Source organism: Micromonospora sp. NPDC047644 (assembly GCF_040704315.1).
Classification (GTDB): domain Bacteria; phylum Actinomycetota; class Actinomycetes; order Mycobacteriales; family Micromonosporaceae; genus Micromonospora.
The window spans coordinates 113,711-171,381 of record NZ_JBEYSY010000015.1 but is presented as its reverse complement, the minus strand read 5'-3'; the positions used below and the strand labels follow the sequence as shown (position 1 = coordinate 171,381).

At 71.5% G+C, this 57,671-nt stretch carries 50 protein-coding genes and 1 pseudogene (2 of these 51 running past the window's edge); 31 read left to right on the top strand and 20 right to left on the bottom strand.

Going from position 1 to position 57,671, the window contains the following annotated elements; translation table 11 throughout:
- From AB0877_RS24830 to AB0877_RS24815, 4 genes are all read right to left on the bottom strand, one after another.
- A protein-coding gene (locus AB0877_RS24830; protein ID WP_366611827.1) for a sensor histidine kinase crosses the window boundary here: on the bottom strand, positions 1-97 show its start. It extends 1,229 nt beyond the left edge of the window; 97 of the gene's 1,326 nt are visible here — the first part of the coding sequence; the start codon lies at positions 95-97; its stop codon lies off the left edge, out of view.
- 122 nt (positions 98-219) lie between these two features.
- Positions 220-1,170, bottom strand: coding sequence for a permease prefix domain 1-containing protein (locus AB0877_RS24825; protein ID WP_366611826.1), 951 nt, complete (start codon positions 1,168-1,170; stop codon positions 220-222).
- A complete protein-coding gene (locus AB0877_RS24820) occupies positions 1,167-1,508 on the bottom strand; it encodes a PadR family transcriptional regulator (protein WP_366611824.1) in 342 nt (113 codons plus the stop codon). The genes AB0877_RS24825 and AB0877_RS24820 overlap by 4 nt, the downstream gene beginning before the upstream one ends.
- A 260-nt stretch (positions 1,509-1,768) precedes the next feature.
- Positions 1,769-2,335: a hypothetical protein gene (locus tag AB0877_RS24815; RefSeq protein WP_366611822.1), complete on the bottom strand. Its 567-nt coding sequence runs from the start codon at positions 2,333-2,335 to the stop codon at positions 1,769-1,771.
- Positions 2,336-2,455: 120 nt separating this feature from the next.
- On the opposite strand from AB0877_RS24815, the gene AB0877_RS24810 reads away from it, so the two are divergent.
- A complete protein-coding gene (locus AB0877_RS24810; protein ID WP_366611821.1) occupies positions 2,456-3,913 on the top strand; it encodes a serine/threonine-protein kinase in 1,458 nt (485 codons plus the stop codon).
- A 36-nt stretch (positions 3,914-3,949) separates the two neighbouring features.
- Here the strand turns inward: AB0877_RS24810 and AB0877_RS24805 are convergent, their stop codons facing one another.
- From AB0877_RS24805 to AB0877_RS24795, 3 genes are all read right to left on the bottom strand, one after another.
- Positions 3,950-4,507, bottom strand: a complete 558-nt coding sequence (locus AB0877_RS24805) for a hypothetical protein (protein WP_366611819.1) — start codon at positions 4,505-4,507, stop codon at positions 3,950-3,952.
- A gap of 43 nt (positions 4,508-4,550) precedes the next feature.
- Positions 4,551-5,096, bottom strand: a complete 546-nt coding sequence (locus AB0877_RS24800) for an RNA polymerase sigma factor (protein ID WP_366611818.1) — start codon at positions 5,094-5,096, stop codon at positions 4,551-4,553.
- Positions 5,097-5,183: 87 nt separating this feature from the next.
- Entirely contained in the window at positions 5,184-5,804 is a 621-nt protein-coding gene (locus AB0877_RS24795) for an L-threonylcarbamoyladenylate synthase (protein ID WP_366611816.1), read from the bottom strand.
- Between the two features lie 144 nt (positions 5,805-5,948).
- Between AB0877_RS24795 and dnaE the strand changes: the two genes are divergently transcribed.
- Positions 5,949-9,479: a DNA polymerase III subunit alpha gene (gene dnaE / locus AB0877_RS24790; RefSeq protein WP_366611814.1), complete on the top strand. Its 3,531-nt coding sequence runs from the start codon at positions 5,949-5,951 to the stop codon at positions 9,477-9,479.
- Positions 9,480-9,523: 44 nt separating this feature from the next.
- Here the strand turns inward: dnaE and abc-f are convergent, their stop codons facing one another.
- The 3 genes from abc-f to AB0877_RS24775 form a co-directional block, all read right to left on the bottom strand.
- Positions 9,524-11,161: a ribosomal protection-like ABC-F family protein gene (gene abc-f, locus AB0877_RS24785; RefSeq protein ID WP_366611812.1), complete on the bottom strand. Its 1,638-nt coding sequence runs from the start codon at positions 11,159-11,161 to the stop codon at positions 9,524-9,526.
- Between the two features lie 338 nt (positions 11,162-11,499).
- Positions 11,500-12,189, bottom strand: coding sequence for a response regulator (locus AB0877_RS24780; protein ID WP_366611811.1), 690 nt, complete (start codon positions 12,187-12,189; stop codon positions 11,500-11,502).
- Positions 12,186-13,778, bottom strand: a complete 1,593-nt coding sequence (locus AB0877_RS24775; protein ID WP_366611809.1) for a sensor histidine kinase — start codon at positions 13,776-13,778, stop codon at positions 12,186-12,188. The genes AB0877_RS24780 and AB0877_RS24775 overlap by 4 nt, the downstream gene beginning before the upstream one ends.
- Positions 13,779-13,871: 93 nt before the next feature.
- On the opposite strand from AB0877_RS24775, the gene AB0877_RS24770 reads away from it, so the two are divergent.
- A complete protein-coding gene (locus tag AB0877_RS24770) occupies positions 13,872-15,254 on the top strand; it encodes a cation:dicarboxylase symporter family transporter (protein WP_366611807.1) in 1,383 nt (460 codons plus the stop codon).
- 127 nt (positions 15,255-15,381) lie between these two features.
- Here the strand turns inward: AB0877_RS24770 and AB0877_RS24765 are convergent, their stop codons facing one another.
- Positions 15,382-16,029, bottom strand: a complete 648-nt coding sequence (locus tag AB0877_RS24765) for a hypothetical protein (protein ID WP_366611806.1) — start codon at positions 16,027-16,029, stop codon at positions 15,382-15,384.
- Between the two features lie 417 nt (positions 16,030-16,446).
- On the opposite strand from AB0877_RS24765, the pseudogene AB0877_RS24760 reads away from it, so the two are divergent.
- The 4 genes and pseudogenes from AB0877_RS24760 to AB0877_RS24745 form a co-directional block, all read left to right on the top strand.
- Positions 16,447-18,060, top strand: a pseudogene (locus AB0877_RS24760) (protein kinase); the annotation flags it as partial.
- A 48-nt stretch (positions 18,061-18,108) separates the two neighbouring features.
- On the top strand, positions 18,109-18,603 hold the full coding sequence (locus tag AB0877_RS24755) for an RICIN domain-containing protein (protein WP_366611863.1): 495 nt from the start codon (positions 18,109-18,111) through the stop codon (positions 18,601-18,603).
- 159 nt (positions 18,604-18,762) lie between these two features.
- The gene (locus AB0877_RS24750; RefSeq protein WP_366611805.1) at positions 18,763-20,955 is read left to right on the top strand and encodes an FUSC family protein; all 2,193 of its coding nucleotides are present in this window, start codon (positions 18,763-18,765) and stop codon (positions 20,953-20,955) included.
- A 126-nt stretch (positions 20,956-21,081) separates the two neighbouring features.
- The gene (locus tag AB0877_RS24745; RefSeq protein ID WP_366611804.1) at positions 21,082-22,119 is read left to right on the top strand and encodes an aminotransferase class V-fold PLP-dependent enzyme; all 1,038 of its coding nucleotides are present in this window, start codon (positions 21,082-21,084) and stop codon (positions 22,117-22,119) included.
- Between the two features lie 49 nt (positions 22,120-22,168).
- Here AB0877_RS24745 and AB0877_RS24740 read toward each other — a convergent pair whose 3' ends face one another.
- Together AB0877_RS24740 and AB0877_RS24735 are read right to left on the bottom strand one after the other, a co-directional pair.
- Complete coding sequence (locus AB0877_RS24740) at positions 22,169-22,690, bottom strand: peptidoglycan-binding domain-containing protein (RefSeq protein ID WP_366611802.1); 522 nt, start codon at positions 22,688-22,690, stop codon at positions 22,169-22,171.
- 88 nt (positions 22,691-22,778) lie between these two features.
- Entirely contained in the window at positions 22,779-23,951 is a 1,173-nt protein-coding gene (locus tag AB0877_RS24735; RefSeq protein WP_238670770.1) for an acyl-CoA dehydrogenase family protein, read from the bottom strand.
- A gap of 196 nt (positions 23,952-24,147) precedes the next feature.
- On the opposite strand from AB0877_RS24735, the gene AB0877_RS24730 reads away from it, so the two are divergent.
- From AB0877_RS24730 to AB0877_RS24720, 3 genes are all read left to right on the top strand, one after another.
- Entirely contained in the window at positions 24,148-24,804 is a 657-nt protein-coding gene (locus AB0877_RS24730; protein ID WP_366611800.1) for a TetR/AcrR family transcriptional regulator C-terminal domain-containing protein, read from the top strand.
- Positions 24,805-24,872: 68 nt separating this feature from the next.
- Positions 24,873-26,324, top strand: coding sequence for an aldehyde dehydrogenase family protein (locus AB0877_RS24725; RefSeq protein WP_366611799.1), 1,452 nt, complete (start codon positions 24,873-24,875; stop codon positions 26,322-26,324).
- Positions 26,321-27,496, top strand: a complete 1,176-nt coding sequence (locus AB0877_RS24720) for a zinc-binding dehydrogenase (RefSeq protein ID WP_366611798.1) — start codon at positions 26,321-26,323, stop codon at positions 27,494-27,496. The genes AB0877_RS24725 and AB0877_RS24720 overlap by 4 nt, the downstream gene beginning before the upstream one ends.
- Positions 27,497-27,521: 25 nt before the next feature.
- Here the strand turns inward: AB0877_RS24720 and AB0877_RS24715 are convergent, their stop codons facing one another.
- Complete coding sequence (locus AB0877_RS24715) at positions 27,522-28,379, bottom strand: SPFH domain-containing protein (RefSeq protein ID WP_366611797.1); 858 nt, start codon at positions 28,377-28,379, stop codon at positions 27,522-27,524.
- 142 nt (positions 28,380-28,521) lie between these two features.
- Here AB0877_RS24715 and AB0877_RS24710 point away from each other — a divergent pair, with 142 nt between their 5' ends.
- The 3 genes from AB0877_RS24710 to AB0877_RS24700 all read left to right on the top strand — a co-directional run bounded on the left by AB0877_RS24710 (position 28,522) and on the right by AB0877_RS24700 (position 31,466).
- The gene (locus AB0877_RS24710) at positions 28,522-29,193 is read left to right on the top strand and encodes a transcriptional regulator (protein WP_366611796.1); all 672 of its coding nucleotides are present in this window, start codon (positions 28,522-28,524) and stop codon (positions 29,191-29,193) included.
- An 84-nt stretch (positions 29,194-29,277) separates the two neighbouring features.
- Positions 29,278-30,846, top strand: coding sequence for an MFS transporter (locus tag AB0877_RS24705; protein WP_366611861.1), 1,569 nt, complete (start codon positions 29,278-29,280; stop codon positions 30,844-30,846).
- A gap of 11 nt (positions 30,847-30,857) precedes the next feature.
- A complete protein-coding gene (locus tag AB0877_RS24700) occupies positions 30,858-31,466 on the top strand; it encodes a TetR/AcrR family transcriptional regulator (protein ID WP_366611794.1) in 609 nt (202 codons plus the stop codon).
- A gap of 131 nt (positions 31,467-31,597) precedes the next feature.
- Here AB0877_RS24700 and AB0877_RS24695 read toward each other — a convergent pair whose 3' ends face one another.
- Entirely contained in the window at positions 31,598-33,517 is a 1,920-nt protein-coding gene (locus AB0877_RS24695) for a helix-turn-helix domain-containing protein (RefSeq protein WP_366611792.1), read from the bottom strand.
- 14 nt (positions 33,518-33,531) lie between these two features.
- Positions 33,532-34,314, bottom strand: a complete 783-nt coding sequence (locus AB0877_RS24690; protein WP_366611791.1) for a 3-hydroxybutyrate dehydrogenase — start codon at positions 34,312-34,314, stop codon at positions 33,532-33,534.
- A 619-nt stretch (positions 34,315-34,933) separates the two neighbouring features.
- On the opposite strand from AB0877_RS24690, the gene ruvC reads away from it, so the two are divergent.
- The 9 genes from ruvC (at position 34,934) to AB0877_RS24645 (ending at position 45,124) form a co-directional block, all read left to right on the top strand.
- A complete protein-coding gene (gene ruvC / locus AB0877_RS24685; protein ID WP_366611790.1) occupies positions 34,934-35,461 on the top strand; it encodes a crossover junction endodeoxyribonuclease RuvC in 528 nt (175 codons plus the stop codon).
- Complete coding sequence (ruvA, locus tag AB0877_RS24680) at positions 35,458-36,060, top strand: Holliday junction branch migration protein RuvA (RefSeq protein ID WP_366611789.1); 603 nt, start codon at positions 35,458-35,460, stop codon at positions 36,058-36,060. The genes ruvC and ruvA overlap by 4 nt, the downstream gene beginning before the upstream one ends.
- 16 nt (positions 36,061-36,076) lie before the next feature.
- Positions 36,077-37,144 (top strand): Holliday junction branch migration DNA helicase RuvB, encoded by a 1,068-nt coding sequence (gene ruvB / locus AB0877_RS24675; protein WP_366611788.1) that lies wholly within the window; start codon positions 36,077-36,079, stop codon positions 37,142-37,144.
- Positions 37,145-37,283: 139 nt separating this feature from the next.
- On the top strand, positions 37,284-37,622 hold the full coding sequence (gene yajC, locus AB0877_RS24670; protein ID WP_357199605.1) for a preprotein translocase subunit YajC: 339 nt from the start codon (positions 37,284-37,286) through the stop codon (positions 37,620-37,622).
- 280 nt (positions 37,623-37,902) lie between these two features.
- Entirely contained in the window at positions 37,903-39,816 is a 1,914-nt protein-coding gene (gene secD, locus AB0877_RS24665; RefSeq protein WP_366611786.1) for a protein translocase subunit SecD, read from the top strand.
- 1 nt (position 39,817) lies between these two features.
- Positions 39,818-41,017, top strand: a complete 1,200-nt coding sequence (gene secF, locus AB0877_RS24660) for a protein translocase subunit SecF (protein ID WP_366611784.1) — start codon at positions 39,818-39,820, stop codon at positions 41,015-41,017.
- A 78-nt stretch (positions 41,018-41,095) separates the two neighbouring features.
- Positions 41,096-41,662, top strand: a complete 567-nt coding sequence (locus AB0877_RS24655) for an adenine phosphoribosyltransferase (RefSeq protein ID WP_366611783.1) — start codon at positions 41,096-41,098, stop codon at positions 41,660-41,662.
- A gap of 196 nt (positions 41,663-41,858) precedes the next feature.
- Positions 41,859-44,381 carry a bifunctional (p)ppGpp synthetase/guanosine-3',5'-bis(diphosphate) 3'-pyrophosphohydrolase gene (locus AB0877_RS24650; protein WP_366611782.1) on the top strand — a complete coding sequence of 841 codons (2,523 nt, stop codon included), beginning with the start codon at positions 41,859-41,861 and terminating at the stop codon, positions 44,379-44,381.
- A 413-nt stretch (positions 44,382-44,794) separates the two neighbouring features.
- On the top strand, positions 44,795-45,124 hold the full coding sequence (locus AB0877_RS24645; RefSeq protein ID WP_366611780.1) for a hypothetical protein: 330 nt from the start codon (positions 44,795-44,797) through the stop codon (positions 45,122-45,124).
- 268 nt (positions 45,125-45,392) lie between these two features.
- Here the strand turns inward: AB0877_RS24645 and AB0877_RS24640 are convergent, their stop codons facing one another.
- Both AB0877_RS24640 and AB0877_RS24635 read right to left on the bottom strand, forming a co-directional pair.
- Positions 45,393-46,232, bottom strand: a complete 840-nt coding sequence (locus AB0877_RS24640; RefSeq protein WP_366611778.1) for a peptidylprolyl isomerase — start codon at positions 46,230-46,232, stop codon at positions 45,393-45,395.
- A 61-nt stretch (positions 46,233-46,293) separates the two neighbouring features.
- Positions 46,294-47,178 (bottom strand): peptidylprolyl isomerase, encoded by an 885-nt coding sequence (locus AB0877_RS24635; protein WP_366611776.1) that lies wholly within the window; start codon positions 47,176-47,178, stop codon positions 46,294-46,296.
- A gap of 270 nt (positions 47,179-47,448) precedes the next feature.
- Here AB0877_RS24635 and AB0877_RS24630 point away from each other — a divergent pair, with 270 nt between their 5' ends.
- The 3 genes from AB0877_RS24630 to AB0877_RS24620 all read left to right on the top strand — a co-directional run bounded on the left by AB0877_RS24630 (position 47,449) and on the right by AB0877_RS24620 (position 50,574).
- Positions 47,449-48,159 carry an MBL fold metallo-hydrolase gene (locus AB0877_RS24630; protein ID WP_366611775.1) on the top strand — a complete coding sequence of 237 codons (711 nt, stop codon included), beginning with the start codon at positions 47,449-47,451 and terminating at the stop codon, positions 48,157-48,159.
- 73 nt (positions 48,160-48,232) lie between these two features.
- Complete coding sequence (hisS, locus tag AB0877_RS24625) at positions 48,233-49,561, top strand: histidine--tRNA ligase (protein WP_366611773.1); 1,329 nt, start codon at positions 48,233-48,235, stop codon at positions 49,559-49,561.
- 71 nt (positions 49,562-49,632) lie between these two features.
- Positions 49,633-50,574: an acyl-ACP desaturase gene (locus AB0877_RS24620; RefSeq protein WP_366611771.1), complete on the top strand. Its 942-nt coding sequence runs from the start codon at positions 49,633-49,635 to the stop codon at positions 50,572-50,574.
- Between the two features lie 137 nt (positions 50,575-50,711).
- On the opposite strand, the gene AB0877_RS24615 is transcribed toward AB0877_RS24620, so the two are convergent.
- Positions 50,712-51,224 carry a PaaI family thioesterase gene (locus AB0877_RS24615; RefSeq protein ID WP_366611769.1) on the bottom strand — a complete coding sequence of 171 codons (513 nt, stop codon included), beginning with the start codon at positions 51,222-51,224 and terminating at the stop codon, positions 50,712-50,714.
- A gap of 55 nt (positions 51,225-51,279) precedes the next feature.
- Between AB0877_RS24615 and AB0877_RS24610 the strand changes: the two genes are divergently transcribed.
- Both AB0877_RS24610 and AB0877_RS24605 read left to right on the top strand, forming a co-directional pair.
- The gene (locus AB0877_RS24610; protein WP_366611768.1) at positions 51,280-51,756 is read left to right on the top strand and encodes a helix-turn-helix domain-containing protein; all 477 of its coding nucleotides are present in this window, start codon (positions 51,280-51,282) and stop codon (positions 51,754-51,756) included.
- 299 nt (positions 51,757-52,055) lie between these two features.
- Positions 52,056-53,102 (top strand): S1 family peptidase, encoded by a 1,047-nt coding sequence (locus AB0877_RS24605; protein ID WP_366611766.1) that lies wholly within the window; start codon positions 52,056-52,058, stop codon positions 53,100-53,102.
- 75 nt (positions 53,103-53,177) lie between these two features.
- Here AB0877_RS24605 and AB0877_RS24600 read toward each other — a convergent pair whose 3' ends face one another.
- Positions 53,178-53,912 carry a DUF998 domain-containing protein gene (locus tag AB0877_RS24600; protein WP_366611765.1) on the bottom strand — a complete coding sequence of 245 codons (735 nt, stop codon included), beginning with the start codon at positions 53,910-53,912 and terminating at the stop codon, positions 53,178-53,180.
- A gap of 138 nt (positions 53,913-54,050) precedes the next feature.
- Between AB0877_RS24600 and aspS the strand changes: the two genes are divergently transcribed.
- From aspS to AB0877_RS24580, 4 genes are all read left to right on the top strand, one after another.
- On the top strand, positions 54,051-55,856 hold the full coding sequence (aspS, locus tag AB0877_RS24595; protein WP_366611859.1) for an aspartate--tRNA ligase: 1,806 nt from the start codon (positions 54,051-54,053) through the stop codon (positions 55,854-55,856).
- Positions 55,857-55,956: 100 nt separating this feature from the next.
- Positions 55,957-56,769: a sugar nucleotide-binding protein gene (locus AB0877_RS24590; protein ID WP_366611763.1), complete on the top strand. Its 813-nt coding sequence runs from the start codon at positions 55,957-55,959 to the stop codon at positions 56,767-56,769.
- Positions 56,770-56,852: 83 nt separating this feature from the next.
- Positions 56,853-57,452, top strand: coding sequence for a helix-turn-helix domain-containing protein (locus AB0877_RS24585; RefSeq protein ID WP_366611761.1), 600 nt, complete (start codon positions 56,853-56,855; stop codon positions 57,450-57,452).
- Positions 57,453-57,567: 115 nt separating this feature from the next.
- Positions 57,568-57,671: the start of an MFS transporter gene (locus tag AB0877_RS24580; protein WP_366611759.1), read on the top strand. The gene runs 1,183 nt beyond the window's last position; 104 of the gene's 1,287 nt are visible here — the first part of the coding sequence; its start codon is at positions 57,568-57,570; its stop codon lies beyond the right edge, outside the window.

Below are 57,671 nucleotides of genomic sequence, written 5' to 3'. Positions count from 1 at the left end.
CCAGCCCGGTCATCCCCAGGCCGATCCAGAGGTCGTTTCGGCGCTGCTCCGCCGTCGGGCCCGGACGACGCCATGCCTCTCGCGGTGCCACGCTCATCCGGGAACGATGCCACGCCGCCCACCAGGCCCGCCGACCGGGCGGGCTCGTGTGGGTCCGGTCGCGCCGACGGGCGGCGGCCCGGCGCGGGGTACGCGTCGGGCCGCCGTCTTCGGTGTCGCTCACGCGGTCGTCTGTTCGCGGGTCTTCCGGGCCGTGTCGATCAGGTCCCAGACCACGATCGCGGCCGCGCCCACGGCGATGGCCAGGCCGATGCCGTTCCGGTTGTCGGCCTCCGCCACCCAGGTCAGGCGCTCGGCCAGGGCCGGGTTGAGCAGTCGGTCGGAGAGCGCGAGCCAGGCCAGCGGCACCGCGAACGCCAGGTCGAGCAGCACCTTCGTGCCGAACAGGGCCCAGGTCCAGCGGTCGATCCGGTACTTCACGATCTCGAAGACCACACTGAGTGCCAGCACGCCGATCAGCGCCGGCAGCCAGAACGACCACAGGGCCGGGTCGAGGATCGCGATGTTCTCGCCGTCGGTGTCGTTCACCCAGGAGTGGTAGTGCTGCAGCGGCAGGTACGCGATGGTCAGCACCAGCATGATCACGGATGCGATGGTGTCGGCGAGGGGGATGCCTCGTCGTACCGGCGCGTCGGGTAACTGGTCGACCGTCCACTCCGGCAGGTCCACGGCCGTCTGGGTGCGCTCGATGATGGCGAAGGTCAGGGTGAGCCAGAAGGCGATCTGCACCGCCACCTGCATCGCCGTGACGATGCCGGGCCCGATGGCGCCGAACCCTTTTCCTTCCGCCGCCTCGACCACCGTGACGATCGTGCCGACGAGCGCCGGGATGAAGCTGAGCAGCAGCTTCAGCAGCCGCAGCCAGAGCAGGTAGTAGGTCGGGCCGATGAGCTGCAACCGGCGGTCGGCGTACCGGGCGGCCAGCACGTCGGGGTTGCCCAGCTCGGTGAGCACCTCCCGCTCGGCGGTGGTGGCGTCCTGCCCGCCGTCGGTCCGGCCCTCGATCATGTCGTCGATGGAGGCCCGCAGCTCGTTGGCGATCTCGTCGCGGCGCTGGGCGGGCACCGATCGCAGGGTGGCGGCGAGGTAGCGGTCGATCAGGGTGTTCATCGTTGCGCTCCTTGGATCAGCCCGGTGATGGAGGTCTGCACGGCGGCGAGGTCGTCGAGGAGCCGGCTCAGCATCGACTCGCCCTCGTCGCTGGTCCGGTAGAACTTGCGCGGTCGGCTCTCCTCGGTGTTCCACTCGCTGGTCAGCAGCCCCTGGTCCTCCAGGCGACGCAGCAGCGGGTAGAGCGTGTTGGCGTCCACCGGAAAGCCGTGGTCGCTGAGCCGTTGCAGCAGTGCGTAGCCGTAGTCCGGTCGACGCAGCGCGACCAGGCTGGCCACCACGACGGTGCCTCGACGCAACTCCTGTAGGTGCGTCCGTAGAACGTCCTCGCTAACCATGTGTCACACCATACTGTGTGCCACACACTGTTGTCTACAGAGATAACGTCGCGTCTGCGTGGGGTGTTGGGCGCGGCTCGCCTACCCGCGCGTGTTTCGCCAGGCCGCAGGGGTTGTTCACCCCCCTTTGCTCTGCTCCCGCGGATGCGCCAGGATGATGCGGCCGCTGGTGCCGCCAGGTGGTGCCTCCAGGGCAGCAGAGCAAAGGAAGCGCGCACGGGGCGCCCGGCCAACACCGGACGCCCCGCGACGGGCCCCGCTCAGCAGGTCGCGCCCTGCCGGAAGTTCCGCTCGACGAAGCTGGCCGGCCCGACCTGGAAGTAACCCACGCCCGGCCGGATCGGGTGCCCGGTGAACAGCTCGACCCGCGAGCCCACCCGCACCAGGTACGCCTCGGCGTCGCCCGCGTCGTTGCGGATCAGCGAGCCCCGGCGCCCGTAGATGTCCTCCAGCTCGGCGAAGGACATGCCGACCGCCGCTCCGGCGGAGGAGTAGGGCGGTGCGGTGGCCGTACCGACCTCGACCAGCCGATCGTCGCGGAAGGCCAGTAGCAGCACGCCGGCCCAGGAACCGGTCGCGCCGGCGTGCACCACCGCGCCGCAGCCCGGCGCGGTCCAGTCGATGTGCCCGTTCGCGGTGAGCGCCGCCAGGCTGGCACCGATCCGGTACACCCCGGCACCACCGACGCTGAGCACCTGCGGGTGGTGGTGCCCGGCGTTCGCAGCGGCGCGGACCGGAGCAGCCGCGACCGGACCGGCGACCGTGGCCGGGGCGAGCGTGCCGAGCGCCAGCACGGCGGTGGTGACGAGGATCGAGGGACGTTTCATGGTGGCTCCTTCGGTGATGGGACTCCTGCCCTGTTAGTCACCGCGTCGGGGCCAACGGTTCGTCACCTTCCGGCTCGGCCCGGTCTAGCGTGCAGGGAGACGCCCGCCGGAGGTGACACGGTGACGGCTCCACTGCGGATCGGGCCCTACGCCATCGAGCGACTGCTGGGCGTGGGCTCGTTCGCGACGGTCTGGCTGGGCCACGATCCGGCGCTCGACGCGCACGTGGCGATCAAGGTGCTGGCCGAGAACTGGAGCCACGACCTGCGGGTTCGGGAACGCTTCCTGGACGAGGCCCGGTTGCTGCGCCGACTGGAGCACGAGCGGCTGATCCGGGTGCACACCGTCGGTGAGCTGCCGGACGGTCGCCCGTACGCGGTCCTGGCCTGGGCGAACGGGGGCAGCCTGCGGGACAGGCTGGCCGCTGCGGAAATCCCGGTGCCGGCGGCGCTGCGGCTGCTCGGTGAGGTCTGCGCCGGGGTCGCCGTGCTGCACCGGCACGGGGTCGTGCACCGTGACCTCACCCCGGGCAACATCCTGTTCCGCCGGACCGGACCCGACGACACCGAGCAGGTGCTGATCGCCGACCTCGGCCTCGCCAAGGCGCTCGCCGCATCCTCCGGCCTGACCGCCCGCGCCGGCACCCCGGGCTACATGGCCCCGGAGCAGGACGACCCGGGCGCGGTGGTCGACACCCGCGCCGACGTGTACGGGCTCGGGCGGCTCGGTATCCGACTGCTGGCCGTCGATCCGCCGCACGTGAACCCGTCCGGACCTGAATCGGCTGGCTGCGCCCCGGAGATCCGACTACGGGAGGACGTGCCTCCGGCGGTCGCGGCGGTGCTCGCCCGGGCCACCGCCCACCACCCGGCCGACCGCTACCCCGACGCCTCGACGATGCACGCCGCGTTGACCCGCGCGAGCACCCCGGTGGGACGGCCGATGGAGTCGACCGTCGCGAGCGGTTTAGCGAGGTCGTTCGCATCGTCCGGTTCGGAACGACGAAAGCCGTCACCCCGGCCGAGCCGCCCGCACCGGATCCGGCGGGCCGCGACAGCGGTCGTGGCCGTCGCCGTCGTGGCCGCGGTGGGCGCCGAACCACGCGCCACCGGGCCGGCTTGGCAGGTCGGCGGCACGTACACGACTGGGCCGCTCACCGTGGTGTTGCCGGCCGGCTGGTCGGCCACGGGAACCAGTTGGGCCGGCCAGTTCGATGCCGGCGGCGAACCGGAACCGGCGCTGGTGATGTCGCCGCAACCCCGCCGCTGGGCCGCCGACCCCCGGCTGCCCGGCGCGTTCGTCGGCCTCTCCGCCGCCACGGCCGCCCGCACCACACTGGCCGGATTCCTGGCCGAGCGGACGCACGGAGATTGCACGGCCGCCCCGCCTCGCACCACCCGCCAGGCGGGCGTCGAGTGGACGGTGGTGGCGTACCGCTGCGACCAGGGTCGGCCGCGGATCGTCGAGTCCGCGGGCCTGCATCCCGGCCGGGCAGCCCTGGTGTACGTGCAGATCACGCCCCCGGAGGACACCCCCGAGTTCGTGGACACCCTGCTCGCCGGGGTCCGGGTCAGGTAGGTGCGCCACGATCCGGCCGCGCAGGCCGGCGGCGGGCTAGCGGACCACCACGGTGATGGTGTGCGCGCGGTCGTCCTTGGGGATCGTGACGGCGACGGTGCCGGGTCGGACGAAGCGGATGTCCACCACCCCGGCCTCGTAGTGCTGCGAGACCAGTTCCGGCCGGTCCACGGTGACCAGGCCGGGCCCGATGCCCTGGATCCGCAGCACCGCGCCGGTGGCGAAGCAGAGCGACCGGAGCAGTTCCAGCTCGGTGTCGGCCACCGGCAGGTCGTAGCGGACCGCGCCCAGACAACTGCTCGTCAGCGTGGTCGGCGGCGGGGTCGGCCGCTGGGGCGTACCCCGGGTCCTGGTCGGTGCGGGCGGCACCGGCACGGGCCGTCCGGCGGCCGACGGCGGCCGGGACGGCGACCGGCTGGTGCCCGCCGTCACCGACGGCGTGGGCGGCGGTGACGGCAGCGTCGACGCCGACGGGGACGGCCCACGCGGCTGTGCGGGCAGCGGCGAGACCGCGTCGCTGCCGCAGGCGGCGACCGCCGCGGCGGCCGTGAGAGCGGTGACGACGCGGCCGACGGCCCGGCGGAGCGGAACCACCCGACCCCCCTCCCCGATCGTCGATGCCATCGCCGACGCAGAGTCAGCCCGATTCGGCGTCGAGCTGTTGTCGGACCTGGTGGCGGGCCAGGTGCAACCGGGACTTCACAGTGCCCACCGGCACGTCGAGCAACTCGGCGATCTCGGGATAGCTGAGCCCGAGAACGTCGCGCAGGGCCACCACCTCGGCGAGGTCGGGGCGGACGGCGTCGAAGGCGTCGAGCAGGTCGAGGCGGGTGCCGGCGACCACGCTCGTCCGTCGGGGGTCGGGCCGGTCGGGCAGCGGCACCCCGCCGGCCTCCAGCCGGCAGCGGCGGCGCAGTGTGCGGTACGTGGAGCGGGCCCGGTTGGCCGCCAGCCGGTGCAGCCAGGTGCGCAACGAGGAGCGTCCCTCGAACCGCGTGATGCCGTTGGCCAGGGCCAACAGCGTGTCCTGGCAGGCTTCCTCGGCGTCCTCCCGGTTCGGCAGGAACCGGGCGCACAACCGCAACACCTCGGGGCGTACCGCGAGCAGCAGGGCGTCCAGAGCGGCCGGGTCGCCGTGCGCGGCGGACCGGGCCAGGGCGTCGATGTCGTCCGCGTCGGGCATGCCGGGTGTCCAATGCTCGCCGGTGCCGATCCCTGAGCGTACGGCGGGCAGTGCCGCAGCGCCCCCGTACGGTCCGGCACCCGACGGCTATTCGAAGCGGGACACGTCCCCGGCCCCCCGGCGCAGGACCTCCGGCTCGGGCCCCGACAGGTCGATCACGCTCGTCGGCTCACTGCCGCAGTCGCCGGCGTCGAGCACCGCGTCGAGCTGGTGGTCGAGCCGTTCCTTGATCTCCCAACCCTGGGTCATCGGCTCGTCGTCGCCGGGCAGGACCAGGGTGCTGGACACCAACGGTTCGGCCAACTCGGCCAGCAGCGCCTGCGTGACGGTGTGCCGGGGGACCCGCACGCCGACGGTCCGCTTCTTCGGGTGCAGCATCCGGCGGGGCACCTCGCGGGTGGCCGGCAGGATGAAGGTGTAGCTGCCCGGCGTGGACGCTTTCACCAGGCGGAAGACCGCGTTGCTGATCTGGACGAACTGACCGAGCTGCGCGAAGTCGTGGCAGACCAGCGTGAAGTGGTGCCGATCGTCGAGGTGCCGGATCTGCCGGATCCGGTCCAGCCCGTCCTGGTTGCCCAGTCGGGTGCCGAGCGCGTAGCAGGAGTCCGTCGGATAGGCGACCAGCCCACCACCGCGGATCAGGTCGGCGACCTGGCCGACGACCCGGGGCTGGGGGTTGTCCGGGTGCACGTCGTAGTACCTCGCCATCCTCCGAGACTAGGCGCACGAGGGGAGGATCAGGAGACGAGGGCCACCCTCGGCGCGGACGGTGGAGCCGCCGAGATCACCTCGGTAGGGTAGGTCCCGGTCGGCTCCGACCAACAAGATCCACACCGCCGGGGGGCACCACGCATGGCTGATTCGTTCGCGCATCTGCACGTGCACACCGAGTACTCGATGCTCGACGGAGCGGCCCGACTGAAGGACCTGTTCGCCGAGGCCAAGCGGCTGGGCATGTCCGCTGTGGCGATCACCGACCACGGCAACATGCACGGCGCGAACGACTTCTACAACCAGGCGATGGCCGCCGGGGTCACCCCGATCCTGGGCGTCGAGGCGTACGTGGCGCCGGAGTCGCGCTATCACAAGGCGCGGGTCAAGTGGGGTCGCCCGGAGCAGAAGAGCGACGACATCTCCGGTAACGGCGCGATCACCCACAAGACCATGTGGGCGAAGAACGCGCAGGGCCTGAAGAACCTCTTCACCCTCAACTCGCGCGCCTCCATGGAGGGGCACTACGTCAAGTGGCCCCGGATGGACATGGAGCTGATCGCCGAGCACGCCGAGGGGATCATGGCGACCACCGGCTGCCCGTCCGGCGCGGTGCAGACCCGGCTGCGGCTGGGCCAGTTCGACGAGGCACTCAAGGTCGCCGCCAGCTACCAGGACATCTTCGGCAAGGACAACTACTTCCTGGAGATCATGGATCACGGCCTCTCCATCGAGAGCCGGGTCCGCGAGGGGCTCACCGAGATCGCCCGCAAGCTCGACATCCCGCCGGTGGTCACCAACGACTCCCACTACACCCACGAGGCGCAGGCCACCGCCCACGACGTGCTGCTCTGCGTGCAGACCGGCAGCAACATCGACGACCCCAACCGGTTCCGGTTCGAGGGCGGCGGCTACTTCATCAAGAGCGCCGACCAGATGCGCGCGGTGGACTCGTCCGAGCTGTGGCAGGAGGGCTGCCGCAACACCCTGCTGGTCGCCGAGAAGGTCGACCCGAAGGGCATGTTCGAGTTCCACAACCTGATGCCCCGCTTCCCGGTGCCCGAGGGGGAGACCGAGGAGTCGTGGTTCCGCAAGGAGACCTTCGCCGGCCTGGGCCGCCGCTACCCGAACGGCATTCCCGAGGGGCACGTCGTCCAGGCGGAGTACGAGCTGGGCGTCATCAACCAGATGGGCTTTCCGTCCTACTTCCTGGTGGTCGCCGACTTCATCCAGTGGGCGAAGAACCAGGGCATCGCCGTGGGGCCGGGCCGTGGCTCGGCCGCCGGCTCGCTCGTCGCGTACGCGCTGGGCATCACCGACCTGGACCCGATCCAGCATGGCCTGATCTTCGAGCGGTTCCTCAACCCCGAGCGGGTCTCGATGCCGGATGTCGACATCGACTTCGACGAGCGTCGGCGCGGTGAGGTGATCAAGTACGTCACCGACAAGTGGGGTGAGGACAAGGTCGCCCAGATCGCCACCTTCGGCACGATCAAGGCGAAGGCCGCGATCAAGGACTCCGCTCGGGTCCTCGGCTTCCCGTACGCGGTCGGCGACCGGATCACCAAGGCGATGCCGCCGGCGGTGATGGGCAAGGACATCCCGCTCACCGGCATCTTCGACAACAAGCACCCCCGCTACGCCGAGGCGGGCGAGATCCGCGGCCTGTACGACTCCGACCCGGACGTCCGCAAGGTGATCGACACGGCCAAGGGCATCGAGGGGCTGATCCGGCAGACCGGTGTGCACGCCGCCGGCGTCATCATGTCCGCCGAGCCGATCATCGAGCACATCCCGTTGACGCGCCGCGACGCCGACGGGGCGATCATCACGCAGTTCGACTACCCGACGTGTGAGTCGCTCGGGCTGCTGAAGATGGACTTCCTCGGCCTGCGCAACCTGACGATCATCGACGACGCGGTCAAGAACATCGAGCTGAACCACGGCTTGAAACTCGACCTGCTGGCGCTGCCGCTCGACGACAAGGCCGCGTACGAGCTGCTGGCCCGCGGTGACACCCTGGGCGTGTTCCAGCTCGACGGCGGGCCGATGCGGTCGCTGCTGCGGTTGATGAAGCCGGACAACTTCGAGGACATCTCCGCCGTCCTGGCCCTGTACCGGCCCGGCCCGATGGGCGTCGACTCGCACACCAACTACGCGCTGCGCAAGAACGGCCTCCAGGAGATCACGCCGATCCACCCGGAGCTGGAGGAGCCGCTGCGGGAGATCCTGGCACCCACCCACGGCCTCATCGTCTACCAGGAGCAGGTGCAGCGCGCCGCGCAGATCCTCGCCGGCTACACCCTCGGTCAGGCGGACCTGCTACGGCGGGCCATGGGTAAGAAGAAGAAGGAGATCCTCGACAAGGAGTTCATCCCGTTCCGGGACGGTTGCCGCGAGCGCGGCTACTCCGACGAGGCGATCCAGGCGGTGTGGGACGTCCTGGTGCCGTTCGCCGGGTACGCCTTCAACAAGGCGCACTCCGCCGCGTACGGCCTGGTCTCCTACTGGACCGCGTACCTCAAGGCGCACTACCCGGCCGAGTACATGGCCGGGTTGCTGACCAGCGTCGGCGACGACAAGGACAAGATGGCGCTCTACCTGGCCGAGTGTCGCCGGATGCGCATCCAGGTGCTGCCGCCGGACGTGAACACCTCGGCCGGGCCGTTCACCCCGGTCGGCAAGGACATCCGCTTCGGCCTGGCCGCCGTCCGCAACGTCGGGGCGAACGTGGTCGCCTCGATCATGCGCTGCCGCGACGAGAAGGGCGAGTACGCCGACTTCTACGACTTCCTGTCCAAGGTGGACGCGGTGGTCTGCAACAAGAAGACGATCGAATCGCTGATCAAGGCGGGTGCGTTCGACTCCCTCGACCATCCCCGCAAGGGCCTGCTCGCGGTGCACGCCGACGCGATCGACGCGTACGCCGACGTCAAGCGCAAGGAGGCCGTCGGCCAGTACGACCTGTTCGGCGCCGGATTCGGCGACGCGGACACCGGCAGCACCACGGTGATGCCGACCATCGGCGACAGCGAGTGGGACAAGCGCGACAAGCTGGCCTTCGAGCGGGAGATGCTCGGCCTGTACGTCTCCGACCACCCGCTGTTCGGTCTGGAGCACATCCTCAACGCGGCCGCCGACACCACCATCGCCTCCCTGGCCGAGGAGGGCGGGGTGCCCGACGGGGCGGTCGTCACCCTCGCCGGCATCCTCTCCGGGGTGCAGCGCCGGGTCACCAAGCAGGGTCGTGCCTGGGCGTCGGCCACGCTGGAGGACCTGGCCGGTGGGGTGGAGGCGCTGTTCTTCCCCAACACCTACGAGGTGATCGGGCAGTACATCGCCGAGGACGCCATCGTGGTGGTCAAGGGTCGGGTGGACCGCCGCGACGACACTCCACGGATCATGGCGATGGACATGTCCATGCCCGACGTCAGCACCAGCGCCACGAACAAGCCCGTCACCCTCACCATCCCGGTGCACCGCTGCACACCGCCGCTGGTGGAGAAGCTCAAGGAAACCCTGGTGCTGCACCCCGGCGACACCGAGGTGCACGTCAAACTCCAGAACGGCGGGCGCACCACCACCCTGCGGCTGGGTCCGTTCCGGGTGGCGGCGACGACCGCGCTGATGGGTGACCTGAAGAGCGTCCTCGGCCCGGCCAACGTGAGCTGAGCCCGCATCGGTCCGGCCGGCCCGCGCCGGCCGGACCGCCGGGCTCAGACCCGCTCGGGGGCGCTGATCTCCCGCAGCTGGCCGTCGGCCAACCGCAACCACCGCTGCACGCCCATCTCGGCGAGGAACCGTTCGTCGTGGCTGACCACCACGAACGCCCCCTGGTACGCCGACAGCGCGCTCTCCAGCTGACCCACGCTGACCAGGTCCAGGTTGTTCGTCGGCTCGTCGAGCAGCAGCAGTTGCGGCGCGGGCTCGGCGCAGAGCACACAGGCGAGGGTGGCGCGCAGCCGTTCACCGCCGGAGAGCACCCCGACCGGCAGGTTCACCCGGGCACCCCGGAACAGGAACCGGGCGAGCAGGTTCATCCGCTTGGCGTCCGGCAGGCTCGGCGCGTACGCGGCGAAGTTCTCCGCCACCGTGCGGTCGAGGTCCAGCAGGTCCAACCGCTGCGACAGGTACGCGATCCGCCCCTCGCCGCGCTTCAGCTCACCGCCGGACGGTTGCAGGTCACCGTTGACCAGGCGCAGCAGGGTCGACTTGCCGACGCCGTTCGCCCCGGTCAACGCGATCCGTTCCGGCCCCCGGATCACCAGGTCGGCGCCGTCGCCGCCGAACAACTCCCGGTCGTCGAAGTGGGCCCGCATCCCCTGGCCGGAGAAGACGGTGCGCCCGCCCGGGACGGTGGTGTCCGGCAGGTCCACGAGGATCCGGTCCTCGTCGCGTACCGCCCGACCCGCCTCGTCGAGTCGCGCCTTGGCCTGACCGAGCCGGGACGAGTGCGTCTCCTGCGCCTTGCCCGCCGACTCCTGCGCGCTGCGCTTGAGCCCACCGGCGACGATCCGGGCCAGGCCGGCGTTCTTCAGGTTCTTGGAAGCGTTGCTGGCCCGCCGGTCGGCCCGTTCGCGGGCCTGCTGCATCTCCCGCTTCTCCCGCTTCACCTCCTGCTCGGCGTTGCGCAGGTTGCTCTCGGCCACCTCCCGCGCCGCCTGCACCGCCTCCGTGTACGCGGTGAAGTTGCCCCCGTACCAGCGGATCTCGCCCTGGTCCAGCTCGGCGATGCGGTCCATCCGGTCCAGCAGCTCCCGGTCGTGGCTGACCAGCAGAAGGCACCCGGACCAGTCGCTGAGGACGTCGTAGAGCTTGTGCCGGGCCTCCAGGTCCAGGTTGTTCGTCGGCTCGTCGAGCAGCAGCACGTCCGGGCGGCGCAGCAGTTGCGCCGCCAGGCCGAGGGAGACCACCTGGCCCCCGCTGAGGGTGTGCAGCCGGCGGTCGAGCGACAACTCACCCAGGCCGAGGCGGTCCAGCTCCGAGCGGGTGCGCTCCTCGATGTCCCAGTCGTCGCCGATGGTGGCGAAGTGCTCCTCGGCGGCGTCGCCGGCCTCGATGGCGTGCAGCGCCGTGATCCGCTCGGCGACGCCCAGCACCTGCGCAACGCTCAGGTCGCCGACCAGCGGCAACGTCTGCGGGAGGTAGCCGAGCACGCCGTCGACGGTGACGCTGCCGCCGCTGGGCGGCAACTCCCCGGCGATCAGCCGCAGCAGGGTGCTCTTGCCGGCGCCGTTGGGCGCGGCCAGGCCGGTGCGCCCGCCGGGAACGGTGAAGGACAGCTCCGAGAAGACCGGGGTGTCGTCCGGCCAGGAGAAGGAAAGGTTCGAGCAGACGATGAACGCATCAGACATGCGAGTGACCTCAAAGGGTGGGGTGGGCGCGCCTCAGCCGCCCGGCGACAACGGGAACCGGTGGAACGACGACATGGCCCCGGCGGCTGCGCGGAACGCGCGCCGAACCGATGGCCGAACACATCCGGTCTCACCCGGAGATGTCGTCGTCACCCGCCATGTCTGGTCTCCCTGGTCGTGTCACTGACCCAACTCCGCCGAGTCTAACAACGGATCTTCAACGCGCCACCGGGTTCCGGCCAGGCTCCGCCCACCCCCGCCGATCTTGCACTTGCGGTGGTAAAAAAGTCGTTTTCGCAGGTAATAGTCCCGACAGAAAGTGCAAGATCGGCGAGGTGTCAGCGGGGGCGGTACTCGACCTCGGGGCGGCCGGGCGTGCCGTAGCGAGGGGTGCGGGCGGCCCGGTCCACGGTGACGAGGTATTCCAGGTAGCGACGGGCGGTCACCCGGGAGATGCCGGTCAGCGCGCTCACCTCGGTCGCGGACAGCCCGACCTCCGCGCGGGTGCCGTCGGTGAGCGCGGCGCGTACCCGATCGAGGGTCTGCGCGTCGAGCCCCTTGGGCAGGCTGTGCCCGGCGGTACCGCGCAGGGTGGCGAACATCTGGTCCACCTCGTGCTGGGCGGCGACCTCGCCGTCGGCGAGCGCCTGGGCGCGGTAGTCGGCGTACCGCTCCAGCTTGTCGCGGAACGCGGCGAACGTGAACGGCTTGAGCAGGTAGTGGGTCACCCCGAGGGACACCGCGGTGCGGACCACCGCGAGGTCCCGCGCGGAGGTCACGGCGAGCACGTCGACGCTGCTGCCGGCCGCGCGCAGGGCCCGGCAGACGTCCAGGCCGTGCAGGTCGGGCAGCCGAAAATCCAGGAGTACGAGGTCCACGCCGCCGCCCGCGCGCAGGGCCGCCATCGCCGCCCGCGCGGTGTGCGCCACCCCGACCACCACGAAACCCGGAACCCGCTCGGTGTACGCGCTGTGCGCCTCGGCGAGCAGCGGCTCGTCCTCGACGACCAGGACCCGGATGGCGTTCATGACCGCTCGATTCTGCCCGGCAGCCGTACGGTGAACAGGCTGCCGCCGTCGTCGGAGCGGCCCACCTCGGCGCTACCGCCGTGCCGGCGTACCACCTGCCCGACCAGCGCCAGGCCGAGACCTCGTCCGGTGCTCTTGGTGGACCAGCCGCGCCGGAACGCGTCGGCGACCCGCTCAGGTGCCAGACCGGGGCCGCTGTCGGCTACCCGGACCACCAGCTCGTCGTCGGTCGCGCCGACGAAGACCCGCACCCGGCGCGGCGCAGGCGTACCGGCCACCGCCTCCAGGGCGTTGTCGACCAGGTTGCCGACAACGGTGAGGAGATCTCCGGTGGGCAGGGGGCTGTCGTCGAGGCGGCAGTCCGGCTCGATGACCAGATCCACACCGCGCTCGCCGGCCTGTGCGGACTTGCCGAGCAACAGCGCCGCCAACGCCGGCTCGGTCACCGCGCCGACCACCCGGTCGGTCAGCTGTTGGGCGAGGGCCAGGTCCCGGGTGCCGAGCCGGACGGCCTCGTCGGCGCGACCCAGCTCCACCAGCGTCAGCACGGTGTGCAGCCGGTTGGCCGACTCGTGGGTCTGCGCCTGCAACGCCTCGGTCAGCGCGCGCACCGAATCCAGCTCGCTGGCCAGGGTGCGCAGCTCGGTCTGGTCGCGCAGGGTCAGCACGGTGCCGAGCGCCGCGCCCTCGAAGCGGGTGGTCCGCTGGTTGGCGACGAGCACCCGGTCACCGGCGACGACCGGCTCGTCGCGGGCGTCGCGGCCGGAGTCGAGCAGCTCCGCCGCCGCGGGCGGCAGGTCGATCCCGGCCACCGGTTGGTCGATCACTGGCGCGTCCGGGTCGAGCCCCAGCAGCCGGCGGCCCTCGTCGTTGACGAGCGCCACCCGACGATCGGTGGTGAGCACGACGAGACCTTCCCGCACCGAGTGCAGGACGGCGTCGTAGTACTCGTACATCCGGGTCATCTGGGCCGGCCCCAGACCGTGCGTCTGGCGGCGGAGTCGACGGCTGAGCAGCCAGGAGCCCGTCGCGGCGAGGGCCAGAGCGGGCGCGACCACACCGAACAGCACCGGCAACTGGCTGAGCAGCTTCTTGTCGATCGCGCGGGTGGTGATGCCCACCGAGACCAGACCGACGAGGCGTCGCTGCTCGTCGTACACCGGAACGACAGCGCGCACCGACTCGCCGAGCGTCCCGACGTTGGTGGTGGTGAACGCGCGGCCCGCCAGAGCGGGCCCGATCTCGCCGACGAACGGCTCGCCGATCCGGTCCTCGGTCGGGTGCGAGAAACGGGTGCGGTCGGGGGCCATCACCACCACGAAATCGGTGCCCGTGGCCTGCCTGGTCGACTCGGCGTACGGCTGAAGGACGCTCGCGGGGTCGACGGTGCTGAGGGCCTCGCGGACGTCGGGGGAGCCGGCCACGGTCTGCGCCACCGCGAGCACCTCCTCCTGCGCGGCCTGGCGGGAGTCGCTGCGGGCCAGCCAGACGGCGCCCGCCGCGCCGGCCAGCACGAGCAGCGTCACCACCATCGCCTGGAGGGCGAAGAGTTGCCCGGCGATGCTCCACTGGCGTCGGGCCACCTCCACCACCCCTCCTCGTCGCGCCACCGCTTCCGCCGACGCGGTGAACAGAATGACCGCAAGGCTGTCAACGGGTGAGACGCGCTTCACATTGTCGACATGGACACCACCGCATCCGCCACCACCCCGGCACCGGCGGTCCGCCGGGACCGTACCCGTTACCTGTATCTGGCCGTCATCGTGGCCGTGGTCGCCGGCATCGTGGTCGGCCTGGTCGCCCCCGATTTCGGCAAGGAACTCAAGCCGATCGGCACCGGCTTCGTCAACCTGATCAAGATGATGATCAGCCCGGTCATCTTCTGCACCATCGTGCTCGGCGTCGGCTCCGTCCGGCAGGCCGCGAAGGTCGGCAAGGTCGGCGGCCTGGCCCTCGGCTACTTCCTGACCATGTCGACGGTCGCGCTCGCCATCGGCCTGGTCGTCGGCAACCTCATCCACCCCGGTTCGGGCCTGAACCTCGGCCCGGACCTGGTCGGATCCGGCAAGGCCGCCGCCGGTGACGAGGCCGCCGGTACGGCCGACTTCCTGCTCGGGATCATCCCGACGACGCTGCTCTCCTCGCTCACCGAGGGCAAGGTGCTCCAGACGCTGCTGGTCGCCCTGCTGGTCGGCTTCGCCGTGCAGGCCATGGGCCGGCGGGGCGAGCCGGTGCTCAGCGCCATCACCGTCATCCAGCGGGTCGTCTTCAAGGTCCTCGCCATGATCATGTGGCTGGCGCCGATCGGCGCGTTCGGCGCGATGGCCGCCGTGGTCGGCGCGACCGGCGTGGACGCCCTCAAGAGCCTCGCCCAGATCATGGTGGGCTTCTACGCCACCTGTCTGATCTTCGTGCTGGTGTTCCTGGGCGCGCTGCTGTGGTTCGTGGCCCGGATCTCGATCTTCTCGCTGCTGCGGTACCTGGGCCGCGAGTTCCTGCTGATCCTGTCGACCTCGTCGTCGGAGTCGGCGTTGCCGCGGCTGATCGCCAAGATGGAGCACTTCGGTGTGAGCAAGCCGGTCGTCGGCATCACGGTGCCGACCGGTTACTCGTTCAACCTGGACGGTACGGCGATCTACCTGACCATGGCGTCGCTGTTCATCGCCGACGCGCTGGGCAAGCCACTGGCCGTCGGCGAACAGATCTCGCTGCTGCTGTTCATGATCATCGCGTCGAAGGGCGCCGCCGGAGTCACCGGCGCCGGGCTGGCCACGCTGGCCGGGGGCCTCCAGTCGCACCGCCCGGACCTCGTTGACGGGGTCGGGCTGATCGTCGGCATCGACCGGTTCATGTCGGAGGCTCGGGCGCTGACCAACTTCGCCGGCAACGCGGTGGCGACGGTCCTGGTGGGAACCTGGACCGGCGAGTTCGACCGGGAGCGGGCGACCGCGGTGCTCCGCGGCGACGACCCGTTCGACGAGGCCACCATGGTCGACGAGCACGACGACGAGGAGGCGTCCCGCCCCGACGGGAAGGAGGCCGCGCCTGCCGGAGTCCCGGTCTGAGTCACGGCACGGGGGTCGCGGGCGACGCAGCGCCGCCGTGACCCCCGCCCGGCCAGTGGGAGACGGGATCAACGCCGCCGCCCGGATCGCGCTGGCCATCGTCGGTCGAGGCGGACGCTCGCCGTGCTCAGGCACGCCAGGCGTCCAGGCAGCGCGCCATCACACGGAAGGGGATGGCCTGCCCCTTGGTCAGGTCGACGGTGCCGCGCACCACTTCACCCTCGGTTGGTTCCGCGGTCACATCGATCAGCACGAGCCGCCCAGCCGGTGACGTCACCTCGTCGGTCGCCCCCGCACCGGCGAGCGTCGCCCAGCCGCCGCCGAGGCAGCCGACACGACTCGGCCAGGCCCGGCAGCCGGATGATTCCTCCGCACTCCAAATCGCGACTGGGTCGAGGAAAAGGATCGGTCGCGATGGGAAATCACCACGTGATCGACCCGATTGATTCAGAGAAGGCCCTGCACGGCCGACCGGCCGTTCACAGGGGCGACTGCTGCGGAAAAAGAACTCCACAACAGCCTTACCGCCCCTATCCCCGTTGATCAAGAGGTTTGCGTCACGACACCCGGCGGTGACGGCCGCGGCGGGCGTGCCGGTGCCGCCCCAGCCGATCCGGGCCTTGCCCTGCCAGCCCGGTGCCACCCGCAGGTCGACAACTGTGCCGGCGCGGACGACGAGCCCCCATTTGGCGAACAGTCGCGCCACCGGATCGGCTTTCTGAGAATCTTCCGCCGAGATCACGGGGGCGTCGGGCACCGCCTCGTCGTCGCCCACCAACCGGTAGTCCTCCGGCGGGGCTGGCAGCGTGTCGACCGATGGCGTGCACGGCGGCCCACCAACGCCTCCCTCGTCGACGGCGCCGTGTGGTTGGTCGGCGGCGTGGTGTGTGCCGGCCCGGGTCACCGGCCGGCGTGCAGGCGGTCAGGAGCGCGGCCAGGCACAGGGAGCCCCACCGGGCCGTGCCCCGGCCGGTCCGGCCTTCGACGGAATTCGAATGCATTCGATATTGATAGCAGATTACCGATATACGCGTTGGTAACGTTGCGGTGGGCGACAGCGCGTGGCAATAGTGGAGTTATGTCGTGATGAACGATCGGTCAGCAGTCGATCTTGCATGTGACATTTCCAACTGCCGCCTATTCAACCGCGTTGGAAATTGGGCTGGTAAACCTCGCCGGGTACCTTCCTGGCGTGCCAGACGCCTCTCGACAGTTGGTTGCCGATCGCTATCGGCTGGTTCGTCCGCTCGGTCAGGGCGGGATGGGCCGCGTGTGGCAGGCCCGCGACGAGATGCTCCAGCGCGACGTCGCCGTCAAGGAGTTGGTGGCGCCGCCCGGCCTGCGTGACGACGAACGCCAGGAGATGCGCGAACGGTCCATGCGCGAGGCGCGGGCCGTCGCCCGCCTGGGCCACCCCAATGTCGTACGCGTCTTCGACGTGCTGCACGCGGGCGGCGATCCCTGGATCGTGATGGAACTCGTGCCGTCCCGGTCCCTGCAACAGGTGCTCGAAGCCGAGGGGTCGATGCCGGTGGACCGCGCCGCGCGGATCGGGCTCGGCATTCTGGGTGCACTGCGCGCCGCGCACCGGGCCGGCGTGCTGCACCGGGACGTCAAGCCGGCGAACGTGCTGCTCGGCGACGACGGCAGGGTGGTGCTGACCGACTTCGGTCTGGCCACTCTTCCCGGCGACCCACGGATGACCCAGACCGGGATGGTGCTCGGTTCGCCGGCGTTCCTCCCGCCCGAGCGGGCCACCGACGGCGACGTGGGGCCGGCGGCCGACCTGTGGTCGCTCGGCGCCACCCTCTACGCGGCGGTCGAGGGACGCACCCCGTACCACCGCTCGTCTCCGATCGCCACGCTGGCAGCCCTCGCCACCGAGCCGCCACCGCCGCCGCAGCGAGCAGGTCGGTTGACCCCGCTCCTGCAGGGACTGCTGCGCCGCGAGCCGGATCAGCGGATCAGCGCCGATGAGGCGGATCGGCTCCTGCGGCAGGCCACCGTGCCGGACGGGCCAGCCGCCGCAGCGAGCCCCACCGGCGTGGGGCCGCTGACCCGGATCACGACACCGACCATCGCCGGCGACGAGCCTCGTCCGGCGATCGTGCCCGAGTTCGTCACCGTCGCGTCCGATCCGCCCACGTCGCCGGCTGTTCCCGCCGGGCCCGGGTTCGGGGCGGGCCGTAGACGTCGAGTACGGCTGATCGGGTCGATCGGGGCCGCCGCGCTGCTGGTCGTCCTGTTGGTCGCCGCGTCCCTGCTGAACGGCGGCCTGTTCGGTGGCGCGGGTGACCGCACAGGGGCGGCGCCGGCGGTGACCCCGTCGCCGATCGCCGAGACGCCGGTGTCCAGGGTGCTGCCACCGGCGCCCGCGGGTTGGCGCTACTACCGCGACGACCCCCGCTTCCTCGTACCGGTGCCGGACGGCTGGCAGGCGCGGCGCGACGGTGAGCGCGCCGCGTTCCGCGAGCCGGACGGCAGCCGCGTGCTCGTCGTCGACGAGCTTGGGTCCATCCCGGCGGACCTCCTCGCCGAGTTGCGGGAGCGGGAGGGGGCGCAACGCGGGCGGTACACCGACTACCGGCAGGCACGACTCGACGTGCTGCGCTACCAGCTGCGCGCCGCCGAATGGGAGTGGGCGTACACCGACGGGGACGGCACGCCGATGCACGCGTTGAGCCGTGTCTTCGTGGGTCACAACGGGCACGCGTACTCGATCGACTGGACCACCTCCGCGGCTGAATGGTCCGCGAGCGCGGCCGTCTTCGCGCTGATCACGGATGGTTTCCAAGGCCTGCCGGTCGCCGGTGTCCCGCCGTCCCGACCCGCCGGGCCGCCACCGTCGGCGAGCGTGGGCCCGCCGTCGCCCGGTGCGGGCAGTGGCACGACGACCGCCGCGGGAAATCCGCCGCAGCAGGCGGCTGCTCCACCACCGCCGTCGCCCACCCAGCGCAGCACCTCCGCCGGCCAGCAGATCTCCAGCTTCGCCAGTGACCGCTGCATCGACATCCCGGACGGCAACGCCGTCGCCGGTGCGCGGCTGCAGATCTGGGACTGTCGGCGGACCGCGAAGCAGCTGTGGACCTTCCCGGCGGACGGCACGGTCCGTTCGATGGGCAAGTGCCTGGATGTGGCGGGCCACTCCACCGACGACGGTGCCGCCGTTCAACTCGCCGAGTGCTCCGGGGCGGCATCGCAGAGGTTCACCCTCAACAAGGCGTACGACCTGGTGAACACCAGGGCGGACAGGTGCGTCGACGTGCGCGACTCGAACCCGGACAACGGTGCCCGACTGCAGATCTGGCAGTGCAACGGCAACGCCAACCAGAAATGGCGGGCCAGCTGAGCGCTGACGGCAGCGCCCGCGCACCCGTTCCGGGCCCTCCGGCTCGCCCTGCTCGGCGGCTCCCGGCGGTGATTCGTCGCCAAACCCGCCGCCGGTCGGGAGCCGCGGTGAAGAATGGTGGACCGGGGAGGGGTGCCGCGACGAACCGGGGGAGCGGTCGTGCTCGCAACCAGCCTCCTTGGCCGGCTTCGCCGCCGTGACCCGGGTGATGCCGTCCTGCGACGTGCGGCCCGGCTGACGCTCGTCGCGTCCGTCGTCTTCTACGGCTGCCGGTACGGCGCGGGCAACTCGACGCTCGCCACGTACGGGTTGTTCGGCACGATCGCGGCCGGGTCGTTCGCGCAGCTACCCGGTCCGGCGCCGCAACGGGCGCGGATCCTCGTGCTGTCGCTGCCGGTGGCGTGGGCGCTGATCGCGGTGGGCTCGCTGTTGGCGTGGAGCACCTGGGCGGCCGCCGGTGGCATGCTGGTCGTCGGGTTCGTGGTGGCGTTCGCCGGGGTCGGCAACCCGCGCCTGGTGGGGTTGGCCAGCGCGTTCCAGCTCTTCTACATCCTGGCGTCGTTCCCGCCGTACCAACCGGACACCCTGCCGGAGCGACTCGGTGGGGTGACCCTCGCCGTCGTGCTGCTGGCCGCGGCCGAGGTGGTCCTCTGGCCCGACCCGGTGCCGGTCTCCTACCGGCAGCGCCTGGCCGAGGCGGCCGACGGCATCGCCGCCTTCCTCGACGCCACCGCCGAGCGGCTGACCGACCCGCACGCCGCCGTGGGTCCGCGACGCGAGCGGGCGTACGACGTGGTGGCGGCGATCGCGCTGAACCGCAGCCCCCCGGCGTGGGCCCCCACCGCGGCGGGCGCCCAGGACCGGGCGTTGCGGATCTGCGGGGCGGCGTTACGGGAGGTGCTCGCCGACGCGGACCGGTTGGCGGCGGACGCCCCAGCGCAGCGGATCCCGGACCTGGCAGCGGCGCGCCTGCTGCGCTCGTGCGCGGACACCACCCGCGCGGCCGGCCGGAGCCTGTCACCGGGCGCCCCGGCGGTGGCCCCGGCCGACCTGGACGTGGCGGTCGGGCGAGCCGAGGCGGCGTACCCGGTGGGTTCCGGTCAGGTCCGCGACGAGCCGGACGTCCCCCGGTTGTGCCGGGACGCGACGGCGCTGGCCCTCGCGGACCAGGTGCGGGTCTTCGCCGTCGGTTCCCAGGTGGCGACCGGGGCGCGGCTCGGCGGCGGCGACGCCTCCTCGGAGCTGTTCGCGTACGCCCGGCGCAGTCCGTGGACGCTGTACTGGTGGCAGTTCCGCTCCCACCTGGCACCGCGCTCGGCCCACCTGCACAGCTCGCTGCGGCTGGCCGTGGCGCTCGCCATCGCCCGGGTGGCCGCCGGGGTGTTGCAGCTGACCCACGGTTTCTGGGTGCTGCTGGCCACCCTCACGGTCCTGCGCACGTCCGCCGCCGACACCCGTACGGCGCTGCGACCGGCCGTGCTGGGCACCATCGTCGGTGTGGCCGTCAGCGGCGGGGTGATGCTCGTCGTCGACGAGCCGATCGTGTACGCCGTCGTCCTGCCGGTCACCCTGCTGTTGGCCTTCGGCGTCGGCCGGCTGCTCGGCCCGGTGTGGCAGCAGGCGCTGTTCACAGTGCTGCTGACCGTCGTCTTCGCCCAGCTCAGCCCGGCAGGTTGGCAGCTCGCCGAGGCGCGCCTCGTCGACGTGCTGCTCGGCGCGGTGATCGGCGTGCTCGCCGGGGTGGCGATCTGGCCGCGTGGCGCGGGCCACGACCTGCGGCGCAACGCCACCCGCTACCTGGCGGCCAGCGCGGACGCTGTCGAGCAGACGGTCCAGGCGGTCCTCGGTGACGCTCCGCCGCCCACGGGTGCCCTCGACCGGGTCCGTCGCCGGATGGTCCTCATCGACTCGTCGTACGGCCAGTACCACTCGCGGCGGCACGATCCGCACCGTCAACAGGTGAACTGGGACGCCGTGCTGAGCGCCGGGCACCACGTCGTACCCGGAGCGGAGTCGTTGCTGCGGCGCAACCCGCCCGGCTGCCTCGCCGGCTGGCCCGGTGCGGCGGCGCTGCTGCGGGACTCCGCCGGGCGCCTGCGATCGGCGTACGACGCCGTCGCCGACGAGGTCGCCCACGGCCGGACCTCGGACCGGGCGTCCGTCTCGACGGCCTGCGTCGACCAGGTGGACCGGATCCGTCCGCTCCTCGGCGGGGCCGACCATCGGTCGGTCCGGCACCTGGTGGAGGTCGACCGGTGGCTGGCCGGCCTCGCCGACACTCTCGCCCGCGCCCGTCCGCCCGCCGCCGTCGAGCCGGCCGGCCGCAGCGACGAGGGCCGACCTGGCGGGTGAGTTTCGGCGCGGACGGGGGTCGGCACGGTGCCCGCGAGCGACTCACCTTCCGGCCCGCGGCCGGACGGGCCGCCGATCGCCGATTGGCCGTGCCCGTCGCGCGGCGTTCGGCCTAGCGTCGAGGGCATGGAGATCGAGCAGGCGCAGAAGCTGTGGGAGCCGGAACCGGGCTGGTTGAACACCGCCAGCTACGGGTTGCCGCCGGAGCCGGCGTGGACGGCGGTGCAGGAGGCTCTCGCGGTCTGGCGGGTCGGTCGTACGTCCTGGGAGGGCTGGGGCGAGTCGACGACCCGGGCTCGGGCCACCTTCGCCGGCCTCATCGGGGTACCGGCCGCTGACGTGGCGGTCGGCGCGGCGGTGTCCCAGCTCCTCGCGCCGGTCGCGGCGGCGCTGCCCGCCGGTGCCACGGTGGTGGTCCCCGAGGTCGAGTTCACCTCGAATCTCTTCCCCTGGCTGGTGCAGGAGGAGCGTGGTGTCACGGTCCGCACGGTGCCGCTGGGGTCTCTGGTCGACGCCATCGACGCGGACACCGATCTGGTGGCGTTCAGCCTGGTGCAGTCGGCCGACGGGGCGGTCGCGCCGTACGACGAGATCGTGGCCGCGGCCCGCGCGCACGACGCGCTGGTGGCGGTGGACGCGACCCAGGCGTGCGGCTGGCTGCCCTTCGACGGCAGCCGGGCCGACGTGGTCGCGGTGGGCGGCTACAAGTGGCTGATGAATCCGCGCGGGACCGCGTACGCCTATCTGGCCCCCGGGTTGCGCGAGCGGCTGCGCCCGGACGCGGCCGGCTGGTACGCGGGCCGCGACCCGCACGCCTCCTACTACGGCCCCCCGCTGCGGCTGGCTGACGACGCCCGCCGGTTCGACATCTCGCCGGCCTGGTTCAGCTGGGTCGGTGCGGCGCCCGCCCTGGAGGTGGTCGCCGAGATCGGTGTGCCGGCGATCGGGGCGCACAACGTGGCGCTGGCCAACCGGTTCCTGACCGGGCTGGGCCGGGCGCCGGGGGAGAGCGCCATCGTCAGCGTGGACGTGCCGGACGCGGAGCAGCGTCTGGCGGCGGCCGGCATCCGGGCGGCGGTGCGCGCCGGACGGGTCCGGGCCTCGTTCCACATCTACTCCACCGAGGCCGACGTGGACGCCGCGCTGACGGCGTTGACCGCCTGAACCTGGCGCCGAGGACGGCCGGGCGCGTGACCGGCCGTCCTCAGCGGCATCAGGAGCAGACGCTGAAGGTCGCTGCGGTGTACGAGAGGCGTCGCCACTCCAGGTCGATCCCGAGGCTCATGTCCCACGTGCCGTCTTCGAGGCGACCGAAGTGAAGAATGTTGCTGCCGGCGCCGTCGTAGTAGAACCACCCCTCGCCCTCGTAGCCGGCGAGTCGGGTCGCCGCCCTGGCCAGCGTCCGGGGGCCGACGACGCCGTCACCGACGAGGCCCCGAGCGGTCTGCCACTTCTTGGTGGCGGCGGTCGTCACCGGCCCGAACCGGCAGTCGACGCCCGAGCGGGCGAGGTAACCGTCGGCCCAGAGGATCAACTGCCACATCGCGACGACGTTGTTGTACGAGCGGGTCGACGCGGAGATGGGTCCCTCGTCGTTCCAGTCGTCGGTCCAGGTGCCCGAGCCCGCGACGTACCCCTGGCTGACGCTGGCCGATGCCGGCGCGGCCGGGACGGCGATGGCGCCGACCGTGGCGACGACGATCGCCGTCGCCACGGCCCTGATTCGTAGGTACATGGAACATCCCCCTCTGGCTGAATGGCAGCTGTCATGGGGGTAGATGGCCGGCGGACCCACTTTGTTCACGACGGGCGGACACTCGACGTCAGGCCAGGTGGCCGCCGATCTTCGTGTAGCCGCGCAGCAGGTCCCGCGAGATGATCAGCCGCTGCATCTCGTCGGTGCCCTCGAAGATCCGGTAGAGCCGGACCTGCCGGTACCAGCGTTCGATCGGCAGCTCCCGGGTGTAGCCCATGCCGCCGTGGATCTGGAGCACCCGGTCGACCACCCGGTTGACCATGCCGGCGCCGTAGAGCTTGCCCATCGACGAGGCGTGCCGGGGGTCCAGGCCGGCGTCGACCGTCCACGCCGAGCGCAGCACCAGCCAGCGGGCGGCCTCCAGCTCCGTCTCGGAGTCGGCGATCATCCACTGGATGGCCTGGTTGGTGCCGATCTTCGTGCCGAAGGTCTCCCGGGTGTTGGCGTACTCGATGGCCATCTGCAACACCCGCTCGGCGATGCCGATGGCGTGCGACGGGATGGTGTAACGCCCCTTGCCGATCCACTCCATGCCGAGCGTGAAGCCCTGCCCGATCTCACCGAGGATGTTGCGGTGCGGCACGCGTACGCCGTCGAAGATGAGTGACGCGGGCCCGCCCTCGCCCATCGTCTGAATGAACTCCGAGCGCCAGCCCATCGACCGATCCACCAGGAACGCGGTGGCGCCGCCGTTGCGGGCGCCCTTCTCCCGGTCGGTCACGGCGACCACGATGGCGAAGTCGGCGTCGTGACCGCCGGTGATGAAGGTCTTCTCGCCGTCGAGGATCCAGTCGTCGCCGTCGCGGCGGGCGGACAGCCGGATGTTGGCCGCGTCCGATCCGGCACCCGGCTCGGTGATCGCGAAGCAGGAGCGTCGTTCGCCCTCGATGGTCGGGATGAGGAACTCCCGCTTCTGCTCCTCGGTGGCGTGGAACAGGATGTTGTCCGCCTCGCCGCCGAAGCGGAACGGCACGAAGGTGCGCCCCAACTCGGTCCAGATCAACGACTGGAGGACGGCCGGCAGGTTCATCCCGCCGTACTCCTCCGGGGTGGCCAGGCCCCAGAAGCCGAACTTGCGCGCCTTGAGTTGCAGTTCGCGCACCTCGGAGTGGTCGAGGCCCGGCTGGTGCGCCCGTTCCCGGCGGAGCACCTCCGCCTCCAGGGGCATCACCTCGCGGGTGATGAACGCGCGCACGGTGTCTCGGACGGCGCGTTCCTCGTCGGACAGTGCGAAGTCCACGGTTCCCCCTCGGTCGGCGTGGTGGTGCGCCGCCACGGGCCGTAGCGGTCCCTCATAAACTAGCGGTGTAAGTTTTCATTCGTCCAGACCCCCGGTCCGGCCGACGTGCTGACGCCCACCCGCCGGCGGTCCCCGATAGGGTGCGTGAACAGGTGGTTCCCACGGGGAGGGACACCGCAGACCGAGGAGTTCCGACGTGCCCCGACCCCGACGGCCTCTGCTCACCCGCGACCGGATCGTCGAGACGGCGCTCGCGCTGATCGACGCCGACGGGCTCGACGCGCTCTCCACCCGCCGACTCGCCGCCGCGCTCGGCGTACAGGGTCCCTCGCTCTACAACCACTTCGCCACCAAGGACGAGATCCTCGACGCGGTCGCCGACACGGTCACCGGTGCCGTCGACACCAGCGGCTTCGCCAGTCGGGACTGGCTCGCCGCGCTGCGGGAATGGGCGTGGTCGTACCGGCGGGCGCTCACCGCGCACCCGAACGTCGTGCCGTACCTGGCGCAGGGCCCGGGCCGCCGACCGGCGGCCCTCGCCATGGCCGACGCGGTCTACGGAGGGCTGGTCCGGGCCGGTTGGCCGCCGGCCCGCGCCACCCACATCGGCGCGGCGCTGCGGTACTTCGTGGCCGGGTCTGCGCTCGGCTCGTTCGCCCGCGGCTTCGTCGAGGACCCCGAGTTGTACGCCGCGCACTACCCGCACCTGCGCCAGGCGCACCGGCTCGCCGAGCACCAGCAGAGCGTGGACGAGGGAGCCTTCGCCCTCGGCCTGGACGCCCTGCTGCACGGTCTGGCCGCCGAGTACGCCCGCACCGTCGACACGGTGGAGTCCGCCCGACCCAACGGGTAGCGTCCAAACTCCCAGCGCTAGTTTCATCGCCCGTCGCGACCCCCATCGCCCACCCTCGAAGGGACGACATGGACCTCGCCGCCCCGCCGCTGTTGCCCGACTCCCTGCGCCTGCGGCGCCACCTGTACGTCGGCGGGGAGTGGACCCCTCCCGCCGACGCCGGCCTCATCGACGTGGAGAACCCGAGCACCGGGGAGCTGTTCGGGCAGGTGCCGGCCGGCACCGCAGCCGATGTGGATCGCGCCGTGGCCGCGGCCCGGTCCGCGTTTCCCGGCTGGTCGGCCGCCACCCCCGCCGAGCGCTCCGCCCACCTCGACCGGCTGTACGCGGCGCTCACCGCCCGCGCCGTCGACCTCGCCCGCACCATCACCGTGGAGCTGGGCGCGCCGCTCAAGCTCGCCACCCGGGTGCAGGTCGGACTCCCACTGACCGTGCTGCGCGACCACGTCGCGCTCGCGGCCCGCGAGCCGGTCGAGGAGAGCATCGGCAACTCCCTGGTCGTCCGGGAGCCGATCGGCGTGGTCGGCGCGATCACCCCGTGGAACTACCCGCTGCACCAGGTGATGGCGAAGCTCGCACCCGCCCTGGCCGTCGGCTGCACCGTGGTGCTCAAACCCAGCGAGCTGACCCCGTTGACGGCGTACCTGCTCTTCGACGCGGTCACCGAGGCCGGCCTGCCGCCGGGCGTGCTCAACCTGGTCCCCGGCACCGGGCCGGTGGTGGGTGAGGCGCTCGCCGGGCACCCCGACGTCGACATGGTCTCCTTCACCGGCTCCACCGCGACCGGCGGGCGAATCATGCGGCTCGCCGCCGACCGGATCGCCCGGGTCGCGCTGGAGTTGGGCGGCAAGTCCGCCAACGTGATCCTCCCCGACGCCGACCTCGCCACCGCCGTCAAGGTGGGCGTCGGCAACGCCCTGATCAACTCCGGTCAGACCTGTACCGCCTGGACCAGGATGCTGGTGCACCGCGACCGGTACGACGAGGCCCTCGACCTGATCGCCGCGGCGGTGGCCGGCTACCGACTCGGCGATCCGTTCGACTCGGCGACCCGGCTCGGCCCGCTGGTCTCCGCCGCCCAGGCCGAGCGGGTGCGTGGCCACATCGACCGGGCCCTCGCCGACGGTGCCCGGCTGGTCGCCGGCGGGCCCGACGCCCCGGTGCCGACCCGGGGGCACTTCATCGCTCCGACCGTCTTCGCCGACGTGCGCCCCGACAGCGCGCTCGCCCAGGAGGAGGTCTTCGGTCCGGTGCTCGCCGTCATCCCGTTCGACGACATCGACGAGGCGGTCGCCATCGCCAACAACTCGAAGTACGGGCTGGCCGGCGCGGTCTGGTCCGCCGACACCGACGCGGCGCTCGCGGTGGCCCGACGGCTGCGTACCGGCGCTGTCGACATCAACGGTGCCCCCTTCAACCCGCTCGCCCCGTTCGGTGGCTACAAGCAGTCCGGCCTGGGCCGGGAGTTGGGCGTGCACGGGCTGGCCGAGTTCTGTGAGCTGAAGGCGATCCAACGATGACCGATCCCGAGCTGACCCCGGCCGCGCCCGTAGGCCGGCCCGAGCTGACCCCGGCCGCGCCGGCTGGCGGCACCGAGCCGGCGTCCGCGCCGGTCGTCGTTCGCGCGCTGGTCGCGCGCGGGTCCGGCGCCGACCTGCGGGTCGAGCGGGTACGCCTGCCCGCGCCCGGCCCCGGCGAGGTGCGGGTGACGATCAGGGCGGCCGGTGTCTGCCACTCCGACCTGTCCATGGTCAACGGCACCCTCGCCGCGAGGTTCCCGCTGGTGCTCGGGCACGAGGCGACCGGTGTGGTGGCCGGGGTCGGGCCGGGCGGTCAGCTGACCGTCGGCACACCGGTGGTGCTGAACTGGGCACCGGCCTGCCGGGCCTGCTGGTGGTGTCGGCGTGGCGAGCCGTGGCTCTGCGCCGACACCACGGCCCCGACCGTGCCGCGCGGCGAGACCGACGACGGCGTCCCGCTGCACCTGACCCTGGGCCTCGGCGCGCTCGCCGAGGCGGTGGTGGTACCCGAGCGTGCCGTCATTCCGATCCCCGCCGGGCTGCCGCCGGAGCAGGCCGCCCTGCTCGGCTGCGCGGTGCTCACCGGCGTCGGTGCGGTCCGCAACACCGCCCGGGTGACCCCCGGCGAGTCGGTCGCGGTCGTCGGGCTCGGTGGGGTCGGGCTCGCCGTGCTCAGCGCGGCCCGCCGGGCCGGTGCCGCCACGATCCTGGCCATCGACGTCGCCGAGGCGAAACGGGACCTGGCGCTCGCCGCCGGGGCGACCGACTTCCTGCTCTCCGACGACCGGCTCTCCAAGGAGGTACGGGCGCGCACCGAGAGCCGCGGCGTCGACCACGCCTTCGAGTGCGTCGGTCGGGCCGCCACCATCCGCGCCGCCTGGCGGCTGACCCGGCGCGGGGGAGCGGTGACAGTGGTCGGCATGGGGGCAAAGGACGACATGGTCAGCCTGGGCGCGCTGGACATCTTCCACTCCGCGCGCACCCTACGGTCCTCGGTGTACGGCTCGTCCGACCCGGACCGGGAGGTGCCGGTGCTGGCCGCCGAGCTGGCCGACCGCGCACTGGATCTGGGTGTGCTGGTCAGCGGGACGATCCCGTTGGACGAGGCGCCCGCGGCGTTCGACCGGTTGGCGCGGGGCGAGGGCGCTCGCTGGGTGGTCACGCTGGACTGACGCCGGTCACGGCCCGGGGTGCGGATCACTTGCCGGTGACGATGCCCGGGTTGATGCAGAGCCCCGGGTTCGCGCCGTTCTTCTCCGCGATCTCCAGGCAACGGGTCACCTTGTCGACCTTCGCGTTGGTCTCGGTGATCTGCTTGGAGATCTCGGCGTTCTTGCGGTCCTGCTCCAGGTTGCGGGTTTGCGCCAGCTTGTCCTGGAACGCCTTGATGTTGCCTTCGGTCTTGTCGTCGTGGTTCACCCGGGTGATGGTCACCGAGAGGATGTCCACATCGGTGGCGAGGCGGGCCTCCGCGCTGGTCTTGATGTTCGCGGCGAACGGCTTCAGGTCGACGTTGAGGTCGCCGGTCCGGGCGTCGATCTTCTCCAACGGGTTGTACGCGGCGAAGGCGTCGTTGACCGCGCTGTCGAGCTGCACACCCACCCGCTGACCCCGGAAGCTGCCGAAGTCGCCCTTGTAGTCCATGAACTGCTTCGGCGCGTTCTCCGGCTTGACCTGCCATTCGACCAGCACCTCGACGCAGGCGTCGGCGAGGGTGCCGGTGCGCACGCGTACGCAGTTGTTGCCACCGATGTGGTCGTACTTCTGGCGGCCCGCGTCCCACTCGCCGACCTTCTGCCAGGGCGCCACCCACTTTAGGCCCGAGCCGGTCACCTTCCCGGTGGGCTTGCCGAAGCTGGTGACGATGCCGACCGAGCGGATGGGCACCGAGTGGGCGCTGGAGGCGACGCCGACCACCAGCGTGAGGGCGAGGAAACCGAGCGCCGCGAGGGCGGCCATCCGCTTGAGCGGCCGTGCGGGAGCGACGAGGGCGACGACGGCGCTGACCGCCAGGGCGACGGCGAAGACGATCGCCATGGTGAAGCCGACGGGCATGGGGTACGGACCTTCCGGTGGGCGGTGTGGATCATCAACCTAGGCGGTCCGGTCAAGTCGGTGAAATTGGGCGACGGCGCATCCGCCGCGCGCCCTCCGAGCGAACACCCGGGTAGAGAACGTCTACCCGGGGGTACGTCTGGTGCTGACCGATCCGATGCCGGCGGAGGCCGTGGAGATCGCGCACAAGCAGGTGCTGTTGGCGGCCGAGGACCTGGACGCCAACGGCGTCGCGACGCTGGTGCTGGAGTTGGTCCAGGCGTGGGGCGTGCCGGCGCTCTGGGAGCAGGTCTGCCGTCCGCTGCTGGCCCGGCTGTCGGGGCGTACCGCCGCCGACATCGCCGTCGAGCACGCCCTCTTCGAGGGCGTGCGGGTCGGGTTGGACGCGTACCGCCGGGAGCCGGGCCGGTCGCTGCCCACCGGCGGGTTGTTGCTGGCCGGTGCCGAGAAGGAGGCGCACAGCCTGGGTCTGCTGGCGCTCGCCGCCGCGTTGCGCGAGCAGGGCCGGGGCTGTCTGAACCTGGGCCCCGCGCTGCCCTGGTCCGCGCTCACCAGCGCGGTGTACCGGGCCCGCCCGCGCACCGTCGTGCTCTGGTCGCAGACGCCGCTCACCGGCCGCGCGTACCGCCTGGTGCGCTTCGCCCGGGACTTTCCGCTCCTTCGGGTGTACGGCGCGGGGCCGGGCTGGATCGAGCCGCTCGGCGGTCCGGCGGTCCGTCTCGGCACGTTGTCGGAGGCCGTCGACGCCTGCCTGGCGGTCGCTCCCGGGCGTGATGCCCACCACATACGATACGGATCGGTGCCGTATCGTTAATGCGCGCCGTAGGCTGATCCGCGTTACGAGTCTGACCCGTATCGTATTGCGTCTCGGGTGACAAGCGTGGGGGGAAAGCCAGGCATGGAGCTGCACAACAACACCGGACACCCGAGGCGGTGGGCGATCCTGGGGGTGCTGGTGATCAGCCTCCTCGTGGTCGTCCTCGACAACACGATCCTCAACGTCGCCCTGCGCACCCTGGCCGACCCGGTGCACGGTCTCGGCGCCAGCCAGGGCGAGCTGGAGTGGTCCATCAACTCCTACACGCTGGTCTTCGCCGGGCTGCTGTTCACCTTCGGGGTGCTCGGCGACCGCGCCGGCCGCAAGCGCTTCCTGATGATCGGTCTGGTGCTGTTCGGCCTGGCGTCGCTGCTCTCCGCGTACGCCCAGAGCCCCGGACAGCTCATCGCGGCCCGCGCCCTGATGGGGGTCGGCGGCGCGGCCATCATGCCGGTGACACTGTCGATCATCTCCAACGTCTTCGACCCGCGCGAGCGTGGTCGGGCCATCGGTGTCTGGGCCGGCGCGGTCGGTCTCGCCGTGGCGATCGGCCCGATCCTCGGCGGCGCGCTGCTGGAGCACTTCTGGTGGGGCTCGGTCTTCCTGATCAACGTGCCGGTGGTCGCCGCCGGCGTGATCCTGGTGGCGCTGCTGGTCCCCGAGTCGCGTGACCCGAGGCCCGGCCGGATCGACGTGCTCGGCGTGCTGCTCTCCGTGGTCGGCCTGGTCGCCCTCTCCTACGGCATCATCGACGGCGGCGAGCACGGCTTCGACCGCCCGGTCGCCTGGGGCTCGATCCTGGTGGGCATCGCGGTGCTGGCCTGGTTCGTGCAGCACGAGCGGCGCAGCGACCACCCGTCGCTGGACGTCCGACTGTTCAAGGTGCCCCGCTTCGCCGCGCCGGTCGCCATCGTCGGCCTGGTCTTCTTCGCCGCGATGGGCTCGATGTTCTTCGGCTCGTTCTACCTGCAACTCGTCCGCGACTACAGCCCGTTGCAGACCGGCCTGCTCTTCCTGCCCTTCGCCGGCGCCCAGCTGGTCTTCGCGCCGCGCAGCGCCGCGATGGTCCGCCGCTACGGCGGCAAGGCCGTCGCCGCCGTCGGGTTGGGGTTGACGGTGGTGTCCCTTGCCGCCTTCGTCTTCATCGGCGCCTCCACCCCGATCTGGATCGTGCTGCTGGTCTTCCTCATCCAGGGCGCCGGAATGGCCAACATCATGCCGCCGGCCACCGAGTCGATCATGTCGGCGCTGCCCCGGGAGAAGGCCGGTGTGGGCTCCGCGGTCAGCAACACCATCCGCCAGGTGGCCGGCGCGCTCGGCGTGGCCGTCCTCGGCTCGGTGCTCTCAGCGGTCTACCGCAGCGACATCGGTGACGCCCTGACCGGCCTGCCCACCCAGGCCAGGGACGCGGCCAACGAGTCGATCTCCGGGGCGTACGCGGCGGCGGGCCAGCTCGGCCCGGCGGCGCCGGGGCTGATCTCGGCGGCCAACGACGCCTTCGTCACCGCCATGCACTGGGCGGCCGGGCTCTCCGCGGTGATCGCCGCACTCGGGATGATCGTGGTGCTGCGCTGGATGCCGGGCAAGGAGGACGCGAGCGTCGCCCCGGCGGCCCCCGTCGCCGAGCCCGAATTGGCCGGCACGGCATAGGTTCGGGAAGAATGACGGACATGACGTCCACCGCCGATGCTCCGCGGTCGCCCGGTCGACCGCGGAGCATCCGCGCCGACGAGGCGATCATCGAGGCCACCCTCGACCTGCTGGCCGAGGGCAGCACCATCGAGGCGCTCTCGATCGAGGCGATCGCCGCCCGCGCCGGGGTCGGCAAGGCCACCATCTACCGTCGCTGGGCCGGCAAGGACGCGTTGCTGCTGGACGCGTTGCGCCGCCTCAAGGGCGTCATGGCCCAGCCGGCGGGTCACTCCGTCCGTGACGATCTGGTGCTGCTGGTCGGCGCGATCGGCAAGAACGTCGACCCGCGAGCGGCCAAGATCATGCCCTGCCTGGCACCTGCGGTGAACCGCAGCGCCGACCAGTTCCAGCTCTACCAGAACATCATCTCGCCCCGACGGCAGCTGATGCGTGAGGTGCTGCGGCGCGGCATCGACGAGGGGGTGCTGCGCGCCGACATCGACGTCGAGGTGACGATGGCGCTGCTCACCGGGCCGATGCTCATCCAGCGGGTGCTCCAGTGGAACCCGGATCTGGACGAGCAGTCCCTGCCCGATCGGGTCGTCGACGCCGTGTTGGAGGGCATCCGGGCCCGCTGACGCCGGGCGCTCGGTCGCCGGTTGCCCTGCCGTACCCTGCCCGGTCGGCGGCTCTGCTCTGCGACGTCGAAGTGCCCGGTCGGCGGCCCTCGGGTCCGCCGGCCGGCGTCGGGTCCGCCGGCCGGCGTCGGTCAGCCCGCTGGTGCGCGCAGTCGGTGCAGGCGCAGCGCGAGCTGCACCTCCAGCGCCCGCTCGGGCCGCTGCCAGTCGACGCCGAGCAACTGCCCGACCCGCTCCAACCGCTGGGTCACCGTGTTGACGTGCACGTGCAGTTGCTCGGCGGCCCGGGCCAGGCTGCCGCCCACCCCGAAGTACGCCTCCAGCGTCTTCACCAGAGCCGTGCCGCGCCGGGCGTCGTAGTCGAGCACCGGCCCGACGGTGGCCGTGAGGAACTGGGACACGTCCTTCTCACCCCGGTCCCCGACCGTGCCCAGCAACAACCCGACGAAGCCCAACTCCACGGTGCTCGCGCCCTGCCCGGCGCGGCCCAGCGCGCCCAGCGCCGTCAGGCACCGGTCCGCCTCCTGGAACGTCCCGGCCAGCGCCGTCGGCGTGTTCGACGGGCCACTCGCCCCGGCGGTCACCGGCCGACCGGTCACCCGGGACAGGTCCCGGGCCACCGCGCGGGCGCTGCCGCCCGCGTCCAACCCCGGCAGCATCAGCACCACCCGGCCGTCGCGCGCCGCGGCCAGCCCGCCGCGTGCCGACGCGTACGTGGTGGCCCAGGAGAGCACCCGCTGCCGAGCCGAGCCGGTCGCGGCGATCGCGTCGTCGCCCACCGCCACCAGCACGTGGGGCGCGTCCAGGTCCACCCCGAGCCGACGGGCCCGACTGCGCAGCGCGTCGGTGTCGCGCAGCGGTCGGGCGATCAGGTCGTCCAGCAACTCGCCACGCACCCGCCCCTCCGCCTCCGCGACCGTCCGGCGGAACAGCAGCAGCAGCGCGGTCACCAACGCGGCCCGCTCGAGGATGCGCTGGTCGGCGTCGACCAACTCGTCGTCGGGGCGCAGCACCAGGGCGCCCAGGTTCTCCGTGCCGGCCACCACCGCCGCGTACCAGAGCGGGCTGCGGCGCACGCTGCGCCCCTCGGTCCGGGACGCGGCCACCGCCTCGACGATGTCCGCGCGGTCCGGCTCCTCGATCTCACCCACCCGGGCCAGTAGGCGGCCCTCGGCGTCCAGCGCCAGCAGCGCGCCGCCCAGCACCTCGGTCACCGCGGCGGCCACGTCCTCCACCCCGCCACCGCGCAGCACCAGCGCGGTCATCCGGTCGTGCGCCGCGGCGGCCCGCTCCACCGAGCTGCTGTGCGCCCGGATGGTGGTGTTCGCCGCGGACAACTCGGCCAACGCCGAACGGGTCTCGGTCAGCAGTCGGGCGGTGTCGATCGCCACCGCGGCGTGCGCGGCCAGCGACACCAGCAGCGCCACCTCCTCCCGGACGAACGGCCGGGCCGAACGGTTGGCCGCGTAGAGCACCCCGATCGAGGTCGAACCGAGCCGCAGCGGCACCCCCAGGATCGCCACCAGACCCTCCTCGCCCACCCCTGCGTCGATCTCGCCGGTGTGGTGGAAGCGCGCGTCCTCCCCGTAGTTCGCGGTGACGTACGGGGCGCCGGACTGGGCCACCAGGCCACCGAGACCGGCACCCATCGGCAGACGCAGCCGCTGGAAGCGGGCCGAGACCGACCCGTCGGTCACCCGCATGTAGGTGTCGCCACGTTCGTCGTCGTTGAGCGTCATGTACGCCACGTCCGCGCCCAGCAGATGACGGGCCCGGTGCACGATCGCCCGCAGCACGTCGTCCAGATCGCGCAGTCCCGCCAGGTCACTGACCGTGTCGTACAGGCCGGACAGCTCGCTCTCCCGGCGGCGGCGGCGCTCCAGCAGCGCACGGACCCGCAACGCCACCGACTTGGCCTGTTCCAGCTCGGCCAGTCGGTCCGGCGGTAGGCCGGCGGCCCGCGCGGCCACCAACGGTCCCTCGAACTCGACCGCCGCGGCCTCTCGGGCGAGCAGCTCCAGGAACTCCACCGGCGAAGACATGGTCGACATTGTGCTCAACCCCACTAGTTGGCCGTCCAGCCCCCGTCGAGGGGGATCGACGCCCCGGTGATGAACGCCGCGGGCGGCGAGCAGAGGTACACCAGCAGCTCGGCCACCTCCTCCGGCTCGATCAACCGTTTGACCGCGGCCCGGGCCAGCATGATTTTCCCGATCACCTCGGCCTCGTCGATGCCGTGACTGGCCGCCTGGTCGGCGATCTGGCTCTCCACCAGTGCGGTACGCACGTACGCCGGGTTGATGCAGTTGGCGGTGACGCCGTGCGCGGCACCCTCCAACGCGACCACCTTCGACAGCCCTTCGAGGGCGTGCTTGGCCGAGACGTAGGCCGCCTTGTACGGCGAGGCACGCAAGCCGTGCACCGAGGAGATGTTGACGATCCGCCCCCAGCCCCGCGCGTACATGTGCGGCAGCGCCCGGCGGATCAGCAGGAACGGCGCCTCCACCATCACCCGCTGGATGTACTCGAACCGTTCGACGGGAAAGTCCTGCAACGGCGCGACGTGCTGGAGGCCGGCGTTGTTCACCACGATGTCCACGTCCACGTCGAGCGAATCAACCGCCGCGGCGTCGGACAGGTCCACGCCCTCGGCCCGGCCACCGACCTCGGCGGCCACCGCCCTGGCCGCCTCCAGGTTGCGGTCCACCACGAGCACCTTGGCGCCGGCCGCGCCCAGCCGCAGGGCGCACGCCCGCCCGATGCCGCCGCCGCCCCCGGTGACCAGGGCGGTCCGACCGGTGAGGTCGACCTGTACGACGTGGGGGACCACCACGGGTTCTGCCGTCATGGCGCAAGAAGTTACGAGCTGTGTGCTCCCCGGCACATGGGCCAGCGACACATACTCCGCACCAAAGCTGTGTGGCCCCACCCGCCCCCTTCACCATCCCACCCCGTCCCGGCCGCCCGTCCCGCCATGCCGTCCCGCCCCGTCTCGCCACGCCGTCCCGTCCCGGCCGTCCCGCCCCGGCGCTCGCGGCAAGATCGCGCAACATCCTGGATGTAGTGGCATCCGAGCGCGTGGTGGCCACTACATCCAGGATCGAGCGTGACCTTGACGGCGCTGGGTTCCTCCACAACGCCCCCAGCCGGTCGGCGCGGTGTTTGTCGTCAAGATCCGCGCAAGATCAGGGATGTTGCTGTCTCTCGCGCGTTGGAGGCAGCAACATCCGGCACGTTGCGCAGATCTTGGGGCGAGGGTGGGGGGCAATTGCGGATGTGCGGGCGTGGCACGCGAGGTGCGGGGCGCGGGCCGCGTTGCGTTGCGTGGGGCTGCGGGCGTGCGGGGAGACGGCATTGGGCGCGTGGCGGCGTGCGGGGTGCGGGGGGCGTGTCCCGTGGGGCTGGTGGGAAGGACGCCGGTTAGGGTGTCGAACACACGTACTGCTGACGGATGGGGAGGGGGCGGCGTGCGCGTGCTCGGTGTGGACCCGGGGTTGACCCGGTGCGGCGTGGGTGTGGTCGAGGGCGTGCCCGGCCGGCCCTGCACCCTGGTCGCCTACTACGTGGTCTACACCGACCCGGCCGATGACCTGGCGTTGCGCCTGTTGCACCTGGACCGGTCGCTGAACAAGCTGGTCGCCGAACATCAACCGGAGAGCATTGCCGTCGAGCGGGTGTTCAGTCAGCACAACGTTCGGACCGTGATGGGCACCGCGCAGGCCAGCGGCATCGCGGTGCTGGCCGGGGCGCGGGCCGGGCTGCCGGTGCAGACGTACACCCCGAGCGAGGTGAAGGCCGCCGTGACCGGCTCCGGTCAGGCCGACAAGGCGCAGATGACCGCGATGGTGACCCGGCTGTTGCGGCTGGCCGAGCCGCCGAAGCCGGCGGACGCCGCCGACGCGCTGGCCCTGGCCATCTGCCACGTGTGGCGCGGTGGGACCCGCTCCAAGCTGGCCGCCGCGGCGGACCGGGCACGACGAGGAGGAGCACGATGATCGCGAGCGTGCGCGGCACGGTGACCGCGACGGGTCCGGACCAGGCGGTGATCGAGGTCGGCGGTGTCGGGCTCGCCGTGCACTGCGCCCCGGGGACCCTCGCGGAGCTGCGGGTCGGCCAGGTCGCCCGGCTCGCCACCAGTCTGATCGTGCGGGAAGACTCGCTGACTCTCTACGGCTTCGCCGACGACGACGCCAAGTCCCTGTTCGAGCTGCTCCAGACCGCCAGTGGCGTCGGTCCGCGACTGGCCCAGGCGGTGCTGGCGGTGCACACACCGGACGCGGTGCGCAAGGCGATCGCGAACGCCGACACGGCCGCCCTGACCCGCGTACCCGGTATCGGCAAGAAGGGTGCGGAGCGTCTGGTGCTGGAGCTACGGGACCGGATCGGCCCGGTGCCGATCGGCGCCGACGGGGCGGGCGGGGTGACCCGCGGCAGCTGGCCCGACCAGGTCCGGCAGGCGCTGGTGGGGCTGGGTTGGACGGCCGGGCAGGCCGATCAGGCGGTGGCCGCGGTGGCGGAGTCGATCGAGGGTGAGACCCCGCCGGTGCCGGTCCTGCTCAAGCAGGCCATCCGACTGCTGGGCCGTACCCGATGACCGCCCGGGCGCCACGATGAGCGAGACCGAGGGGCTCGTCTCGGCGTACGTCAGCGACGCCGATCGCGACGCGGAGGCCACGGTACGGCCGAGGCGGCTGGCCGAGTTCATCGCCCAGGACCGGGTGCGCGACCAGCTCGACCTGTTGCTGCAGGGCGCGATGCGGCGCGGGTCGCCGCCGGATCACATCCTGCTGTCCGGCCCACCCGGGTTGGGCAAGACGAGTCTGGCCAACATCGTCGCCGCCGAGCTGGGCGCGGGCATCCGGGTGACCAGCGGCCCGGCGATCGAGCGTTCCGGTGATCTGGCGGCGATCCTGACCAGCCTCGCCGAGGGCGACGTGCTCTTCATCGACGAGATCCATCGGATCGCGCGGCCGGCCGAGGAGTTGCTCTACAGCGCGATGGAGGACTTCCGGGTCGACGTGGTGGTGGGCAAGGGGCCCGGTGCGACGGCGATCCCGCTGGACGTCGAGCCGTTCACCCTGGTCGGCGCGACGACGCGTTCGGGTCTGTTGACCGGGCCGATGCGGGACCGGTTCGGCTTCGTGGCGCACCTCGATTTCTACGCGCCGGCGGATCTGGAGACGTTGCTGCATCGTTCGGCGCGGATCCTGGGGGTGCCGATCACGCCGGAGGGCGCGACCGAGATCGCTGGTCGGTCCCGGGGCACGCCGCGGATCGCCAACCGGCTGCTGCGCCGGGTCCGCGACTACGCCGAGGTGCGGGCGGACGGGGTGGTCGATCTCGACACCGCCCGTGCGGCCCTGATCGTGTACGACGTGGACGCGCTCGGCCTGGACCGGCTGGACCGTGCGGTGTTGACCGCGTTGGTCGACTCGTTCCGGGGCGGCCCGGTCGGGTTGTCCACCCTCGCCGTGGCGGTGGGGGAGCAGCCGGACACGGTCGAGGAGGTCTGCGAGCCGTTCCTGGTGCGGGCGGGGTTGTTGGCCCGTACGCCCAGGGGTCGGGTGGCGACCGAGGCCGCTTGGCAGCATCTGGGGCGCACACCACCGAATGGTACATTCGGTGCGGATAGTCCACCTGTGCCCGACTTGTTCTCCTTGGATGTCGATCAGCCGTGATGTGAACGTGATCTGTGCCGCATTCGGCGTTCCCAGGTGCAGGGTTTAGACTTCGCCGCGGTCTGTACAGGACGTGAGAATCCGCCTCCGCTCCGGCACCCCGGTGCCGGGCAGGTGGCCAATGGGAAGGTCAGTAACCGTGCAATTGGCAGCAGCGGGTGGCGGGGCCGGCGGTTTCACGCCGATCCTGATGATCGCCCTGCTCTTCGGTGTCATGTACTTCATGATGATCCGTCCGCAGCAGAAGCGCCGCAAAGAGGCAGAGGCGATGCAGTCCAACCTCGGCCCCGGCGACGAGGTCGTGACCATCGGTGGGCTCTACGGCACTGTCACCGGCATCGAGGACGACACCGTCCTGATCGAGGTCGCCCCGGGCGTGCAGACCCGGTACGCCCGCCCGGCCATCGCGCGGGTGGTCACCCGCGCGGAGCTGCCGAGCGAGCCGGTCACCGAGGACGCGGACACCGTCAAGGAGTGACCCCTTCCCTCGGGAGCGGCGATTGCGGCGTACGGCCGGTCGGCCGGCTTGCGGGGGTCGTCGCGCCCGGACGGGGCAGCGGGCGAGACGTGAAAACTGGATAGTTGGGTCGACGCCGGGCGTCGGCACGTTCCCGTGACCGTCGGCGTTCCGCGCCGGGGGAGCCCGGTCCTCGTGTCGGCACTCCGTCGGCTCAAGGCAGACCCGTCGGGCGGGACCCCCGGCCCGACACCGCCGCCGCTGCGACAGCGGCGCGACCGTACAGGGAGACAGGACAGCCGTGGCACCACCTCAGGGACAGATGCGCCCCGGGCGGCAGCTCGCCGTGCTCGGGTTCATCTTCGTGGTCCTCTATCTTCTGGTGTTCTTCGCCGGCGCCAGCGGCAGCTGGAAGGACCGGCTCGAGCCCAAGCTCGGCCTGGACCTCATCGGCGGCACGCGGGTGACACTGGAGGCGACCAACAGCGTCGACGGCAAGCCCCCGACGGCGGAGAACCTCGAGGAGGCCCGCGAGATCATCGAGAGCCGGGTCAACGCGTTCGGCGTGGCCGAGGCCGAGGTGGTCACCGAGGGCAACCGCAACATCGTCATCTCCCTGCCCGGTGAGAACCGGAACCTGGACGACGTGGGCGAAGCGGCCGAGCTGCGCTTCCGCAAGGTGCTCAAGGGCGCCTCCGGCAGCGGGGTGGCCGAGGCGCCGCCCGCCGCCACGCCGACCCCGTCCGGCAGCGCCGCCCCGACCGGCAGCGCGACCCCGTCCGGTGCCGCGACCCCGTCCGGCAGCGCCTCGCCGAAGGTCACCTCGTCGCCCAGCGGCGGTCAGGGTGGTATGGCCCCGGCGTCGCCCAGCGCCACGCCGACCCCCTCCGCGTCCGCCACGGCCTCGCCGAGCGCCGCCTCGCCCAGCGCCAGCGCCGAGCCGGTGCCGGCCAGCGTCGAGGAGCAGCGCAAGGCCGTCGAGCAGAAGGTCGGCGCCGCCGCGTGGCAGGCCGCCAACGGGTTGCAGGCCCCGGCCGATCTGACCGCCGACCCGTCGCTGGCCGAGAAGCTCAAGCCGTTCGGCACGCTGTCTCCGCAGGAGGTCGCGGTGCTGCCGGCGCAGATGCAGTTCAACGTGCCGACGATCGGCTGCGCGCAGCTCGACCAGCGCCCCCCGGCGTCGATCTCCGACGCGAAGCAGCAGGTGGTCTCTTGCGAGGACGGCGCGTCGAAGTACCTGCTCGACCAGGCCAAGGTGCTGGGCACCGACGTGTCCGACGCCGACGCGGTGCTCGACCAGACCAACGCCTGGGTGGTCAGCCTGGACTTCACCGGCGACGGTCAGGGCAAGTGGACCTCGCTGACCCGTGAGGCGTTCAACAACGAGGGCCAGGCCTGCGACGCGACCGCCCTGGGCCAGGACGGCAAGTGCCGGGTGGCCGTCGTGCTGGACAACAAGATCGTCTCCTCCCCGGAGATCCAGGGCGTGCTGACCGGCAACTCCCAGATCACCGGCACCTTCACCCAGAAGGACGCCAGCACCCTCGCCGGTCAGCTCCGCTACGGCGCGCTGCCGGTGACCTTCGAGCAGCAGGAGGCGCAGAACGTCACCGCCACGCTGGGTGCCAGCCACCTGCGAGCGGGTCTGCTGGCTGCCGGCATCGGCATGCTGCTGGTCATCATCTACGCGTTCTTCTACTACCGGCTGCTCGGCTCGGTGATCTTCCTGAGCCTCATCCTCTCCGCGCTGCTGGTCTTCGGCGCGCTGGTGGTGCTCGGCCGGCAGATCGGCTTCACGCTCACCCTCGCCGGCATCGCCGGAATGATCGTCTCGCTCGGTGTGGCGGCGGACTCGTTCGTCATCTACTTCGAACGACTGAAAGACGAGATCCGGGAGGGGCGCAGCCCGCGTAGCGCGGTCCCGCGCGCCTGGATCCGGGCCCGCCGGACGATCATCTCGGCCAACGCGATCACCCTGCTCTCCGCCGTGGTGCTCTATGTGGTCTCGGTCGGCACCGTCAAGGGCTTCGCGTTCGCGCTCGGCCTCGCCACCGTGCTGGACCTGGTCGTGGTCTTCCTCTTCCGGCACCCGATCATGACCATGTTCGCCCGGACCCAGGCGTTCCTGTCCCCGCGGGTCAGCGGTCTGGGCCGAGCGCTACCGGCTCGCAACCAGCCGACTCAGCCCCGCAACCCGCGCGCCAAGGAGGCCTGAGATGGCTGAAAACGGTTTGGCGAGCCGCCTCTACAACGGCGAGGCCGGTCTCAACATCGTCGGTCGACGCAAGCTCTGGTTCGGCGTCGCCGGGCTCCTGATCCTGATCGCGATCCTCAGCTTCTCGATCCGTGGGTTCAGCCTGGGCATCGAGTTCGCTGGCGGCAACTCGTTCCAGGTGCCGGCCAGCGTCGGCACCCTGGACGACGCCGAGCGGGAGGTCAACTCGGCCCTCGCCGCGGAGAACACCGGCGTCACGGTGGCCACCACGCAGAAGGTGGGCGGTCCGGGCGGCGACTCCTACGAGCTCCGCACGCCGCAGCTCACCGCCGAGCAGGCCACCGCGGTCAAGGCCCAGATCGCCGAGGACCTCGGCATCAGCGCCGACCAGATCAGCGACAACCAGGTCAGTGAGGCCTGGGGCAGCCAGGTGACCGAGCGGGCCGTCCTCGGTCTGGTCATCTTCATCGCGCTGGTGATGGTCTACCTGGTCCTGCGCTTCGAGTGGCGGATGGCCGTGGCCGCGGTCGCCTCGCTGATCACGAACCTGATCCTCACCGCCGGCATCTACTCGCTGGTCGGCTTCGAGGTCACCCCGTCGACGATCATCGGCTTCCTCACCATCCTGGGCTTCGCGCTCTACGACGTGGTGGTGGTCTTCGACAAGGTCCAGGAGAACACCCGGGGCATCACCGCCAACAACAACCAGACGTACGCCGAGGCGTCCAACCTGGCCATCAACCAGAGCCTGATGCGGTCGTTGAACACCTCGGTGGTCGCCCTGCTGCCGGTCGGTGGTCTGCTCTTCATCGGTGCCGGCCTGCTCGGCGCCGGCACGCTGAAGGACCTGGGTCTGGTGCTGTTCGTCGGTATGGCGGTGGCGTTCCTGACCTCCATCCTGGTGGCCACCCCGCTGCTGGCGCTGTTCAAGAACTACGACCCGCGGATCCAGGCGCACAACAAGCGCGTCCTGACCCGGCGGGGCGCGATCGGCCGCGGCGAGGTCACCGGTAAGGGTGCCGCCGCGAGCCCGGTTGCCCAGGCCGACGCGGCCGACGAGCCGGTCGACCAGGACTCGGCCGCGCTGGCCGGTGCCGCCCCCAAGGTGGGTGCTCGGCCGGCGGGCAAGCGGTCCACCGGTGCCCGGGGCGGTCGCCCGGGTGGTGGCGGCAGTCGACCGGGTGGCGCCAAGCGGCGCTGACCCGACAGGAAACGCCCGAACGGCGTCCGGCATGCTGTTGCCGGACGCCGTTCGTCGTCGAAGGAGAGCGAAGCAGCCGTGACGGAGACCCACAGCGCCGTAGCGCACGGGGACAGTGGCCCGGAGGTCGCCCGACTGGTCGCCAGTCGGGTGCTGGACGTGCCCGACTTCCCCAAGCCCGGCGTCATGTTCAAGGACCTGATGCCACTGTTCGCCGACGGTACGGTCTTCCGTGAGGTGATCGACGGGATCGTCGCGTACCACGGGCGGGACACCTTCGACGTGGTGGTCGGCATCGAGGCGCGCGGGTTCGTCGTCGCGGCGGCCATCGCGTACGCGACCGGGGTGGGCGTGGTGCCGGTGCGCAAGGCCGGCAAGCTGCCTCGCCCCGCGCACTCGGTCTCCTACGAGCTGGAGTACGGCGAGGCCACCCTCGAAGTGCACGAGGACGCCTTCACCGCCGGGCACCGGGTGCTGGTGGTCGACGACGTGCTGGCCACCGGTGGCACCGCCGAGGCGACGCTGGACCTGGTCGAGCGGGCCGGGGGCACCGTCAGCGGCTTCACGGTGCTGCTGGAGCTCGGCTTCCTGGGTGGGCGCGAGCGACTGGCGCCGCGTCCGGTCCACGCTCTGTTGACCGTTTGAACCGGTCGGTGCTCTGCTGACCGTTTGGTCCCGACCGGTCGGATGGACCCGGCGCCGACCGTCCGGCGGAGCGGCAGGGGGCCGTCCGTGCGGGTAGCATTGCCCTTTGCTGACGCCGGCGGTATCCCGTCCGGCGGGCGAGACCAGGTCGGCCGATCTTCGGCCGGCGTGTTTCCGGCGAGCGGTGAGGAGGCCGGTGTCCCACGATGTCGTCCCTCCGGCGGAGGGCACGGTGCACCCGACAGGCGACGCTGACGGCTCGGTGACCGACCGGACAGGCGACGCGCCGGCCCGGGTGACGGGCACCGGCAAGGGCTCCGGCCGGACTCCCGGCGAGAACGCGGCGCGTCCGACCAGCGGCCCACCGAGCGTCGAGGCGTCCCCCGGCGCCGATGGCGTGGTGGTCCCGTTCCCGACCGACGCCGGCATCGACCCGTCGCCCAGCGGCGGGTTCGGGCTGTCCAACGCGCCCACCGGTCGGCGGGTCCGGGCCCGGCTGGCCCGGTTCAACGCGCCCTGGCAGACCTCCCAGGTCAGCGAGGTGCTGGAGCCGCTCATCGCCAGCCACCGGGACAACCACCCCAAGGCGGACGCCCGGCTGCTCCAGCGCGCCTTCGACACGGCCGCTCGGTGGCACTCCGGGCAGTACCGCAAGTCCGGTGACCCCTACATCACCCACCCCCTCGCCGTGGCGACGATCCTCGGCAACCTGGGGATGGACACCACCACGCTGGTCGCCGCGCTGCTGCACGACACCATCGAGGACACCGAGTACACCCTCGACCAGATGCGCGCCGACTTCGGTGGCGAGGTCGCCCTGCTGGTCGACGGCGTCACCAAGCTCGACAAGGTCAAGCTGGGCGACGCGGCCAAGGCCGAGACGATCCGCAAGATGGTCGTGGCCATGGCCAAGGACCCGCGGGTGCTGGTGATCAAGCTGGCCGACCGGCTGCACAACATGCGTACCCTCACCTTCCTGCCCCGCCCCAAGCAGGAGCAGAAGGCCAAGGAGACGCTGGAGATCCTGGCGCCGCTGGCGCACCGGCTCGGTATGAACACGATCAAGTGGGAGCTGGAGGACCTTTCCTTCGGCACGCTCTTCCCGAAGCGCTACGAGGAGATCAACCGGCTGATCGGGGAGCACCAGCCGCAGCGCGAGGCGCTGCTGCGGCAGGTGACGCAGAAGGTGCAGACCGACCTGAAGGCCGCCAAGATCAAGGCGGAGACCACCGGGCGGCCGAAGCACCTCTACTCGATCTACCAGAAGATGATCGTGCGGGGTCGCGACTTCAACGACATCTACGACCTGGTCGGTGTACGGATCCTGGTCGACACGGTGCGCGACTGCTACGCGGCGCTGGGAGTCATCCACGCCAACTGGCAGCCGGTTCCGGGCCGGTTCAAGGACTACATCGCGATGCCCAAGTTCAACATGTACCAGTCGTTGCACACGACGGTCATCGGGCCCACCGGCAAGCCGGTGGAGATGCAGATCCGCACGTACGCGATGCACCGCACCGCGGAGTTCGGCATCGCCGCGCACTGGAAGTACAAGGAGCACAAGGGCACCCAGATCGTCGGCCCGCCCGCGCACATCGACGAGATGACCTGGCTGCGGCAGCTGCTCGACTGGCAGCGGGAGGCGGCCGACCCGAGCGAGTTCCTGGACGCGCTGCGCTTCGACCTGTCCAGCCAGGAGGTGTACGTCTTCACCCCCAAGGGTGACGTCATCCCGCTGCCGACCGGGTCGACGCCAGTGGACTTCGCGTACGCGGTGCACACCGAGGTGGGGCACAAGTGCATCGGCGCGCGGGTCAACGGCAAGCTGGTGCCGTTGGAGTCGACGCTGTCCAACGGCGACGTGATCGAGATCTTCACGTCGAAGTCCGAGACGGCCGGCCCGACGCAGGACTGGCTGGGCTTCGTCAAGAGCCCGCGCGCCCGGACGAAGATCCGCCAGTACTTCAACAAGGAGCGGCGCGAGGAGGCGATCGAGGCCGGCAAGGACGCGATCGTCAAGGCGATGCGCAAGCAGGGCATGCCGTTGCAGCGGATGCTCACCTCCGACGCGCTGATGTCGATCGCCCGGGATCTGCACCTGGCCGATGTGGCGTCGCTCTACGCGGCGGTCGGCGACAGCCAGGTCTCCGCGCAGTCGGTGGTGCAGAAGCTGATGGCCGCGTACGGCGGCGAGGAGGGCGCGGCGGAGGACATCGCCGAGACCGCCGTCGCCACCCGGCCGCCGCGCAGCCGGCAGAGCAGCAGCGACCCGGGCGTGGTGGTCCGGGGCGTCAGCGACGTCTGGATCAAGCTGGCCCGCTGCTGCACACCGGTCCCACCGGACTCGGTGTTCGGCTTCGTCACCCGCTCCGGCGGGGTGAGCGTGCACCGCGACGACTGCGCCAACGCCGAGGACCTGCGCGCGCAGAGCGAGCGGGTCGTCGAGGTGAGTTGGAAGCTCACCTCCGCGTCGACGTTCCTGGTCGCCATCCAGGTCGAGGCCCTGGACCGGCACAAGCTGCTGGCCGACGTGACCCGGGTGCTCTCCGACGAGCGGGTCAACATCCTCTCCGCGACCGTCACCACCACCCGGGACCGGGTGGCGGTGAGCCGGTTCAGCTTCGAGATGGCCGACCCGAAGCACCTGGGCCATCTGCTGGCCACGGTCCGCAAGGTCGACGGCGTCTTCGACGCGTACCGGGTCACCTCCGGCGCCTGAGCGCCCGTGCGGTGACGTTGCCGCCGGGTTGCGGGTGATGTCGGCTGCCCTGTCGCACCGCGCGTCGGACCATCGATGCTCTCGGCCCCTGCTCGCCCTGAGCCAGGTGCGTCGGAGTCCGGTCGACCAGGTCACCGTCGCCGAGTGCGGTGCTGCCGCTCCCTAGCTCACCCGCTCCTGCGGCATCGACCAGGAATTGGCTGGTGGCGCGCCATGATTCGACGGCGCTCTCACCACTGCCACCCTGGCTCGACGCGCATCACCCCGCCGTCCGGCCACCACCGGACGGGGCCACCGTAGCGAGATCACGGTCAGCGACACATTTAGATTCGTGATAGCTTGATCTCGGGGATTGATCCCCAAAACGGGGGCTTTGCACCTGCTTAGCCCAGGCTGCGAGAAAGGTGTCGCACATGCGAAGAGGAGTCAAGCGGGCGCTCATCGCCTCAGTTGCGATGGGGCTCACGACGCTGGTTCTGCCCAGCACGCCAGCATTCGCCATCGCCAAGGTGCCGTGCACCAGTTCCACCGTTGAATTGATCAACGCTCTCAATATCCGCTCCTGCTTCTCGGGCAACGGCAGTACTGCCCTCATCGGTAGCTTCGTGTCCTTCAAGGCGGGGAGCAACGATGCTTCGGTCAGGCTCTCGAACGGGAGTAGCGTTCTTCTCCGGCCGGGCGGAAGTTATCGGTGGCCGCTTCCCGGTGCGAGCCTGACGAGCGTCTCAATTTTCAACCCATGATTCGCCAGCCCGCGGATGAGACGGGTCTCCAGCGACCAAGCCGGTAGCTGAAGCTTTCCGAACGAGATCCAGCAAATCTCACACAAGAAGCCCTGAACGCCGTAGCGGCAGTTCAGGGCTTCTTGCTGCTGGGCCACGGCTCGTGAGGTCGACGGCGTCTTCGACGCGTACCGGGTCACCTCCGGCGCCTGAGCGCCCGTACCCCGTACCCCGGAAACGACAGCGCCCGCCGGCTCAGCCGGCGGGCGCTTCGTCGTGGGCGCGGGGGTCAGCCCTGCGGGTTGCTCATCGTGAGGTCCTTGATGATGACCTCCTTCTTCGGGTGGCCGCCGCCGGCCTGCTGGGCGAACGCCCCGTCGTCGCCGGCCTTGGCCACGTCCTTGACCAGGTCCATGCCGCCGGTGATGGTGCCCAGCACGGTGTACGCCGGGTCCAGCGGGGAGTCGCCGTAGACGATGAAGAACTGGCTGCCGGTGCTCCCCGGATCCTGCGACTTGGCCATCGCGATGACGCCCTCCGGGTACGGCGGGCGCTTGTCGGTGGGCAGGTTCTCCTCGGCCATGCGGTAGCTCGGGCCGCCCTGGCCGTCGGTGTCGCGCCAGCCGTTGCCGGTGGCGCTGGGGTCACCGCACTGCAACACCTTGATGCCCTCGCTCACGAGGCGGTGGCACTTGGTGTTGTCGAAGAAGTTCTTCTCCGCGAGGTAGGTGAAGCTGCCCGCCGTGCACGGCACCAGCGACCGGTCGACCTTGGCCGTGATCGGGCCGAGGTTGGTGTCGATCGTCATGGTCTGCACGCCCTGGGCGGACTGCTCGTTGCTCGGCACCCCCACGTCCTTGATCTGCGGGGGCCGCTGGTCGGTGGGCAGCGCGTTGTACGCGCACTCGGCCGCCCCAGCCGCCGGCGCGGCGGTGTCGCTCTTGTCGTCGTCGCCGCCGAGGCTGACCGCCAGCCAGACGGTGCCGGCGACCACGAGCACCAGCGCGGCAGCCGCGCTGACGATCGCCGTCGTCTGCCGGCGCTTGCGGGCCTTGGCCGCGCGCTCGGCCATCTCCTTCTCGAGCCGGGCGCGTGCCGCCGCGCGCTGCCGCTCTCTGGTGGACGTCACGCCTGGATCCTCCTGGCTGTCTGCTGCTGGGTGCCGCTTGGGTGTGGGTGGTGGCGCCCGGTCAGCCGGCGCTCGGGCTGCTGGCCGGGGTGCCGGAGGCCGAGGGAGCCGGTGCCGCACCGGTGACCGGCTCACCGACCGTGAGGCTCTGGATCGTCACATCGGTGCTGGGCTTGACCTTCGCCCCGGTCCCATTGTCCACGGTCGGGAGGGCGCCGATCTTCTCCACCACGTCGAGCCCGCCGGTCACCCGGCCGATGACCGGGTACTTCGGGTCGGCGGTGGTGAAGTCCTTGAAGAAGATCAGGAACTGGCTGCCGTTGCTGCCCGGCGGGTTGGAGACCATCGTCACCGTGCCCTTCGGGTACGTCGGCGGCTGGCCGGGGGCCGGACTGGCCGACGGCGACGCCGACGGCACGGTCGGGACCTCCTCGTCGTAGAACGAGTAGGTCGGCCCACCGAGACCCGTGCCGCTGGGGTCGCCGCAGCGCAGCGCGCCCTCGGCGGTGATCTCGTGGCACGTGGTGTTGTCGTAGAACGACCGGCTCGCCAGGTGGGCGATGCTCGCCGCCGCGCACGGAGAGTTGGTCAGGTTCAGTTCCGCGGTGATCGGCGCGCCCTGGTTGGTGGTCACGGTCATCGCCCGGGTGCCGTCGGTCGGCAGATCCTTGGTGGCCGGCGTGCCGACGTCCTTGAGGTTGGTGTTGGCCGTCGCGTCCTGCGGCGTCCAGAGGCAGGTGTCCGCCGCGGCCGTGGTCTGCTCCGGGTCGGAGTCGAAGGCCCCGAGCGCCCAGGCTGAGCCGGCCACGACCAGCACGAGGATCAGAGCGGCGCCAACTCCGGCCTGGATCTGCCGTCGCCGCCGCGTCGAGGCGGCCCGGCGGGCCAACTGCCGGTCGAGCTTGGCCCGCGCCAGTTTGCGCTGCCGGTCCCTGCTGGAAGCCACCGGTGCTCCCCTTTCCTCTACCTGGTCGTCGCCGGCGGCCGGTCGCCCCGGCCCGTCCGGGCGTCACGTGTGCCGCGCCACACGCCCGCCAGAGTGTACGGCTAGTGACTGGGAATGTGGTGTACGAGGTCCACCCCATCCCGAGCAGCGCTTATCGGAGGTTGTCACTGTGCCTGACGGGGCGGGTGGGACGGACGCGCCAAACTCGCTCGGCCCGCCCGATAGGCTGCTGTGCAGGACGACAGCTGCTCGACGGAAAGGACAGCGCCTGTGCTCGTGGCCGGCTTTCCCGCGGACGCCTTCGGCACCAACTGCTACGTGGTTGCCACCGCGCCGGGGGAGCAGTGCGTGGTGGTCGACCCGGGCATCGGGGTGCTCGACCAGCTCGACGCGCTGCTCGCCGAGCACCGCCTGCATCCGGCCGCCGTGCTGCTCACCCACGGCCACCTGGACCACACCTTCTCGGTCGCGCCGGTCTGCGGCGCGCGCGGCATCACCGCGTACGTGCACCCCGGCGACCGGGAGATGCTGGCCGACCCGTCCAAGGGCCTCTCGACCGACCTGACGTCGCTGTTCGGCGGCCGGCTGAGCTACACCGAGCCGGAGGACGTGGCCGAGTTGGCCGACGGCGCCACCCTCACCCTCGCCGGCCTGGAGATCGCCGTCGACCACGCCCCGGGCCATACCGGCGGGTCGGTGCTGTTCCGGCTGCCGGGCGCCGGGTCGGGCTGGGAGGCTGACGAGCTGTGCCTCTCCGGTGACGTCCTCTTCGCCGGGTCGATCGGCCGCACCGACCTGCCGGGCGGGAGCATGCCGGCCATGCTCACCAGCCTGCGCGACAAGATCCTTCCGCTGGCCGACGACACCGTCGTGCTGCCCGGCCACGGCCCCAGCACCACCATCGGCCGCGAGCGCGCCAGCAACCCGTACCTCATCGAGGTGGCTGGCACGTCGCCGGCCGCTCCCACCCGGGGCCTCTAGATCTTCTGTCCGCGCCGCGCGCGGACCCACGACACCACCGCGCCACCGGCGCGGAACCGCAAGGAGTACGCCGATGAGCAAGCCCACGCCCATCTCCGGCTTCCCGGAGTGGACTCCCGGCCAGCGGATGATCGAGCAGTTCGTGCTCGACCGGATCCGGGCCACCTTCGAGCTGTACGGCTTCGCGCCGCTGGAGACCCGCGCCGTGGAGCCGCTGGACCAGCTGCTGCGCAAGGGCGAGACCTCGAAGGAGGTCTACGTGATCCGGCGGCTGCACGCCGACGCCGAGGGTGCCGGTGGTGACGACCAGCTCGGCCTGCACTTCGACCTGACCGTGCCGTTCGCCCGGTACGTGTTGGAGAACGCCGGCAAGCTGAGCTTCCCGTTCCGCCGCTACCAGATCCAGAAGGTGTGGCGGGGCGAGCGGCCGCAGGAGGGCCGCTACCGGGAGTTCGTCCAGGCCGACATCGACATCGTCGACCGGGACACCCTGGCCCCGCACCACGAGGCGGAGATGCCGCTGGTCATCGGGGACGCGCTGCGCTCGTTGCCGATCCCTCCGGTGACGATCCAGGTCAACAACCGCAAGATCTGCGAGGGCTTCTACCGGGGCATCGGGCTGACCGACCCGGAGGCGGCGCTGCGGGCCGTGGACAAGCTCGACAAGATCGGCCCGGCGAAGGTGGCCGAGCTGCTGGCCCAGACCGCCGGGGCGAGCGAGGCGCAGGCCAAGGCGTGCCTGGCGCTGGCCGAGATCTCCGCCCCGGACTCGTCGTTCGCCGACGCGGTCCGGGCGCTCGGGGTGAGCGACCCGCTGCTCGACGAGGGCATCGAAGAGCTGGTCCGGGTGGTGGACACCGCTGCCGAGCACTCGCCGGGCCTCTGCGTGGCGGACCTGCGCATCGCCCGTGGGCTGGATTACTACACGGGCACCGTCTACGAGACCCAGCTGCGCGGCTACGAGCGCTTCGGCTCCATCTGCTCCGGCGGCCGGTACGACAATCTGGCCAGCGCCGGCGCTGTCTCGTACCCGGGGGTGGGGATCTCGATCGGGGTGACCCGCCTGCTCGGTCTGCTCTTCGGCGCGGGGGAGCTGTCGGTCTCGCGGGAGGTGCCGACCGCCGTGCTCGTCGCGGTGACCAGCGACGAGCACCGTACGGCCAGCAACCGGGTGGCCGAGGCGCTGCGGCGGCGCGGGGTGCCGACCGAGGTGTCGCCGAGCGCGGCGAAGTTCGGCAAGCAGATCCGTTACGCCGAGCGGCGCGGTATCCCGTACGTGTGGTTCCCCGGTGCGCAGGGAGCGCCCGACGAGGTGAAGGACATCCGCTCCGGTGAGCAGGTCACGGCCGGTGCGGGGGAGTGGACGCCACCCCCGGGAGACCTCACACCGACTGTCGGTTGAGCGCCCCCACTGGCGCTGACGGCCGCGGGGACCTACGGTAGCGTAAGTTACGCCACCGTAGGGAGTCTCTCGTGACCGTCAGCACCACACTGAGCCAGACCGCGCTGCTCGTCGAGTTGGAGCCGGTTGTCGCACGCAACCTGGACCGCCACCTCTCGCTCGCCAAGGAGTGGTTCCCGCACGAGTACGTGCCGTGGAGCGAGGGGCGGACCTTCGACGGGCCGCTCGGCGGCGAGGCGTGGTCGCCGACCGACTCCACCATCCCGGACGTGGCCCGCACCGCGCTGATCGTGAACCTGCTGACCGAGGACAACCTGCCCTCGTACCACCACGAGATCGCCACCCTGTTCGGACGCGACGGCGCGTGGGGCACCTGGGTGCACCGGTGGACCGCCGAGGAGGGCCGGCACGGCGTCGCGATCCGCGACTACCTGACCGTCAGCCGGGCGGTCGACCCGGTGGCGTTGGAGCGGGCCCGGATGACGCACATGTCGGAGGGCTACACCAACGCCCACGGCGACGAGGTGCTGCACTCGCTGGCGTACGTCTCGTTCCAGGAGCTGGCCACCCGGATCTCGCACCGCAACACCGGCAAGGCCACCGGCGACCCCACCTGCGAGGCGCTGCTGGCCCGGGTGGCCGCCGACGAGAACCTGCACATGGTCTTCTACCGCAACCTGCTCGCTGCCGCGTTCGAGCTGGCCCCGAGCCAGGCCATGCGGGCCGTCGCCGACGTGGTGGCCGACTTCCAGATGCCGGGCAGCGGCATCGACGGGTTCGCCCGCAAGTCGGTGGCGATCGCCCTGGCCGGCATCTACGACCTGCGCCAGCACCGTGACGAGGTGTTGCAGCCGGTCCTGCGGCAGTGGGACGTCTTCAACGTGACCGGCCTCGACGCCGACGGCGAGGCCGCCCGCGAGCAGCTCGCCGTCCAGCTGGAGAGCCTGGACCGCGCCGCGAGCCGCTTCGAGGAGAAGCGCGACGCCCGAGCCGCCCGCCTAGCCCCCCGCTAAAACCCCACCCCCACCCTGTCCCCCTGGGCCCCGTCCCCCTGGGCCCCGGGTCTCTGGGCTTGTTGATCATGAAGTTATTGCCACTCGCGCCGGCGTGTCGGGGCAATAACTTCATGATCAACCCGCACGGGGTGGGGTTAGGGGAGGGGTTGGGGGAGGAGGAGGCAGGTGCTGGTGGCGTGGGCTACCAGGCGGTTGGTGGCGTCGGTGATGCGGGCCTCGGCCAGGGCCGTACGGCGGCCGCGTTGCAGCACGGTGCCCTCGCAGCGCAGGGTGCCGCTGTCGACGGTGACCGCGCGGAGGAACTTCACGTTGAGGTCCAGCGAGGTGTAGCCGACGCCGGCGGGCAGGGTGGTGTGCACGGCGCACGCCGCGGCGGTGTCCAGCAGGGTCGAGAGCACGCCACCGTGGACGCTGCCCAGCGGGTTGTAGTGGAACTCCTGCGGAGTCAGCTCGACGACGACGCGGCCCTCGTCGGCTTCCATCCTGCTCATGTCGAGAAGGTGCATCACCGGCGGCGCGGCCAGCTCGCCGGCGATCATCGCCCGGAGCATGTCGAGGCCGCTTCGCCGACCGACCTGGGCGGCGTTGGTCGCCGGGTCCGCCCAGGTGAAGGTACGGCTGCGCACTGGTTCCTGCGTCTGCGTCATGGACGCAGCCTGGCAGCCGGTTGCTGAGTCTGTCAACGAGATCTAGCCTGGTCGGATGCGACCCGGGGCTCTGGACTGGTCAGTGGAGAACTGCACCATCGCCCGCGCGATGGAGGTCCTCGGTGAGCGGTGGACGTTGGTGGTCCTGCGTGAGGTGTTCACCGGCGTACGTCGCTTCGACGACATGCGGGTACGCACCGGCATTCCGCGCCAGGTGCTGACCAACCGGCTCGCCACCCTGGTGGAGCAGGGCGTGCTCAGTCGCGAGCCGTACCGGGAGCCCGGCAGTCGACTGCGCCACGAGTACCGGCTCACGGACAAGGGCCTGGATCTGTGGCCGGTGCTGGTCGCCGTCCTCGCGTGGGGCGACCGGTACCTGGCCGACGCGGAGGGCTCGCCGCTGCGCGTCACGCACCGCGACTGTGGCGCCGAGGTGCGCGCCGACCTGCGCTGCGCCGGCGGCCACGAGGTGGGTCGGCCACGTGACGTGGTCCCCAGCCCGGGGCCCGGCGCCCGGCGCCGTACCCCCTGACCCGCCGCCCACCGCGTCCCGCGCTGGGCGGCGACGTGGATCAGACATTGATGACCGTACGCGCCGAAAGTGCGGTGGTCGTTGATTGGGTGTGACGGTGGCTGTTCGCCAGCGTGTCGGGGGTGTTGCGGCCGTGCGGCCGGCCGGGGTCGACGAATTCGGGCGAATCCAAGCCTTGTTAATGATCTTAAGTATGTGAATACTTCAGTCTCATCCGGCCGGTTTCCCCAGATCGGCCGGGTTGCCCTCGGGTCAGCCGCCCCCGGCGGACCCGCTCCCCCGCCCAGGAGGTTTGTTACATGCGACCCACGAGGTCCTCATTCCGTGTTGCGGCCACAGTCGCCGTTTCCGGAACCCTGGTCGTCGGCTCGCTCATCGGCGCGCCCGCCCAGGCCGCTCCCGCCGCGTCGCCCGACGCCGCCGCCGCGATCTCCGCGGAACTCGGCGACAGCTCCGCCGGCTCGTACATCGACGCCAGCGGCAAGTCCGTCGTCACGGTGACCGATGCCGCCGCCGCCAGCAAGGCCAGCAAGGCCGGCGCCGTCGTCCGCTACGTCACCCGCGGCGCCGCCGAGCTCAACCGGGCCACGGCCGAGCTGGAGCGCTCCGCCAAGATCCCGGGCACCGCCTGGTGGAGTGACCCGGTCACCAACCAGGTCGTCGTCTCCGTCGACAGCACCGTCACCGGTGCCAAGCTGGAGCGGGTCAAGGCCGCCGCCGCGCGGGCCAACGGCGCGGTCCGGGTCGAAGCCGAGGCGGGCGTGCTGAGCACCCGGATCTCCGGCGGCCAGGCCATCTACGCCGGCGGGGGCGGGCGTTGCTCGCTCGGCTTCAACGTGCGCAGTGGCAGCACCTACTCCTTCCTGACGGCCGGGCACTGCACCAACATCTCGGCTAGCTGGTACTCCAACTCCGCTCAGACCGCGCTGCTCGGCAGCCGTACCGGCACCAGCTTCCCGGGCAACGACTACGGCATCGTGCGGCACAACAACTCGGCCAACGCCGCCGGCAACGTCTCCCTCTACAACGGCAGCTTCCGCGACATCACCGGCGCCGGCAACGCCTCCGTCGGCCAGGCGGTGCAGCGCTCCGGCAGCACCACGGGCCTGCGCAGCGGTTCGGTGACCGCGACCAACGCCACGGTGAACTACGCCGAGGGCTCGGTCTCCGGTCTGATCCGCACCAACGTCTGCGCCGAGCCGGGCGACAGCGGCGGCTCGCTGTTCGCCAACACCACCGCCCTGGGCCTGACCTCCGGCGGCAGTGGCAACTGCCGCACCGGTGGCACGACCTTCTTCCAGCCGGTCACCGAGGCGCTGAGCCGCTACGGCGTCAGCGTCTTCTGATCCACGCACCGCTCGCGGGCCGCCGGAACTCTCCGGCGGCCCGCGTCGCGTGCGCCGGGCCGGCCGGAGGGCGACTCACGGCAGCAGGTCGGGCCGCCCGGGGGTGGGCCCGCTCGGTGGCCCGAGAGGATCCGGGGGTACGACGCCGATGCTCGGCAGGTCCGGGCCGACGCTCACGGTGCCGCCGGTCGACCAGGCGAGGTGCGCCCGCCGGGCGGAGAGAACCGCCAGCAGCGGCCAGAGGGAGACCGCCAGCGCCGTCACCCGCTCGGCCAAGCCCGTACGGGAGCCACTGGTCACCTCGAACGCGCACCAGCCGAAGAGCGCGAGCAGCACGAGCGTGGCGCTCAGCCCGACCGCCCGGCGGAACGCCCAGGGCGGCTCCGGTCGGGCGGAGCGATCGGTGTCGTGGCCGCGCGGCAGCCGCAGTGCCGACCCGGCCGGCCAGAGCACCAGGGCGAGGACGGCCACCGTCGCCGCGACGCCGTGGCTGAGCGAACCGCCGACCGGCGGCCGGGGAAAGGCGACGAGCGCGATGGTGGCCACCCCACCGATCGCGAGCAGGAAACGGCTGGGCAACCCGGCCGCGTGCAGGACGGCGGCGACCGACAGGTAACAGCAGCCGAGCAGCACCAGGGCCACCACCATGATCCAGGCGTCGGTGGCGTCCTGTCCTGCCAGCTCGCTGATGGTGTCCCGGACCGGGTCGTACCCGACGGGCTGTCGGGCCTCCGCAACCGTCCAACCGGCCACCAGCAGCACGGGTGCCGCCGCCGCCGTGGCGACGGCCCAGTTCGGTACGGGCCGCATTTCGCCACGTTAACCGGCGAGACAACCGGTTGCTGCGGGTTCGCCCAGTGCGGCCGACCCGACGGGTGCCCGGAGACGGGGCGGCCACCCCTGACAGAATGCGGGTGAGGACTGTTCCACGATGAGGAGTTGCCAGCCGTGATCCGTACCCACAATGCCGGAAGCCTGCGCGCCGCGGACGCCGGCTCGACGGTGACGCTCGCCGGCTGGGTGGCCCGCCGCCGCGACCACGGCGGGGTCATCTTCGTCGACCTGCGCGACGGTTCCGGCGTTGTCCAGGTGGTGTTCCGCGAGGAAGACGCGCACGCGCTGCGCAACGAGTTCTGCGTGAAGGTCGTCGGCGAGGTGACCCGCCGCCCGGCCGGCAACGAGAACCCGGAGCTGCCCACCGGCGAGGTCGAGGTGACCGTCGTCGAGCTGGAGGTGCTCTCCGAGGCGGCGCCGCTGCCGCTGCCGGTGGACGACCAGATCGAGGCCGGCGACGACATCCGACTCCGGTACCGCTACCTGGACCTGCGCCGCAGCGGCCCGGCGAACGCGCTGCGGCTGCGTTCGCGCGCCAGCCAGCTGGCCCGGGGCGTGCTGCACGAGCGGGACTTCCTGGAGATCGAGACGCCGACGCTGACCCGCTCGACGCCGGAGGGCGCCCGCGACTTCCTGGTGCCGGTGCGTCTGCAGCCTGGCAGCTGGTACGCGTTGCCGCAGTCGCCGCAGCTGTTCAAGCAGCTGCTGATGGTCGGCGGCATGGAGCGGTACTACCAGATCGCCCGCTGCTACCGCGACGAGGACTTCCGCGCCGACCGGCAGCCGGAGTTCACCCAGCTCGACATCGAGATGTCGTTCGTCACCGAGGACGACGTGATCGACCTCGGTGAGGCGATCGTCTCGGCGCTGTGGAAGGACCTGGCCGGGCACGAGATCAGCCGGCCGATCCCGCGGATCACCTGGCACGACGCGATGGCGCGGTACGGCTCGGACAAGCCGGACCTGCGCTACGGCGTCGAGCTGACCGAGCTGACCGACTACCTGCGCGGCACCGAGTTCCGGGTCTTCGCCGGAGCCATCGACGCGGGCGGTTACGTCGGCGCGGTGGTGATGCCGGGCGGCGCGGCGCAGAGCCGCAAGGAGCTGGACGGCTGGCAGGACTGGGCGAAGGCGCGCGGCGCGCGCGGCCTGGCGTACGTGGTGCTGGACGCGGAGACCGGCGAGGCACGCGGCCCGGTGGCGAAGAACCTCTCCGCCGAGCACCTCGGTGGGCTGGCCGACGCGGTCGGCGCGAAGCCGGGTGACGCGGTCTTCTTCGCCGCGAGCGCCACCACCCGGGAGGCGCAGGAGCTGCTCGGGGCGGCCCGCGTCGAGATCGCCAAGCGGTCCGGCCTGATCGACGAGAGCGCCTGGGCGTTCTGCTGGGTGGTCGACGCGCCGATGTTCGAGCGCACGGACGAGGGCGGTTGGACGGCCGTGCACCACCCGTTCACCTCGCCGAACTCGGAGTGGGTCGACCGGTTCGAGGAGGCTCCGGACCGGGCCCTGGCGTACGCGTACGACATCGTCTGCAACGGCAACGAGATCGGCGGCGGGTCGATCCGTATCCACCGCGGTGACGTGCAGAAGCGGGTCTTCGACCTGCTCGGCATCACCGCCGAGGAGGCGCAGGACAAGTTCGGCTTCCTGCTGGAGGCGTTCAAGTACGGCGCCCCGCCGCACGGCGGTATCGCCTTCGGCTGGGACCGGGTCTGCATGCTGCTCGCCGGTGCCGACTCCATCCGTGAGGTCATCGCGTTCCCGAAGACCCGGGGTGGCTTCGACCCGCTGACCAGTGCGCCCACCCCGATCACCGCGCAGCAGCGCACCGAGGCCGGCATCGACGCCAAGCCCAAGCCCGCCGCAACCGCCCACACCGGCACGGCCGGCCCCGCGGCCCCGGTGGCAGACCCGGTCTGACCCACCCGCGGCCCCTGCTTGGTTGATCAAGAGGTTTGCGTCATCATCGCCCGGCGAGATGACGCAAACCTCTTGATCGTCGGCGGGGGAGTGGGCTCAGGTGCGAGTGCTTGTTGTCGGGGGTAGTGGGCTTCTCGGGCGGGAGGTCTGTCGGCGGGGCGTGAGCGCCGGGTTCTCCGTTGTCGGGACGTTTCACTCCGGTGAGATCGCGGTGCCGGGGGTCGGGGCCCGGCGGTTGGACGTGACCGACCGGTCCGCCGTGCGCGCGCTGGTCGCGCAGGTGCGGCCGGACGCCGTGGTCGGGACCCCCTATCGGTACGGCGACTGGGCGGTCACCGCCGACGGGGCCGCGCACGTGGCGCTCGCCGCCGCAGAGGTGGGTGCCCGGCTGGTGCACGTGTCCAGCGACGCGCTGCACGCCGGACGACCCGTGCCGTACGCCGACGACGAACCACCCACGCCGGTGCACGCGTACGGGGCTGCGAAGGCCGCGGCCGAGACCGCCGTACGGGCGATCGACCCGGGCGCGGCGCTGGTGCGAACCTCCCTGATCGTGGGGGAGGGCAGCAAGCAGATCCAGCTCTGCCGGGACGCGCTCGCCGGTCGGGCCACCCTGTACAGCGACGAGCTGCGCTGCCCGATCGACGTCGTCGACCTGGCCGACGCGGTCCTGGAGCTGGTCGGCTCGACGTACGCCGGTGTGCTCAACGTGGCCGGCCCGGACGCGGTCAGCCGAGCCGAGCTGGGCCTGCTGGTCGCCGAGCGCTACGGCCTGGACCCGGCCGGACTGAAGACCACCACCAGCGCGGCCACCGGTCTGGTCCGCCCCCTTGACGTACGCCTGGACTGCGGGCGGGCGGCGGCCCTGCTGCGGACCCGGCTGCGTGGGGTGCGTGAACTCCTGACTCCCTGAGCGGCCGACTCCGACGGAACCAGATACACAGCTTTTATGCACAACTCTTGTGCACGGAAGATGTGCAGAGATAGTGTGCATGCATGGAAGCCCCTTCCGCCGACGGCCCGGCCGAGCCGCGCCGCGTCCATCTGGACAACCGACAGGTCCGCACGCTGGCCCATCCGCTGCGGATGAGGCTGCTCGGCTCGCTTCGCGTCGACGGCCCGGCGACCGCCACGGCCCTGGCCGAGAAGCTCGGCACCAACACCGGTGCGACGAGCTACCACCTGCGGCAACTCGCCGAGGTGGGGCTCGTGACCGAGGACCCCGCCCGGGGCACCAGCCGGCAGCGCTGGTGGCAGTCGGCACACGACGTCAGCGACTTCGAGCCCACCGACTTCGACGACGACCCGGACGCCCGTGCCGCCGTGCAGTGGATCCAGGCGGACCAGGTGCGCGTGATGGCGGACCTGGCCCAGCGCTGGCTGGCCGTCGAGCACCATCAACCCCGCGACTGGCGCGACGCGGTCGGCATGAGTGACCTGGTGCTGCCGCTCGACCCGACGCGGCTGCGGGCCCTCAGCGACGAGTTGTGGGCGGTGCTGATGCGCTACCGCGACGAGCCCGTGGTCGAGGGCGCTGACGTGAAGCCCGTGCACCTGTTCCTGGCCGGCTTCCCACGGCTGGACGAGCGCTGGTGAGCGCGAGGAGTGAGCCGGGTTTGCGAGCCCCGCAGTCGCGAACGAAAGACGGCCTGGTGAGCGCGAGGAGTGAGCCGGGTTTGCGAGCCCCGCAGTCGCGAACGGAGGTGGCGGCGTGAGCGCGTTGACCGTACGTCAGGTTCGGCGTCGTTACCTCACGCTCTACGGTCTGCGCTGGCTGCCGACGGGTCTGATGATCCCCGTGATGATCCTGCTGAT

Coding starts and splice junctions, on each gene's coding strand:
- AB0877_RS24600 (WP_366611765.1), bottom strand. CDS start 53,912: ATGCGGCCCGTACCGAACTGGGCCGTCGCCACGGCGGCGGCGGCACCC.
- AB0877_RS24820 (WP_366611824.1), bottom strand. CDS start 1,508: ATGGTTAGCGAGGACGTTCTACGGACGCACCTACAGGAGTTGCGTCGA.
- AB0877_RS24725 (WP_366611799.1), top strand. CDS start 24,873: ATGGACCTCGCCGCCCCGCCGCTGTTGCCCGACTCCCTGCGCCTGCGG.
- AB0877_RS24780 (WP_366611811.1), bottom strand. CDS start 12,189: ATGAACGCCATCCGGGTCCTGGTCGTCGAGGACGAGCCGCTGCTCGCC.
- AB0877_RS24795 (WP_366611816.1), bottom strand. CDS start 5,804: ATGGCGAGGTACTACGACGTGCACCCGGACAACCCCCAGCCCCGGGTC.
- AB0877_RS24715 (WP_366611797.1), bottom strand. CDS start 28,379: ATGCCCGTCGGCTTCACCATGGCGATCGTCTTCGCCGTCGCCCTGGCG.
- secF (WP_366611784.1), top strand. CDS start 39,818: ATGGCTGAAAACGGTTTGGCGAGCCGCCTCTACAACGGCGAGGCCGGT.
- AB0877_RS24825 (WP_366611826.1), bottom strand. CDS start 1,170: ATGAACACCCTGATCGACCGCTACCTCGCCGCCACCCTGCGATCGGTG.
- AB0877_RS24815 (WP_366611822.1), bottom strand. CDS start 2,335: ATGAAACGTCCCTCGATCCTCGTCACCACCGCCGTGCTGGCGCTCGGC.
- AB0877_RS24645 (WP_366611780.1), top strand. CDS start 44,795: ATGCGAAGAGGAGTCAAGCGGGCGCTCATCGCCTCAGTTGCGATGGGG.
- AB0877_RS24705 (WP_366611861.1), top strand. CDS start 29,278: ATGGAGCTGCACAACAACACCGGACACCCGAGGCGGTGGGCGATCCTG.
- dnaE (WP_366611814.1), top strand. CDS start 5,949: ATGGCTGATTCGTTCGCGCATCTGCACGTGCACACCGAGTACTCGATG.
- AB0877_RS24585 (WP_366611761.1), top strand. CDS start 56,853: ATGGAAGCCCCTTCCGCCGACGGCCCGGCCGAGCCGCGCCGCGTCCAT.
- abc-f (WP_366611812.1), bottom strand. CDS start 11,161: ATGTCTGATGCGTTCATCGTCTGCTCGAACCTTTCCTTCTCCTGGCCG.
- AB0877_RS24700 (WP_366611794.1), top strand. CDS start 30,858: ATGACGGACATGACGTCCACCGCCGATGCTCCGCGGTCGCCCGGTCGA.
- AB0877_RS24695 (WP_366611792.1), bottom strand. CDS start 33,517: ATGTCGACCATGTCTTCGCCGGTGGAGTTCCTGGAGCTGCTCGCCCGA.
- AB0877_RS24740 (WP_366611802.1), bottom strand. CDS start 22,690: ATGTACCTACGAATCAGGGCCGTGGCGACGGCGATCGTCGTCGCCACG.
- AB0877_RS24720 (WP_366611798.1), top strand. CDS start 26,321: ATGACCGATCCCGAGCTGACCCCGGCCGCGCCCGTAGGCCGGCCCGAG.
- AB0877_RS24800 (WP_366611818.1), bottom strand. CDS start 5,096: ATGCCCGACGCGGACGACATCGACGCCCTGGCCCGGTCCGCCGCGCAC.
- hisS (WP_366611773.1), top strand. CDS start 48,233: ATGAGCAAGCCCACGCCCATCTCCGGCTTCCCGGAGTGGACTCCCGGC.
- AB0877_RS24610 (WP_366611768.1), top strand. CDS start 51,280: ATGCGACCCGGGGCTCTGGACTGGTCAGTGGAGAACTGCACCATCGCC.
- ruvA (WP_366611789.1), top strand. CDS start 35,458: ATGATCGCGAGCGTGCGCGGCACGGTGACCGCGACGGGTCCGGACCAG.
- AB0877_RS24745 (WP_366611804.1), top strand. CDS start 21,082: ATGGAGATCGAGCAGGCGCAGAAGCTGTGGGAGCCGGAACCGGGCTGG.
- ruvB (WP_366611788.1), top strand. CDS start 36,077: ATGAGCGAGACCGAGGGGCTCGTCTCGGCGTACGTCAGCGACGCCGAT.
- AB0877_RS24770 (WP_366611807.1), top strand. CDS start 13,872: ATGGACACCACCGCATCCGCCACCACCCCGGCACCGGCGGTCCGCCGG.
- AB0877_RS24690 (WP_366611791.1), bottom strand. CDS start 34,314: ATGACGGCAGAACCCGTGGTGGTCCCCCACGTCGTACAGGTCGACCTC.
- AB0877_RS24615 (WP_366611769.1), bottom strand. CDS start 51,224: ATGACGCAGACGCAGGAACCAGTGCGCAGCCGTACCTTCACCTGGGCG.
- AB0877_RS24605 (WP_366611766.1), top strand. CDS start 52,056: ATGCGACCCACGAGGTCCTCATTCCGTGTTGCGGCCACAGTCGCCGTT.